This window comes from uncultured Alistipes sp. (genome assembly GCF_949296715.1).
In the GTDB taxonomy this organism is placed as follows: domain Bacteria; phylum Bacteroidota; class Bacteroidia; order Bacteroidales; family Rikenellaceae; genus Alistipes.
Genome location: NZ_CASFQD010000006.1, coordinates 1 through 43669, shown reverse-complemented (window position 1 = coordinate 43669; position 43669 = coordinate 1). Strand labels below are relative to the sequence as shown.

Annotated in this window: 39 protein-coding genes; 9 read left to right on the top strand and 30 right to left on the bottom strand. The window is 62.8% G+C overall.

What is annotated here, in order from left to right; translation table 11 throughout:
• Window positions 1-498: 498 nt before the first annotated feature.
• The 12 genes from Q1Y33_RS00915 to dnaA all read right to left on the bottom strand — a co-directional run bounded on the left by Q1Y33_RS00915 (window position 499) and on the right by dnaA (window position 11020).
• Window positions 499-1050 carry a helix-turn-helix transcriptional regulator gene (locus tag Q1Y33_RS00915; protein WP_300797370.1) on the bottom strand — a complete coding sequence of 184 codons (552 nt, stop codon included), beginning with the start codon at window positions 1048-1050 and terminating at the stop codon, window positions 499-501.
• A gap of 656 nt (window positions 1051-1706) precedes the next feature.
• On the bottom strand, window positions 1707-2093 hold the full coding sequence (locus Q1Y33_RS00910) for an HIT family protein (RefSeq protein ID WP_300797368.1): 387 nt from the start codon (window positions 2091-2093) through the stop codon (window positions 1707-1709).
• Window positions 2094-2126: 33 nt separating this feature from the next.
• A complete protein-coding gene (locus tag Q1Y33_RS00905) occupies window positions 2127-2396 on the bottom strand; it encodes a hypothetical protein (RefSeq protein ID WP_300797367.1) in 270 nt (89 codons plus the stop codon).
• A gap of 19 nt (window positions 2397-2415) precedes the next feature.
• The gene (locus Q1Y33_RS00900) at window positions 2416-3078 is read right to left on the bottom strand and encodes a hypothetical protein (protein WP_300797365.1); all 663 of its coding nucleotides are present in this window, start codon (window positions 3076-3078) and stop codon (window positions 2416-2418) included.
• Between the two features lie 4 nt (window positions 3079-3082).
• The gene (locus Q1Y33_RS00895; protein ID WP_300797363.1) at window positions 3083-5308 is read right to left on the bottom strand and encodes a RelA/SpoT family protein; all 2226 of its coding nucleotides are present in this window, start codon (window positions 5306-5308) and stop codon (window positions 3083-3085) included.
• Between the two features lie 6 nt (window positions 5309-5314).
• Complete coding sequence (gene recA, locus Q1Y33_RS00890) at window positions 5315-6328, bottom strand: recombinase RecA (protein ID WP_300797361.1); 1014 nt, start codon at window positions 6326-6328, stop codon at window positions 5315-5317.
• Window positions 6329-6545: 217 nt separating this feature from the next.
• Window positions 6546-7025 (bottom strand): hypothetical protein, encoded by a 480-nt coding sequence (locus Q1Y33_RS00885; RefSeq protein ID WP_300797360.1) that lies wholly within the window; start codon window positions 7023-7025, stop codon window positions 6546-6548.
• Window positions 7026-7029: 4 nt separating this feature from the next.
• On the bottom strand, window positions 7030-7491 hold the full coding sequence (gene bcp, locus Q1Y33_RS00880) for a thioredoxin-dependent thiol peroxidase (protein ID WP_300797358.1): 462 nt from the start codon (window positions 7489-7491) through the stop codon (window positions 7030-7032).
• A gap of 83 nt (window positions 7492-7574) precedes the next feature.
• Window positions 7575-7787: a hypothetical protein gene (locus Q1Y33_RS00875; protein WP_300797356.1), complete on the bottom strand. Its 213-nt coding sequence runs from the start codon at window positions 7785-7787 to the stop codon at window positions 7575-7577.
• 165 nt (window positions 7788-7952) lie between these two features.
• Entirely contained in the window at window positions 7953-8516 is a 564-nt protein-coding gene (locus Q1Y33_RS00870; protein WP_300797354.1) for a carbonic anhydrase, read from the bottom strand.
• A 10-nt stretch (window positions 8517-8526) separates the two neighbouring features.
• Window positions 8527-9423, bottom strand: coding sequence for a WYL domain-containing protein (locus tag Q1Y33_RS00865; RefSeq protein ID WP_300797352.1), 897 nt, complete (start codon window positions 9421-9423; stop codon window positions 8527-8529).
• Window positions 9424-9607: 184 nt separating this feature from the next.
• Window positions 9608-11020: a chromosomal replication initiator protein DnaA gene (dnaA, locus tag Q1Y33_RS00860; RefSeq protein WP_300797350.1), complete on the bottom strand. Its 1413-nt coding sequence runs from the start codon at window positions 11018-11020 to the stop codon at window positions 9608-9610.
• A gap of 228 nt (window positions 11021-11248) precedes the next feature.
• Here dnaA and Q1Y33_RS00855 point away from each other — a divergent pair, with 228 nt between their 5' ends.
• From Q1Y33_RS00855 to Q1Y33_RS00840, 4 genes are all read left to right on the top strand, one after another.
• Window positions 11249-12991 (top strand): phospho-sugar mutase, encoded by a 1743-nt coding sequence (locus tag Q1Y33_RS00855; RefSeq protein ID WP_300797348.1) that lies wholly within the window; start codon window positions 11249-11251, stop codon window positions 12989-12991.
• A 306-nt stretch (window positions 12992-13297) separates the two neighbouring features.
• Window positions 13298-14275 (top strand): hypothetical protein, encoded by a 978-nt coding sequence (locus Q1Y33_RS00850; protein ID WP_300797347.1) that lies wholly within the window; start codon window positions 13298-13300, stop codon window positions 14273-14275.
• A 626-nt stretch (window positions 14276-14901) separates the two neighbouring features.
• Window positions 14902-15348, top strand: a complete 447-nt coding sequence (locus Q1Y33_RS00845; protein WP_300797345.1) for a BlaI/MecI/CopY family transcriptional regulator — start codon at window positions 14902-14904, stop codon at window positions 15346-15348.
• Between the two features lie 43 nt (window positions 15349-15391).
• On the top strand, window positions 15392-17215 hold the full coding sequence (locus tag Q1Y33_RS00840; protein WP_300797343.1) for a M56 family metallopeptidase: 1824 nt from the start codon (window positions 15392-15394) through the stop codon (window positions 17213-17215).
• Between the two features lie 177 nt (window positions 17216-17392).
• Here Q1Y33_RS00840 and Q1Y33_RS00835 read toward each other — a convergent pair whose 3' ends face one another.
• The 10 genes from Q1Y33_RS00835 to dapB all read right to left on the bottom strand — a co-directional run bounded on the left by Q1Y33_RS00835 (window position 17393) and on the right by dapB (window position 29900).
• Entirely contained in the window at window positions 17393-17719 is a 327-nt protein-coding gene (locus Q1Y33_RS00835; RefSeq protein ID WP_300797342.1) for a nucleotide pyrophosphohydrolase, read from the bottom strand.
• A gap of 72 nt (window positions 17720-17791) precedes the next feature.
• On the bottom strand, window positions 17792-19666 hold the full coding sequence (locus tag Q1Y33_RS00830; RefSeq protein WP_300797340.1) for a DUF3857 domain-containing protein: 1875 nt from the start codon (window positions 19664-19666) through the stop codon (window positions 17792-17794).
• Between the two features lie 4 nt (window positions 19667-19670).
• Window positions 19671-21614 carry a DUF3857 domain-containing protein gene (locus tag Q1Y33_RS00825; protein WP_300797339.1) on the bottom strand — a complete coding sequence of 648 codons (1944 nt, stop codon included), beginning with the start codon at window positions 21612-21614 and terminating at the stop codon, window positions 19671-19673.
• A gap of 166 nt (window positions 21615-21780) precedes the next feature.
• Window positions 21781-22428 carry an O-methyltransferase gene (locus Q1Y33_RS00820; protein WP_300797337.1) on the bottom strand — a complete coding sequence of 216 codons (648 nt, stop codon included), beginning with the start codon at window positions 22426-22428 and terminating at the stop codon, window positions 21781-21783.
• Between the two features lie 3 nt (window positions 22429-22431).
• Window positions 22432-23025, bottom strand: coding sequence for a DJ-1/PfpI family protein (locus Q1Y33_RS00815; protein ID WP_300797336.1), 594 nt, complete (start codon window positions 23023-23025; stop codon window positions 22432-22434).
• A 68-nt stretch (window positions 23026-23093) separates the two neighbouring features.
• Window positions 23094-24314 carry a pitrilysin family protein gene (locus Q1Y33_RS00810; protein ID WP_300797334.1) on the bottom strand — a complete coding sequence of 407 codons (1221 nt, stop codon included), beginning with the start codon at window positions 24312-24314 and terminating at the stop codon, window positions 23094-23096.
• Window positions 24307-27108 carry an excinuclease ABC subunit UvrA gene (gene uvrA / locus Q1Y33_RS00805; RefSeq protein ID WP_300797332.1) on the bottom strand — a complete coding sequence of 934 codons (2802 nt, stop codon included), beginning with the start codon at window positions 27106-27108 and terminating at the stop codon, window positions 24307-24309. Before uvrA ends, Q1Y33_RS00810 begins: the two co-directional genes overlap by 8 nt.
• 38 nt (window positions 27109-27146) lie before the next feature.
• Window positions 27147-27770: a YigZ family protein gene (locus Q1Y33_RS00800; protein ID WP_300797330.1), complete on the bottom strand. Its 624-nt coding sequence runs from the start codon at window positions 27768-27770 to the stop codon at window positions 27147-27149.
• Between the two features lies 1 nt (window position 27771).
• A complete protein-coding gene (lepB, locus tag Q1Y33_RS00795) occupies window positions 27772-29124 on the bottom strand; it encodes a signal peptidase I (RefSeq protein ID WP_300797328.1) in 1353 nt (450 codons plus the stop codon).
• Window positions 29125-29144: 20 nt separating this feature from the next.
• Window positions 29145-29900, bottom strand: coding sequence for a 4-hydroxy-tetrahydrodipicolinate reductase (gene dapB / locus Q1Y33_RS00790; protein WP_300797326.1), 756 nt, complete (start codon window positions 29898-29900; stop codon window positions 29145-29147).
• A gap of 167 nt (window positions 29901-30067) precedes the next feature.
• Here dapB and Q1Y33_RS00785 point away from each other — a divergent pair, with 167 nt between their 5' ends.
• Both Q1Y33_RS00785 and truA read left to right on the top strand, forming a co-directional pair.
• Window positions 30068-31498, top strand: coding sequence for an aspartate ammonia-lyase (locus Q1Y33_RS00785; protein ID WP_300797324.1), 1431 nt, complete (start codon window positions 30068-30070; stop codon window positions 31496-31498).
• A gap of 94 nt (window positions 31499-31592) precedes the next feature.
• Window positions 31593-32369 carry a tRNA pseudouridine(38-40) synthase TruA gene (truA, locus tag Q1Y33_RS00780; RefSeq protein ID WP_300797323.1) on the top strand — a complete coding sequence of 259 codons (777 nt, stop codon included), beginning with the start codon at window positions 31593-31595 and terminating at the stop codon, window positions 32367-32369.
• Between the two features lie 220 nt (window positions 32370-32589).
• On the opposite strand, the gene lpdA is transcribed toward truA, so the two are convergent.
• On the bottom strand, window positions 32590-33966 hold the full coding sequence (gene lpdA, locus Q1Y33_RS00775; protein ID WP_300797321.1) for a dihydrolipoyl dehydrogenase: 1377 nt from the start codon (window positions 33964-33966) through the stop codon (window positions 32590-32592).
• A gap of 13 nt (window positions 33967-33979) precedes the next feature.
• Window positions 33980-35674 (bottom strand): C69 family dipeptidase, encoded by a 1695-nt coding sequence (locus Q1Y33_RS00770; protein WP_300797319.1) that lies wholly within the window; start codon window positions 35672-35674, stop codon window positions 33980-33982.
• Between the two features lie 345 nt (window positions 35675-36019).
• Between Q1Y33_RS00770 and Q1Y33_RS00765 the strand changes: the two genes are divergently transcribed.
• Window positions 36020-36694, top strand: a complete 675-nt coding sequence (locus Q1Y33_RS00765; protein WP_300797317.1) for a YggS family pyridoxal phosphate-dependent enzyme — start codon at window positions 36020-36022, stop codon at window positions 36692-36694.
• A 7-nt stretch (window positions 36695-36701) separates the two neighbouring features.
• Entirely contained in the window at window positions 36702-37481 is a 780-nt protein-coding gene (gene proC, locus Q1Y33_RS00760; protein WP_300797315.1) for a pyrroline-5-carboxylate reductase, read from the top strand.
• Between the two features lie 232 nt (window positions 37482-37713).
• On the opposite strand, the gene Q1Y33_RS00755 is transcribed toward proC, so the two are convergent.
• The 6 genes from Q1Y33_RS00755 to Q1Y33_RS00730 are packed head-to-tail and all read right to left on the bottom strand — an operon-like array spanning window position 37714 to window position 42755.
• Window positions 37714-38916: a peptidoglycan DD-metalloendopeptidase family protein gene (locus Q1Y33_RS00755; RefSeq protein ID WP_300797314.1), complete on the bottom strand. Its 1203-nt coding sequence runs from the start codon at window positions 38914-38916 to the stop codon at window positions 37714-37716.
• 45 nt (window positions 38917-38961) lie between these two features.
• Entirely contained in the window at window positions 38962-39537 is a 576-nt protein-coding gene (locus Q1Y33_RS00750) for a DUF3109 family protein (RefSeq protein WP_300797312.1), read from the bottom strand.
• Window positions 39534-40520 (bottom strand): D-alanine--D-alanine ligase, encoded by a 987-nt coding sequence (locus Q1Y33_RS00745; protein WP_300797310.1) that lies wholly within the window; start codon window positions 40518-40520, stop codon window positions 39534-39536. Before Q1Y33_RS00745 ends, Q1Y33_RS00750 begins: the two co-directional genes overlap by 4 nt.
• Window positions 40520-41329: a nicotinate (nicotinamide) nucleotide adenylyltransferase gene (gene nadD, locus Q1Y33_RS00740; RefSeq protein ID WP_300797308.1), complete on the bottom strand. Its 810-nt coding sequence runs from the start codon at window positions 41327-41329 to the stop codon at window positions 40520-40522. The genes Q1Y33_RS00745 and nadD overlap by 1 nt, the downstream gene beginning before the upstream one ends.
• Complete coding sequence (gene gmk, locus Q1Y33_RS00735; protein WP_300797307.1) at window positions 41326-41895, bottom strand: guanylate kinase; 570 nt, start codon at window positions 41893-41895, stop codon at window positions 41326-41328. The genes nadD and gmk overlap by 4 nt, the downstream gene beginning before the upstream one ends.
• A complete protein-coding gene (locus Q1Y33_RS00730) occupies window positions 41895-42755 on the bottom strand; it encodes a YicC/YloC family endoribonuclease (protein ID WP_300797372.1) in 861 nt (286 codons plus the stop codon). The genes gmk and Q1Y33_RS00730 overlap by 1 nt, the downstream gene beginning before the upstream one ends.
• A gap of 192 nt (window positions 42756-42947) precedes the next feature.
• Here Q1Y33_RS00730 and serC point away from each other — a divergent pair.
• Window positions 42948-43669, top strand: a 722-nt coding sequence (serC, locus tag Q1Y33_RS00725) for a 3-phosphoserine/phosphohydroxythreonine transaminase (protein WP_300797305.1), incomplete at its 3' end; no start/stop codon positions are given.

Sequence of the window (43669 nt, the reverse complement as noted above, 5' to 3'; positions counted from 1 at the left end):
CGCGTTGCACCGCCCGGCCCCGTCGCCCGCCCTGCGCTGGCGGCGTTTTCCCCGCCGCCATTGCCGGGTTTTCCTTCTTGCCGGGTTCAACGCTTGAACCTGCTTTACAGATGTAAAACTGTGCCCCTCAATTTGTTGAGGTCGATGCGCGGATAATATAAATATTAATTCATTATCTACCTGATGAACGGATCGGCTTGCTCTTGTTTGGTGCAGCAGCCTGCGAGGTAATTTTGTACCTGCTCACTCTCTTCGAAAAACAGTGACGAAGCGCGTCTCCCGTCAGTAATTTAATAAATAAGGTCCGGGCAGAAGAAAATTTACGGATGGGCCTCGGATTTTCCCGGATTTCTTGCCGAATGCCCGACTTGCTGTCGGATCATATTCCGGCGGATTTCGCGCTTGCACAGGGCTGTCACCGCGATTTTTGCTTCAGAAGTCCGGATTTATCCCTTCCGAGAATGCGATATTTCGATCGGCACGACCTTCGGGTCGGAATTATCGCGTTGTCGGCGTGTAACTTTCGAACGTATTGTCGGTATAGAGGACGATGACGCGCTTGACCTCCTTTCCGGCTGCGGGCACGGCAGCCGATGATGATGCCGCGCCTGATCCGGCAGATGTCGGGACCGGCTGTCCGTTCGGAGCTGCCGGGAACGGTACGCTGCCGACGGAGGAACCGAACAGGGTCGGGTTCGCCGATGCGGCCGATGCGCCCGCGCTGCGAGGTGCCGAAGAGTTTGCGACCGTCGGCTGTCCCGATGTCCCGCCGACGCCGGTTTGTCCCGGGGTGCCCGACGGATGTCCGGCAGGTGCGGCCGCCGAGGAACCGGATGCGCCGTCGCGCTCGTACTGCGCCGAGTCGAGCAGCAGCCAGTCGGGGTTCAGTTTCGGGAAGGCGCGGAGAATCTTTTGGAGAAATTCGATTCCCGGTTTGTTGCGTCCCTTGAGGATATGGGAGATGCTGGCCGGGTTGACATCGAGTCGTTCGGCCAGCTGACCCGGGCGCAGATTCTCCCGGTCGAGCAATTCCTGCAATTTCTCCTTCATCGGCGGTATTTTTTACAAATATAAAGAGTTTTCGTTTGTAAAGCAAGAAAAATCTACATTTGTAAAATGTTAATCGCTGTTGACAATGTTTACATCTGTAAATAAAACAATATGGTTAAAACTTGCCGGATGCAATCTGATCAATCATTACTTTATATAAAATTATATTTCTACTGAAAATTCGTATAGTTATGATAATTATATACGCCAAACAGTCTGCTATGGATCGGAATACTCCGTATGCTCTTATAATGCTTAATTAATACTTGATATAATTGTTGTAAATAGTGATATTCAATATGTTGTGTTTGTAAGTTTAATCTTTTGATTTCTTTGTTTCGGGCGTGCGTGTGCTCTTTCGGGTGTTCTGGGCTGTATTTTACAAAAGTAATTATTAACAGAGTTTGGCAGCATTTTTCTTTTCCATTTGCAATTACAAATGGAAATTTAACCCAATTTTAATATTTACAAATGTAAATAACTACCCTATTCCGGCAATTTTTCAGAGAATTTCACCTATTTCGCCCCGTTGACAAGCTATTTTCAGCAACTTTTCCGAAACGGGCTACATTATGTTAAATAAAAAGAGATCGGGTAGTGTTGATAACTCACTACCCGATTGATTATGTGCGTATTGCAGATTTGTAAACGCCGCCCTACCTGGCCAGTTTGTCGGCGATTTCGCGGAACTCTTCCGGCGTCAAATGGAGCTTTTCGCGGTGGAAATCGACGTCGTTTTCGCTCTGGATGGGGATCAGATGGATGTGCGCATGCGGTACTTCCATGCCCAGCACGACGACCGCTACCCTTGCGCACGCTATTTCGCGCTTGATCTTCGCCGCTACTTTCTTGGCGAAGAGCATCATGCCCGCCAGCGTCTCGTCATCGAGGTCGAAGAGGTAGTCCACCTCCTTTTTCGGCACGACGAGCGTATGGCCTTTCGTCAGCGGATTGATGTCGAGAAATGCGTAATAGTTGTCGTCTTCGGCGACCTTGTAGGAGGGAATCTCCCCCGCAATGATGCGTGAAAAAATGGATGCCATGGTATGCTCTTTTTATGGTGTTTCCGTTCGGCTTCAGTAGGGCTGTTTTCCGGCCAGCAGCCGTTTGATGTTGATCCGGACGACAAGCAGGGTGATGAGCGGTGCAAGCATGCAGATCAGTATGCCCCAGTTGAACGGCTCAACGGCGCAGTACAGGAAAATCGCACCGGCGAGCGCCGCGACGCTGTAGCAGCACAGAAATGCGTTGATCCGTTTAAGTTGTCGCCGCAGCTTCTCGGGTGCAAGGGCGCTTGCACGCCATTGCGTCTCCTGCGGTGTGGGCGTATGGTTCGGGCTGTCCACGGTCGTAATGTCGGTTGGTTTAGCGGAAGTCTTCCTCGAATTTGGGTTTCATGATCTCGGAATAGAGCACGGCGCGCCGCAGGTCGAACTCCTCGCGTATCTCGGTCGCAAGGTCCGGTGCGATCGTCCCGTTTTCGTGTGCCTCTTTGACCGATTGCACGACGTCGCCGACGCCGTTGTGGCGCGCCGCAATCGAGGCGAGCAGCTGCCGTTTTTTGGACATCAGCTCCCCTTCGGTCATGGGGCGCCCCGTCTGTTTCCCGCCCGGAGCCGCCGCGGCAGCAGACGTTGCGGCAGCCGTGTCGGGTATCTCGGAGGTCGATCGGAAGGTCGGTTGCGGTGCCGGTTCGGGTGCCTTGCCGGCGGTTTGCCGGGGCGCTGCACCGCGGGCCGCATCGGAAGTCCGGGGTGTTTCGGGTGTCCGGGGCGGCCGGGCCGGTGAGGCCGGTGCGGCTGGGACAACGGGCCACGGCGTGGGCCGCCCCGTCGTTTCATCCGCTTCGGGTCTCGGCGGCTGCGGCGTGTCCCACGAAGGCCACGCTTCGCGTCCGGTGACCTCTTCCTGGAACTCTTTGGCGCGTTTTGCCGCCTCCCGGGCCCGTTTGCGGGCTTTGGAGTTGGAGCTGAATACCAGGGCGCCGACGGCTACCAGCAGCCAGATGATTGATCCGAAGTCCTCCATATCGTCAGTTCATGGTTCGTTTGACGCTCTCGATGCCCTTGATGCCGCGCAGCCGGTCCATGACGGCGTGCAGGCCCTCGGCATCCTTGACATAGAGGCTGATATTGCCCTCGAAAATACCGTCGTGGCTGTGGATGTTGATCTCGCGGATGTTGATGCTGAAATCGCCGCTGACGACCTTTGCGAGGTCCAGCAGGATGCCCATGCGGTCGATGCCGCGCAGTTCGACCGTGACCAGGTACGACATGGCCTTGTGCTGCGACCATTTGATCTCCTCCTTGACGATGTTGCGTCCGAACTGTGCCGCCAGGCGGTTCAGCTCGTCGCACGTGGCCTTGTGGACGATGATGTTGCCCGAGGCCGGGTCGCGGTACCCCACGACCTTGTCGCCCGGGATGGGCTTGCAGCACTCGGCCATCACGAACTGCGGTTCGGCCTGCGGCTCCGCCGTGCTGCCGGCCGGTGCCGGGGTTTCGCTCTCGGCGGCTTCGTCGGCCTCGTCCTCCTCCTTTTTCGGGATGAAGAGGGTCCAGAATTTCAGTATCTTGCTCTTGGAGTTGACCTTCAGCACCTTTTCCAGGTCGTCCAGCGTGACGATGCCCGCGCCGATCTTGCTGTAGAGCTCCTCCTTGTTGTTGCTCTCGTAGATGGGGATGATCTTGCGCAGGACGCGGCCGCTGAGGTTGATGTTCAGCGACTTCATCTTCTCTTCGAGCATCTGCATGCCCCGCTCGATGTTGTTCTGCCGCTCGCGCTTGAGGAAGCTCTTGATCGCCGACTTGGCCTTCGCCGTGGTGACGATGTCGAGCCATTCGGGCTTCGGCCGCGCGTTGTCGGCCGTGATGATCTCGATCTGGTCGCCGCTGTTGATCTGCGTGGTGATCGGCTCGAGCTTGTGGTTGATCTTGGCGCTGATGGCGTTGTTGCCGATCTTCGAGTGGATGTCGTAGGCGAAGTCGAGGGCCGTGGCGCCGTAGGGCATCTTGCGGGATTCGCCCTTCGGTGTAAATACCACGATCTCCGACGTATAGAGCGACAACTTGAAGTTGTCCAGGAAGTCCACGGCGTTCTCCGTCGGGCTGTTCAGCGCTGCGCGTATCTGCTTGAGCCACTTGTCGAACTCGTCCTCGTCCTGCGAAATCGTCGCGTGCTTGTATTTCCAGTGTGCCGCGAATCCCCGTTCGGCGATGTCCTCCATGCGCTGCGTGCGTATCTGCACCTCGACCCAGACGCCGTCGGGTCCCATGACCGTCGAGTGCAGGGCTTCGTACCCGTTGGCCTTGGGCATCGAAATCCAGTCGCGCAGCCGGTCGGGCTTGGGAGTGTAGATGTCCGTGATCGTCGAGTAAATCTGCCAGCACTGGGTCTTCTCCGACGGGAACGGCAGCGGCTTGAAGACGATGCGGATGGCGAACAGGTCGTATATCTCCTCGAAGGGTATCTGCTTGCGCTGCATCTTGCTCCAGATCGAGTAGACGCTCTTCACGCGGCCCGAAATCTCGTAGTTGAAGTTGTCGCGGTTGAGCGCCGCGATGATCGGGGCGTTGAACTTGTCGATGAACTCCCGGCGCGAGGCTTCGCTCTCCTGCAGCTTCTGCCTGATCTCCTCGTACTGCTGCGGGAAGCGGTACTTCATGCAGAGGTCCTCCAGCTCGCTCTTGATCGAGTAGAGGCCCAGCCTGTAGGCCAGCGGTGCGAAGAGGTAGATCGTCTCGCCCGTGATCTTGATCTGCTTGTTCAGCGGCATCGAGCCCAGCGTGCGCATGTTGTGCAGGCGGTCGGCGATCTTGATGAGGATGACGCGCACGTCGTCCGAGAGCGTGAGGAGCACCTTGCGGAAATATTCGGCCTGCTCCGAGGTGTCGGCATTGAAGACGCCCGACATCTTCGTCAGGCCGTCGACCATCGAGGCGATCTTCGGCCCGAAGATGCGCTCCATGTCCTCGACGGTGTACTCCGTGTCCTCGACGACGTCGTGCAGCAGGGCTGCAACGACCGATTTCACACCGAGGCCGATCTCGTCGATGACGATTTTGGCTACTGCAATGGGATGCAGGAGGTAAGGCTCGCCGGAGCGGCGCCTTACCCCCTCATGTGCCTCCTTGGCAAGGAAAAATGCCCGTTTGATGAAATTCCAGTCTTCGTCGTTCTTGCAGATCTTCGTGCAAGAGAGCAACAGGTCGTCCCATTTCTCCTTGATGAGGGCCTCATCCTCGGCAGTATATCCCATATATTGCTATGCTTTCGGTTGTTTCATTGCTTCACGTACCTTCGCCTCGATTTCGGCGGCGAGGGCCTCGTCCTTCTTGAGCAGCTCCTTGACCGCATCGCGTCCCTGGCCGATCTTGCGGTCGCCGTAGGAGAACCACGATCCGGCCTTCTTGATGATGCCGTAGTCGACACCCAGGTCGATGATCTCGCCGATTTTCGAGATGCCCTCGCCGAACATGATGTCGAACTCGGCGCGCTTGAACGGGGGTGCCACCTTGTTCTTCACGACCTTGACCTTCGTGCGGGTTCCGAGCTGCTCCTCGCCGTCCTTGATGACCGACACGCGGCGGATGTCGATGCGCACCGAGGCGTAGAACTTCAGGGCGTTGCCGCCGGTCGTCGTCTCGGGGTTGCCGTAGACCACACCGATCTTGTCGCGCAGCTGGTTGATGAAGATGCAGACGGTCTTGGTCTTCGAGATGCTCGACGTGAGCTTGCGCAGGGCCTGCGACATGAGGCGGGCCTGAAGGCCCATCTTCGAGTCGCCCATCTCGCCCTCGATCTCGGCCTTGGGCGTGAGCGCCGCCACGGAGTCGATGACGATGATGTCGATGGCGCTCGAGCGGATCAGCGAGTCGGCGATTTCGAGTGCCTGCTCGCCGTTGTCGGGCTGCGAGATGAGCAGGTTGTCGACATCGACACCCAGTTTCTGGGCGTAGAAGCTGTCGAAGGCGTGCTCGGCGTCGATGAAGGCCGCGATGCCGCCGGCCTTCTGTGCCTCGGCGATGGCGTGGATCGCCAGCGTCGTCTTACCCGACGACTCGGGGCCGTAGATCTCGATGACGCGGCCCTTGGGGTAGCCGCCGACGCCGAGCGCTATGTCGAGGGTGATCGAACCCGTCGGGATGACCGGAATGTCGTTGACCTCCGTGCTGTTCATCCGCATGATCGACCCCTTGCCGAAGTCCTTTTCTATTTTTTCCATCACCGCGTTCAAGACCTTGAGCTTGTCCGGGTTTACCTGTGCTTTTTCTGCCATTTCGTTGTGTTGCTTTTTATTGCGTTTCGCGTTGTTTGTTTCGTTTTGTATTCGGGCGGCCGGAGCAGCCCTTCTGTTTTCCGCGGTCGGGCCCGCTGCCCGGTTTCCCGGTTGTCGGACTACCCTTCCGCTTTTCGGCGGCCGAAGCAGCCTTTCCCGCTTTGGCGGCCGGGTTGTCCGGAACCTGCATCCGCCCCCCCCCTTCTCTTTTCGAAGGCTATTTGCGGCCCCGGATGTGGTCCAGCGCCTTCTGTTGCTCGGTGCGCTTGTCGGCCCGGGCATCGCGCGGCAGCGGAAAGCGGAGCGCCCGGGCATCGAGCGCCCGGTCCGGATAGGGGCTCCACGAACGGTCCGTGTTGTTGCCCAGCGTGATGCGCAGCCGGTCGGTGACGATCTGCGGATCGCGCGGTCGGGCCGTCTCGTCGGCCGCGAGTGCCGCCTTCTCCGCTTCGTCCCGCATCCGTTCACGCAGGGCGCGGCGCGCCCGCTCGATCGGATCGACCTCGGCCTGCAGCCACCGCGTGTCGGTCCATGCGGGCAGCGAGGGTTCGAAGTAGACCTCGAGCCTCTCGACGGCCCGCTCCACCGCCGCCACGGGCCTTGCGTAGCGGACGGGCGTCTCCTGTCCCCGGGCCTGCATGGCCGGAAGAAGCGACAGGCACGCTGTCCACAGCAGTATCGCGGTGCGGCGCATCATCGGACTATTCGTAGGCTTCGAGTATCTGCCGGTAGTGGTTCTTCGTGTCGACCTTCTCGAAAATCTTTTCGATGCGGCCCTCGGCGTCGATGACGAAGGTCGTGCGCACGACCCCCATGTACTTGCGTCCGTACATCGACTTCTCGGCCCAGACGCCGTAGGCCTCGCACACCGAGTGGTCGGTGTCGGCCAGCAGCGTGAAGTTCAGCTCGTGGCGCTCGCAGAAGTTGCGGTGCGACTTTTCGCTGTCGGGGCTCACGCCGATGATGCGGAACCCGCGGCGGGCGAGCTCCTCCTTGCCGTCGCGCAGGCTCCTGGCCTCGAGCGTGCATCCCGAGGTGTTGTCCTTCGGGTAGAAGTAGAGGATGACGCGCTGCCCGCGCAGGTCGGCCAGCGTCAGCGGCTCGCCCTGCTGGGTCGTCGATCGGAAATCGGGCGCCATGTCTCCCGGCTGCAATCTGGTCATGATGTTTCGATATGGTCGGTTTACCTCTCAAAGATAGGAAAAATTCCCGTACTTTTCAGCCTTTCGTGCCGTTTTTTTGGCCGCTAATCCCACTGATAGGTCACTTCGATCTGCTCGTTGAACTCTTCCTGCGTGGCGTTGAGCCGCTTCAGGCAGGCGGGACACCGGATGGCCGTCTCGGTCTCGACGTATTCGCCGCATCCGACGCAGAGCGGCAGCATGCCGTAACCCGGCTGCATGTAGTGGTCGAACTGCGTCCCGCAGTGCTTGCATCTGATCTTGTAAGCTGTTCCCATAATCGTTGTTTTTTTAGGTTCACAATGCAAAGGAACAGCCTGCGAGTGACAGGTTGTGACACATGCCTGCCGGTTGCGATTTTTTTTCGACCCGACGGGACACACGCCGCCGGGCACTACCCTTTTGCGGGCGTGCCGACTGTCCGGACAGGCATGAGGGACGTGTTATTGCTCCGCGCCGCCGGGCTGCGGAATGGGCTGCAACTCCCCGGTCGTCGAGTCCATGATGCAGCCCCGGACGGTGATGTCGTCGGGCACGAGCGGGTGGTTGCGCACCAGGTCGACGGTCTCCAAAACGGCCGACTGCGTGTCGTCGAAGCCGTGCAGCCACTGGTCGAGGTCGATGCCGCAGTGCTTCATCAGCGTGATGTGGTGTTCGGGGATGCCGCGCTGCTTCATCAGGCGCTGCATCTCGGCGCTGTCCATGCCCTGCACGCCGCAGTTGGTGTGTCCGATGATCATCACTTCGTTGACGCCCAGCTCGTAGATCGCCACGAGCAGGCTGCGTACCGTACTGTCGAAGGGGTGCGTGATCGTGCCGCCGGCGTTCTTGATGATCTTCACGTCGCCGTTGCGCAGTCCGAGGGCTGCGGGCAGCAGCTCCACAAGCCGCGTGTCCATGCAGGTGACGATGGCGATGCGTTTGTTGGGGTATTTGTCGGTGATGAAGCGCTCGTAGCCCTTCTCGGCTACGAAGCGGCGGTTGTATTCGAGGATTTCGTCGATCATGGGAATGTGGTTATTTCAGATTTTCAGCGATGTATGTGCGGATGTGCTCGGTCAGCTCCGGGGTGTCGACCACGCGGATGTCGTCCAGCAGCCCCACGACGAAACGGCCGACGCCGGTGAAGCTGGCCACCTCGGTGTCGAGCAGCCAGCGCCCGCGGCCCAGCGGGCGGACGTCGCGCTCGGCAAGCGGATACTCCTCGCACAGCAGGTTGTAGGCCAGCAGCCCCAGCTCGAGCCGCACGCGGCGGCGCTGCGTGCCGTGCATGCGGAAGGCGTCGATGAACCCTTCGGCGTGGGCGTCGGCATGGGCCCACGGCGTGTCGGTTGGCTCGACCTCGCCGATGCGCGAGGTCTTGAAGAGCTTGCAGACGCCGTCCTCGGTGTCGTAGCACCACACCTGCACGTAGTTGGTCGTGAAGGCGAAGGGCTCGACGCGCCGGTCGCGGACCTCGCCGCCGTGGGGCGACTGGTAGCCGTGCAGGACGACCTGCCGCTGTTGTTCGATCGCCTCGATCAGGCGGTGGATGTTCGGGGCGTTCTTGCCCCGCACGACCGTGTCGGCCAGCGTGCGGTTGTCGTAGACCGAGTAGAGCTTGCGTTTGAGGTTCTGTTTCAGCAGGTTCGTGTCGTCGATGTTCTCGATGGCACGCTTGAGAATCACGGCTTCCTCCTCGGTGAAGTGCACGAGCTGCGAGATGTCGCGGAAATGGGGCGACTCCTTGTCCAGCCGGATGCAGTCGCCCGTCTTCTTGATGACGAAGCCCGCCTCGCGGAAGGTGTCGATGTAGCGGTAGACGGTGCGGCGCGACATGCCGAGCCGCTCGGCCAGCTGGTCGACGTTGTAGGTGGTGTTGGCCGTGAGCAGCTTCATGAGCCGCAGCAGCCGTTCGAGTTTCGGTTGGTCCACGTCGGAGTGATTTTCGGCAAAGATACGAAAAAGCCGTGACATGACCTGTCACGGCTTCTGTTTTTCAGCATCGGACTGCTGGGCCCGCGGTGTCTGCAATTCAGACGTGCTGTTCTTGACAGCTCCCGTTTACTTTTCGCCTCTCACCTCTCGCCTCTCGCCTTTCACCGTTCACCTTTCACCTTTATTGCGCCAGGACCTTCTTCTCGATCTCCTCGACCTGGCGACGGAAGGCCTTGTCGGTCTCGATGAGGTTCGTAACGGCCTTGCACGAGTGGAGCACCGTGGCGTGGTTGCGTCCTCCGATGGCGGCGCCGATGGCCGTGAGCGGAGCCTTGGTGTGCTGCTTGGCCAAATACATGGCGATCTGCCGGGCCTGGGCGATCTCGCGCGTGCGCTCCGTGGAGTTGAAGCGTGCGAAGTCGAGATTCAGGTATTCGCACACCACCTTGATGATGTGGTCGATGGTGATCTCCTTCTGGTAGAGCTTGACGTAGACCTTCAGAATCTCCTTCGCCAGCGACGTGGTGATCTTGCGCCCGAGGAACGAGGCATTGGCCACAAGCGACGAGATGGCACCCTCGATTTCACGCACGTTGGCCGAGATGTTGTCGGCCAGGTAGGCGACAACCTCGTCGGAGATGTCGGCGCCGAGTTTCTGGGCCTTGGCGCGGATGATCTTGACCTTCGTCTCGTAGTCCGGCGTGTTGAGCTGCGCCGAGAGCCCCCACTTGAAGCGGGTGAGCAGGCGCTGCTCGATGTCCTTCAGCTCCACGGGCGGCTTGTCCGAGGTGAGGATCAGCTGCTTGCCCGACAGCTGGAGGTGGTTGAAGATGTTGAAGAAGGCATTTTGCGTGCCGGTCTTTCCCGTCAGCTCCTGGATGTCGTCGATGATCAGCACGTCGATCATCTGGTAGAAGTGGATGAAGTCGGGAATCTCGCCGTTCTTGTATGCCGTCTGGAACTGTGCCTGAAACTTGTTCATCGAGACGTAGAGCACCTGCAGCTCGGGGTGGCGCTGGCGCACCTCGTGACCGATCGACTGCACGATGTGGGTCTTCCCGAGCCCCGAGTCCCCATATATATATAGGGGGTTGAAGGGGGTGTTTCCGGGATTAACGGCCACGGACATGCCGGCCGAGCGGGCCAGGCGGTTGCATTCACCCTCGATGAAGGTGGCGAACGTCAGGTTCGGGTTGAGCTGCGGGTCGACGACGATCTTCCGCACGCCCGGAATGACGAACGGATTTTTTATATTTGCCGTGTCGGTCCGGGCGTTGAAGCGCGAGATCGGGGTCGTGTCGGCATCGGCCGCCACGGAAACCGTCTGCGCCGCGGCGCGGGGCACGGCGTAGTGGAGCCTTGTCTGCTGTCCGTAGAGCTGCGAGATGATGGGCCGCAGGAACGGGATGTAGTTTTTCTCGATCTGCCGGACGTAGCTCTCGTTGGGAACGCGCAGACGCAGCGTCGTGCCGTCGAATTCGAGCGGGACGATGGGCTGAAACCACTTCTCGAACTCTTCGGCGGAGGTCTGGGTCCTGATCCGGTCGAGACAGTTCTGCCACATGTCGCTATATGTCTGCGAGTTGTTCAACATGATAAGGGTTGCGTCGATTTTGATGTGACAAAGTTGTGAATAAATTTGCAAAAAGATTTCCGAATTTCTGTTGCAATTATCCTTTTTTTATATATAGAAAAATAACGGTTTCCGAGGGGGGTATTTTTAACTCGTTGATATTGAATAATCGAATTTTATTTCTTATATTTGCATATAAATTTTTTGGGACGGATTGAAATCAACCTATAAATAAAACCAATAATTCTTATGGCAAACGAACTGGAACAGATGGTTCTGAAAAAGGCTCAGGCCTGGCTCGACGGAAACTACGACGAGGAGACGAAAAAGCAGGTTAAGTACATGATGGACAATGATATGAAGGAGCTTATCGAGAGCTTCTACAAGGATTTGGAATTCGGTACGGGCGGCCTGCGCGGCATCATGGGCGCGGGCTCCAACCGCATGAACGTCTATACGGTGGGCGCCGCGACGCAGGGTCTGGCGAACTACCTGAAGAAGAACTTTGCGGGCGAGCAGATCCGCGTGGCGATCGGCCACGACAGCCGCAACAATTCGCGCATGTTCGCCGAGCGCGTGGCGGATATTTTCGCCTCGAACGGCTTTACGGTTTTCCTCTTCGACGCACTGCGTCCGACCCCCGAGTTGAGCTTCGCGATCCGCGAGCTGAAGTGCCACTCGGGCGTGGTTGTCACGGCCTCGCACAACCCCAAGGAGTACAACGGCTACAAGGCCTACTGGACCGACGGCTCGCAGGTGACGGCTCCGCATGACAAGAACATCATCGAGGAGGTGGCCAAGATCACCGACATCGACATGATCCAGATGGGCCGCAATGCGGAGAACATCACGATCCTCGACGAGAAGTTCGACGAGATCTACCTCAACCGCGTGCACGAGCTGTCGCTCTCGCCCGAGAGCGTGAAGAAGTACCACGACATGAAGATCGTCTACACGCCGCTGCACGGCTCGGGCGTGCGCCTGGTGCCGGCGTCGCTGGCCAAGTACGGCTTCACGAACGTGAAGCTCGTGCCCGAGCAGGCCGTTGTTGACGGCAACTTCCCGACGGTCGAGTCGCCGAATCCCGAGGAGCGCAAGACCATGTCGATGGCCATCGACCTTGCGGCGAAGGAGGGTGCCGACCTCGTGCTGGCCACCGACCCCGACTCGGACCGCATCGGTGTGGCGCTGCGCAACAAGAAGGACGAATACGTGTTGCTGAACGGCAACCAGACGCTCGTGCTGCTGATGAGCTACCAGCTGACGCGCTGGGCCGAGCGCGGCGAGCTCGACGGCAAGCAGTATGTCGTCAAGACGATCGTGACGTCGCAGATGGCCAATGCCGTGGCCGATTTCTTCAAGGTGAAGTGCTACGACTGCCTCACGGGCTTCAAGTACATTGCCAAGATCATCCGCGAAAACGAGGGCAAGACGAAGTACATCGGCGGCGGCGAGGAGTCGTTCGGCTACCTGGCCGGCGATTACGTGCGCGACAAGGATGCCGTGTCGGCCTGCTCGCTGGCTGCCGAGGCGGCTGCCTGGGCCAAGGATACGATGGGCCTGACGCTCTTCGAGTGGCTGCAGGAGCTCTACGTGAAGTACGGCTTCTACCGTGAGGGCCTCGTGTCGGTGGTCCGCAAGGGCAAGGAGGGTGCCGAGCTGATTCAGAAGATGATGGTCGACTTCCGCGCCAACCCGCCCAAGACAATCATGGGCTCGCCCGTGGTGATGATCAACGACTTCCTGTCGCTCGAGCAGACCGACGTGAAGACGGGTGTCAAGACCCCCATCGAGCAGGACAGCAGCAACGTGCTGCAGTGGTTCACCGAGGACGGCACGAAGGTTTCGGTGCGTCCGTCGGGTACGGAGCCGAAGATTAAGTTCTACTTCGGTGTGAAGGCTCCGCTGGCTTCGGTGGCCGACTACGACCGCGTGCTCGCCGAGCTCGACGGCAAGATCGAGGCCATCAAGAAGGACCTCAAGCTGGAGTAGCCGTTCGTGCTGCCCCGCTTCCGAAAGCACCCCGGAACTTCCGCAAGGAGGTTCCGGGGCTTTTTTTTACGTGCCTACTTGGCGTCCCTTCCCTCCCTGCGTCCCGATTCTTCTTGTGCCTCGATTTCCCTGCTATCTCCCGCCTGCTTTCTCGCACCCGGCACCTTCTTGCTCCCGGTCCTCTTTGCGTCTCGCTTTCTTTGCGCCTGCTCCCCCTCTCCATGTCCCTCTTTTTTCACGGTCCGATGCGCGGAATGTTGTATATCTAATTTTTTAGTACTATTTTTACGAAAAAATTAGAACGACATGCAAAACTTGTCCTCGAACCGGATTATTGTTGTGCTGGTTGCCGTGATGACGGGCCTGTGTCAGACCTTCGCGCAGGAACCCGAACGCCTTGAGGCGGTGCTGCGCTTCGACCGGGCGCAGCGCGACACGGTCGCCGATGTGTCTGTTGCCACCCTGCCGGCTGTGGCCGATACTTCAAGCCGCATTGCCTGCAAGCTCAACCGTCGCCGCGCGGGCTTCGTGGAGGCCTACGATGCTGTGACACTCTGGAACGTGCGGCGCGTGAAGGTCAAGACGCGGCGCATGCGGCTCTCCGACACGACGGGCCGCGAACAGGTCCGGTTGCTGAAATTCTTTACCGAGCGCAACCGCCGCAAGGGTGTGCGGCCGCATCTGGTGGGCAATGCGGCCGGGTATACCTGGACGGGCGGCGGCGAGCGGCGCGATCCGCAGACGGGTGAGTGGCAGACCGAACCGTCGCGGATCAACACCTATTCGCTGCGTGCCGATTACGATTCGCTGCGACGTGTGGAGGGGTATGTGCAGGTGTCGTGGAAGCCGGGCGGCATCTGGCGCGGGCTGCCGGCGGATGCGGTCTACCTGCTTGACGACAGGCCGGTTCCGGGCAGCGTGCTCCGCTTTATCGAGGGGCTGACCCTGCGGCGGCTCGATATCTGGAACCCGGCCGATGGCGCGGAGGCCGCGGCTCGGGCCGCCTGCGTGCTGGATTCGCTGGGCGGGGCCTTCCAGCCGGCTGCCGGGGCGGCTCCCCGGGCGGTTGTGGTCGGCGAAACCTACCCCGACCGGGTGCCGCTGGTCGTCCTGGGCGGTCGTTTCTCGACGGTCGATGCGTGGCTGGCGATGTGTCGGTCCAATGCCTTTTCGACGAATGCGAGCGTCCCGATGCACTACTACTATATTTTGCCGGCCGAAGCCGTGCAGCTCTTCGGACCTCGGGGCCGCTACGGTGCCGTCTGTATTGACTTCGCGGAGTGAGCGGCGGTTGGGACTGATGGTTTTCCGGCAAGGTCTCCCGCTTTGGATTTTCGCCCTCCGGCGATCCCCTGCACGCGACGTCCAGCCTCTGTGTTGAGTATGTTCCGACGGCGGACCCGACCCCGGGGCTGTTTTTTCCGTGACGGATGTATCCATGCATCTCACTCTTGCGGCTTTTGCAGCTCCGATCGGGCAGCCTTGCTTTCCTCTGCCGTCCAGCTCCTTCTTTTTAACTGTCTTCCCCGCCGTCCATGTTCTCCCCTTTTTCGATCTCCTTGCTTTCCGCCCTGCCCCTTCCCTTTCGGTGCTTCTGTTTCCCTGACCTCGCCCCTGTGCTCACTTTATTCGCCGCACTGGCTTTTTCGCTGGTTCTTCCTCGACGCCCAGCTTCCCGTATGCCGCCCCGGTTCTCCCTTTTTTGAGGCCTTTGCTTTTCTCCCGCCCTCCCACCCCCGCCCGGTGCTCCTGCTTCCCTGTCGTCGCCCTGTTTCCTCTTTTTTTTGTGTCTTGTCCCTCTCCCCTTTCGTAATTAATATTAGCTGCGCACAATTTAACTAATAATTTAGTTGCATAATTAAAAATTTAGTTGTATGTTTGCCATACGGAAATCAACTAAATATATAGTTATGGTGGAAATCGTTAAAAACAGACCGCAGGAACTGACACGGGCCGAGCTGGAGATCATGCAGGTGCTCTGGGCCAAGGGGGCGACGGTGGTGCGCGGCATTCTCGACGAGATGCCCGACCCCAAGCCGGCCTACAACACCGTCTCGACCATCGTGCGCATCCTCGAACGCAAGGGCTTCGTGGGCCACAAGGCCTACGGCAAGACCTACGAGTACTTCCCGCTCGTCGGGAAGGATGACTACGCGAGCCGCTACATGGATACCGTGCTCGACAACTTCTTCGGCGGGTCGGTGAGCCGGCTCATGTCGTTCTTCTCGCGCCACAAGAGCATCTCGGTCGAGGAGACCGATGCCATCCTGAAGATGCTGCGCGACGGCGCCGCGGGCGATCCGAATACCGAATGTGAGCAGACAGACAGCCCCGATTGCGGCTCGCACGCCAAATAAAACAGAGAAAACCGTTCCCTGACAACCATTTCACCCTGTCGCCATGAAATCCCCCCTGCTCTATCTGCTGGAAGTGCTCTTTTGCAGCGGCCTGCTGCTGGGCCTCTACCGCCTGCTGCTCGTGCGGCGCATCCCCTACCGGGCCTGCCGCGGCTATCTGGTGGCGGCGATGGTGGCTGCGGCGGTGATTCCGGCGCTCAACATCCCGCTCTACCCTGCCGATACGGTCTTCTACCCGCTGCCGCTTGTCGAGGCGCCCGCCGAGGCCGTTTTGCCTGCCCGGGCTGCTGGTGTGGCCGCTCCTGCGGACGGTGCCGCCGGGACGGTGGCCGCCGAGGCCTCCGCTGCGCCCGGAGCAGCGTCTGCGGATCGTGCCGACGTGTGGCGTCGGGGTGTCGCGGCGCTCTATGGTGCGGTGGCGCTGCTTTCGCTGGGGCTGCTCGGTGTGCGGATGCGGCGCATCCGGCGCCTGCGTCGCCGGGCGCACCTCACACCCGCTGACGGCTATACGCTGGCCGAGCATCCCGCCATTGCGTCGCCCTTCTCCTTCCTGCGGACCGTCTTCATGAGCCCCGCGTGCACGGGTCTGCGCCGCGAGATGATCCTCTGCCACGAGCGGAGCCACGTGCGCCATGCCCACTCCGTGGAGCGGATCGCCCTTGAGGTCGTGCGCTGCCTCTACTGGATCAATCCCTTCGTCTGGATCGCCGGGCGCTGGCTCGAGGAGGTGCAGGAGTGGGAGGCCGATGCCGATGTCCTGAAGGCCGGGTACGACCTGACGGCCTATCGAACCGTGATCTTTCATCAACTCTTCGGTTATAATCCGGATATGACCTGCGGGTTGAACCATTCATTCACCAAAAACCGATTTCTTATGATGACACGATTCGAAATGCACCGCCATGCCTTGTGGCGTCTCGGTGCTGCCATCCCCGTGGTGGCCGGAATGATGATGCTTTGCAGTTTTACGGTGCGGACGGCCGAGCCCCCTGTCGCGCAGCAGGCGGTCCCGGCTGCGGAGGCGCCGACCGCTGCGACGCCGGTTGCAGACGACGCTCCGTGCGGCGATGCCTGTACCGTCGTGGTGCGCATGAGCGGCGAGGAGCTGTGGGTCGACGGCGTACCCTGCACGAAGGAGGAGATGGTGCGGCGCATTGCCGACAAGCGCGACCGGCTTCCGGCCGAAGAGCGGTCGCGGCTGACTGTCGAAATCCGTGCGGACGGGGCCGTGCGCATGGGTTCGGTCTCCGATGCGAAGGCGGAGCTGCGCGAGGCCGGGACGCTGCGCGTGCGCTACAGCCTGCACGGGGAGGGTGTGGAGCGGCTGCTGCCGCCGTCACCCGACATGGCGGACAACGGCAGGGTCGAGGTCCTTCCCGTCGTCGAAGCTACGTTTGGAACCGGGGAGGAGCCGGCGAAGGGGGCCGGGTTGGCGATTGCGCAGCGCAACTGTTTTCAGGTGCTTGTAAATGAACGGATCGAGATGCAGGCCGGGCTTGCCGCTCGAAAAACGTCGGTCTCGACGGAGGAACTGACGGCCCGTGTCGCGGAGTTCCTGCGCAATCCGTCGGATGATGCCGCCCTATCCGAACGGCGCGTACAGGAGTTCGAACTGCCCGACGGCCGCCGGGAGCGGTATGCCGTCAGCCGGGGCATCGTGCTGCTCGATACGACACCCGAAACGTCCTATGACGCTTATGTCGGTGTGCAGCAGGCTTTGACGAAGGCATACACCGGGCTGCGCGACGACCTTGCCCGCCAGTGGTTCGGCAAATCCCTCGACGCACTGGACGAGAAGCAGCGCGCGGTCGTGCAGCGGGCCGTGCCGATCGCCGTCTCCGAGGTCGCCCCGAAGCGGAGCCGCTGATCCCTCCGCGGATAGGACTTTCCGTTGCGACCGGCCTGCTCTGCCTGTCTTGGCTGCCCTGCCGTCGGAGGCCGCGTCCGCGCCAAACCATACGCTTTCCACCATAAGCGGACCCCGTGTCGGAGGCCCTTCGGGGTCCCGGCACGGGGAATTTTCTGTGCGGATGTGTGCAGGCGGTCAGCCGCGCAGCTTCTCATTGTGCAGGTGGCGCTCCCGGTCGCGGGAGGTCTTCTTGGCGAAGTTGGCCTCCATGGCGGCCGTGAGGTCCACGCCCGTCTGGTTGGCCAGGCAGACGAGCACCCACAGCACGTCGGCCATCTCGTCGGCGAGGTTCGCGTTCTCGCCCGCCTTGAACGACTGGTCGCCGTAGCGGCGGGCCATCACGCGGGCCAGCTCTCCCACCTCTTCCGTGAGGCAGGCCATGTTGGTCAGTTCCGAAAAGTAGCGCACGCCGTATTCGTGAATCCAGGCGTCGACGCGCCGTTGCAGCTCCTCGAGTTCCATGATATGCGGATTTTGCGGCAAGTTACAAAAAAATCGCTCGTCTTCTCTCTGTCCCTCCCCTTCCTCGTGAGGTTACTGCCGTTTTACCACGATGCTGGCACCGTAGACCTTCCGGCAGGCGTTGAGCAGCGCCTTGTAGGCCTCGAACTCCCCGCGCGGGAACGTGCCCGACGACTTCATGATCCGGCACTCCGCCGTGATGGTGTTCTCTGCGGTGCCGAGCGTCAGCGTACAGCACCCGAAGAGGTTGTCGAGGCTCTCCGTGCGGGGCAGCGCCTCGATGTGCATGTTCTCGGGCAGGCGGATCGTGATGCGCTCCGTGTCGCAGTAGCCGGTTTCGCGGAAGAAGTCGTTGGTGCGCCTGCGGGCCGTCGGGACGGTCGGTTCGCGGAAGGGAAAGAGCGGCACGAAGCCCCGCTCGCCCGAGAAGCTGACGAAATGCGACGCCGTGAAGTCGTAGGCGATCTCGATCGAGGGGATCGGCGTCTTGTGTTCCGTGCAGACGATTTGCGAGATGGCGGCCGTCGGGAGCTTCAGCTCCCGGGACAGGTAGGTGGTCCGGTCCCGGGCGTCGAGTTTCGGGAATCCCATCTTCCATTCGTACTGCACGGCCTCGTAGCGTTCGGTGATGTGCCCCGCGACCGAGCCGTCGGGTGCGACGTCCAGCTCCACGTGGCGGACCATGCGGTTCAGCGTGTCGGCATACCGGGGCAGCGTCGTGAAGACGCCGCCCTCGCGCGTGATGAGGATGGCGTCGTGGCCCGCGATCCCTTCGTGGACGTATCCGAACGGAACCTCCGTATTCGTACACTCGAGCCACAGCGTGTCGGCCGCAAGCGGGACGCGCAGGATGGCGTGGTTGGCCTGGTTCGCCGAGGCGAAGTCGCGGAACATGCGCGGCCGGTCGAGGTGGATGATTGCATAGTCCGAGTCGATGCCGCATTCGGCAAGCATGGCGCGCAGGTAGTTCGACAGCGCCTTGCAGTCGCCGAACTTCGTGCGGAAGACCTCGGCGGCCGGCATTGGCTGAAGGCCTCCGATGCCCAGCTGGATGCTCACGTAGCGGGTCGAGGCTCCCAGGTAGTCGTAGAGCGCGCGGACCTTCTCGCGGGGTGTCGCCAGCGTGTCCGTAAGGGCATGCACCTCCCGGCGGAGGGCGTCGGGCAGGGCGTCGCGCCCTTCGAGCAGCCCCCGCTGCCAGGCGCCGAACGACCTCCAGTCGTGCATGCTGCCCTGCGTCTGCCCGTAGCGGAAGTCATACGGCACGGCGAAGACCATCGGCAACAGGTCGATCAGCCCGGGCATCATCTCCTCGGCCTCCACGGCGGGCAGCTGCTCCAGCCGCCAGCGGTAGATGTCGCACCCCTTCTCCGTGCGTTTTTCGGGCTCGCCGATGCGGCAGCATTTGTAGCCGACGGGGGTGCCGGCCGGCACCGAGAGCGAGTAGGTCGCCTCCTCGAGCGATGTGGCCGTCGAGGTGACGGGAAGGAACGGCACGAAGGAGAGAATCCCGTCGTTGCAGGCGGTCTCGTACTCCACCTCGACGGTGTAGGGCACCGTCGGAGAGAGGATTTCGAGCGTGTAGTAACCCGCATCGTCGGCCAGGCCCGACGAATACTCGCTGTATTTCAGCTCCGAGCGTTTGAGCTTGCGGATCACCTTGCCGTGGGCGTCGCGCACCGTTCCCGCAAAGCTCTTCAGCGCGCTGTTGCGGTCCACGACACAGGTGAAGAACCCCTTGCGGGCGGCCGCCTGCCGGAGGATTGTGATCTGCCGGCGGTGCTTCTCGACGAGGCTGCCCGGCGAGGTGTAGATCACTTCGGTCGCGTCGTGCCGCACGACGGCGTCGCTCTCCGCAAGCAGGGCCTCGGGGATTTCGTCCGCAGGCTGCGCCGCGGCAACGAGCGGCAGAAGGCCGCCCAGCAGCATGACAAGGAATCGCAGCATGGCCCTACTGTTGTTTGCGGAGGACGATCCTGCTGTTGCACATGTCCACCACGGCGCCGTAGAAGGCCTGCAGGTCGGCGTACTCCTCCGGCAGGAAGATGAGCCGCTTCTGACTGAAGCGCATGTTGAACTGGATCACTCCGTTCGTTGCCTGGGCCATGTAGAAACAGGTGATGTCGCCGTCGAACGCATTGAACCGGGCCGCCCGGGGCAGCTCCTCGACCACGTAGCCCTCGGGCAGGCGGAGCACACCCTGCATGGTGTAGGAGGTCGGGTTGTCGAATTCCACGGGATATTTCCGTTCGGGGCTCTTGAAGGGATTTTCCGTCAGGAACGGGATGATGGTCGCATTGAGGTAGATGAAATCCCCCGCCGTCTCCGGCTCACGGGTCATCGTGAATTCCTGCGTGAGGTGCGCGCTGCGCAGGCCGTTGATCGTCAGGCTGTCGATCCGGATGTGGTGCTCCTTCTCCAGCGCCTCGACATATTCCTCCTCCGACCGGGCGTCGCTGTAGTCGGAGCTGCAGCGCATGGCCGGTACGTTGGTGTACCGTTCGGTGACCCGTCCGTGCACCGAGAGCTCGGGATCGAATCCGAGCGTCATGTTGACGTGCGTGCTGCCCGGGGCGAGCCGCGAGAGGTCGCACCAGCCGACATCGCCGTTTACGCCGTAGATGCGCGCACGGTCCACGAGCAGCTCGGTCGGCAGCAGGTCCACGTCCGAATCGGGGTCCGTGCCGTCGAGGTAGGCGAACTTCCCGTCGTCGAGCGTCACGCGCAGGAGGAAGGTGCCGATGCCGTCGAACGAGGCGTGCGCCAGGGGCAGGCGCCCTCTGGACCGGGGGTTGAGCAGCAGGGGCACGACCTCGAATCCCGCATCCCTGACCGCGGCCATCAGCACGGAGTTGATCTCGGCGCTGTTGCCCGTGCCCTTGTCCGCGGCATTGCGCGGCGAGGAGCTCATCAGACGGTATTTCCCGTCCCACTTCATGTGCGACTGCACGAGACGCAGAATCTCATGCAGCGTCTGCCGCGGCGCGAGATTCCGGGCCACGATGGCGGCGGTCTCCTCCTTGAAGGGGTTGCCCATGCGGATGTTGTTGTTGAAGTCGGTCTCCGCGAGGGCCTCGTTGACATCCTTCCATGTCAGGGAGAAGTTCTGCACGGCCGAGAACGGCATGGCGATCTGCGACAGCTCGAAGTCGATCATCGACCGGAACTCGTTGCGGCTCCAGACGAAGGGCTCCTTTTTCAGGGCGGGGATGTCCCGGCCTTCGGCCTTGATCTCGCGCACGTTGTACGAGACGTCCGTCCCGGCGATCCGTCCGGCTATGGTGTTCTCCTGCATGTCGATGGAGAGATACCCTTTCGTGTTGACGTTGAAACGGAGGTATTCCGGAATCTCGACCGTCGCCTTCATGTAGACGGTGGGAATATCGTGCTGCACGATGACCGGCGGAATATAGGTGACGAAGTCCGAATTCATGCGGTAGTGGTACTCGATGACGGTTCCCTCGCGCACCTCCGGGATCGAGAACTTCAGCATCCACTGCTCATCGCCGACCTCCTCGCGGAAGAGGTACTGTTTCTTGAACGGGGTCTTCACGATCTTGCCGTCCACGAGGTTGTAGGCCGCGGCATCGAGGTTGGCGTAGTTCTCCTGCTGGAAGATATACGGCAGATTGATGTCGGCATACTCCCTGCCTTCCGCCTTGAGGACCTTCAGGCGGATGTAGTAGTCGGTCATGCGGGTGAACTGGTTGCCGATCAGGTAGTAGGTGCGGAGCTCCTCGTAGAGGATCACGGCCTCGGCATCGGGGTCCCTGTCGTAGCGCTCCATGCGGAGCTCCTCTTCGGAGACCTTGCCGAAACGGTAATCGGCTTCCTGGGCTTGCAGGAGGGATACGGCTGCCAGCGTCGCGGCGAGCGACAGAATGAGTCTTTTCATGGCGGGCAATTTTGATTGGTCCCGTGAAGATAGGAAAAAAATCGTGAAAACGCTCCGTCCGGCTTCCGAAATGTTGCGTCCGGGCCCCTGCCCGGACGTTTTTGTTGCGGCCGCTGCGCCTTATGGACGGATTTGACCTGCCCGGTCCGCCGAAGGCCCTTCCCGCCTACCGCACCCGGATGAGGTTCAGCCCGTCGCGCAGCGGGACGATGACGTTCTCGACGCGCGGGTCGCCGACGACCATGCGGTTGAACTCCACGAGCGCCTGCGTGTGGCGGTCGTTGTGGGCTACGGGCTCCACGACCTTGCCCGACCAGAGGATGTTGTCGGCGATGAGCACCGAGCCGCTGCCGACGAGCGGCGGCGTGCCGCGGTCGCCCATCAGCATGCGGTAGTAGTCGGGGTATTCGCGCTTGTCGCCGTCGATGAAGACCAGGTCGAAGCGTCCGCCGAGCGCCGGGGCGATGTCGAGTGCCGAGCCGATGTGCAGGCGGATGCGGCCTCCCCAGGGGCTGCGGTCGAAATAGGACTGCGCCACCTCCTCGAGTTCGTCGTCGACCTCGATGGTGTGCAGCTCGGCGCCGTCTTCGAGCCCCGCGGCCATCGAGAGGGCTGAATAGCCCGTGAAGGTGCCGATCTCGAGCACGCGCCGCGGGCGTACCATCCTAACGAACATCTCGAGCAGCCGCCCCTGGATATGCCCCGAGAGCATGCGCGGCGCCACGGTCCTGAGGTTCGTCTCGCGGTCCAGTTCGTGCAGCAGCGCCTCCTCGGGCTCCGTGTGGTCGTGGATGTATTGTTCCAGCGCGTCCATGATTTATTTCCGGTATAATCCCTGTTTGTTGAAGGCGTAGGAGGCCGCGATGGCGTCGGGAATATCGGCATTGAGTGCCGAAAGGTATTCACGGGTGAATTCGAGATATCCGGAGCCGTTTGCCGTGATGAGATTCCCGTCATGTACGGCCTGCCGTTCCTCGTAGAGTGTTTCGCCGGAGTAGTTTATACCGCCCCACAAACGGAGTTGTTCGAGCGTGTTGCCGGTGTGATGTACTGTGTTGAGGAACCCGTGGGCGGCGAGGAACGATGCAGCGTTGCAGATTGCCCCGACGACCAGTCCCCGTCGAAGAGCCTCCTCGACGAGTGGAACGACCTCCTCGGCTTCGGGGTTCGTCCAACCCATTCCGCCGACGAGCACCACTCCGGCGCATGCTTCGGGCAGAGCCGACAGATCGCTGTCGGGTCGGACGGCCATCCCGCCGATTGAACGGACGGGACGTCCGCCGGGTGTCGCGTAATGGGGTTCGTAACGGCCTGGACGTCCCGGCATGACGCCGCCGCGAAGTGCTGAGGCGAGGAATGCTCCCTCCCAGTCGGCGAATTCATCGAGTAATACGAAAAGTACGGTTTTCATGTATTTGATTCCAGCGTTTTTGTGTTTCGATTTTTGGGGCTGATCTTTTTTCCGACCGGTCATTCCCGTTAGTGGTATACCAACTTCGACATGTCCGAAAAGACCTCTTCGGCGATTTCGGTTAGTTGCGTGGCGGTCAATTCGCGGACCCGGGCGTAGACCTCCTCCATCGTGTCGACGCTGTCGTGCACCAGCAGGCTCTTGCCGGCGCTGAGCATGTAGCTTTCGTTGCTCTCGCTCGAGATGGCCAGCTGTGCGATGAACTGCTTTTTGGCCATCGAGAGCTGCCGTGCCGTGAGCGGCGTGGTGCGCAGGCGGTGCAGCTGCTCCTCGATGAGCTCGATGCACTGCGCGGCGTTCGCATGCTCGGAGCTGAAGTAGATCGCCGCGATGCCCGTGTCGCCGTAGGGCGTGTAGGTCGCCTCGATGTTGTAGGAGAGGCCGTGGCGCTCGCGCACGACGACGTTCAGCAGCGAATTGGCGCACGGACCGCCCAGAATGTTCGTCAGCAGCGAGAGTTCCAGCCGCCGCTCGTCGCCGATGCCGCAGGCGCGGTTGCCGATGATGCAGTGCGTCTGGTGCGTGTGCTTCGTGACGCTCTTCTCGAAGGGACGGTATGCCGCGGGGGCCTTGCGCTCGAAACCCCGCACGGAGGCGGGCTGCGCGGCCAGGTAACGTGCGGCGACCGCCTCGGCGGTGCGGGCCGGGAAGCTGCCGATCGACGAGAAGACCATGCGGTCGGTCGTGTGCGTGCGGGCCGTGAAGGCGCGGATCGCGTCGCCGTCGTAGCGCATCAGCGCGGCCTTGCGCCCGAGGATGTTGTGGCCGAGCTCCGACCCCTCGAAGAGCATGTCCTCGAACGTGTCGTAGATCATGTCGACGGGTGAATCCTTGTAGGTGTTGATCTCGTCGGCGATCACCTCCTTCTCGCGCTCCAGCTCCCGTTCGGGAAAGGTCGAGCGGAAGGCGACGTCGGCAATCAGCTCCACGGCCTTCGGAAAGTCGCCCCGCAGCGTCGTGGCGTGGATCGTCGTCTCCTCCTTCGTCGTAAAGGCGTTCAGCTCGCCGCCGAGGTTTTCGAGCCGGCAGTTGACCTGCCAGGCGCGGCGCCGCTGCGTCCCCTTGAAGAAGGCGTGCTCGGTGAAGTGCGCCAGTCCGTATTCGTCGGGCCGTTCGTCGCGGCTCCCCGCGCCGATCACCAGCGCGCAGTGCGCCACCGACCCCTTTACCTGGCGGTGGATGCCCCGGATGCCGTTGGGCAGCGTGTATGTCGTGAATTCCCTATTCATCGTTCAGTTTTCCGCGTTTGGCCAGAAAGGCTCCCGTATGGCTTGCCGCGCAGTGCTCCAGCTCGCGCGGCGTCCCCTCGAAGACGACGCTGCCGCCGCCGCTGCCCGCCTCGGGCCCGAGGTCCACGACCCAGTCGGCACACTTGATGATGTCCATGTTGTGCTCGACGATGACGATCGTGTGGCCCCGTTCGATCAGGGCGTCGAACGCCGCGAGCAACTTCGAGATGTCGTGGAAGTGCAGTCCCGTGGTCGGCTCGTCGAAGATAAACATCACGCCCCCCTCCGTATTGTCCTTCGTGAGGAACGAGGCGAGCTTCACGCGCTGGCTCTCGCCGCCCGAGAGCGTCGAGGAGGACTGTCCGAGCTTGATGTAGCCCAGCCCGACGTCCTGCAGCGGGCGGAGCCGCTCGACGATGCGGCGGCACGTGGCGTTCCGCTCGTCCTCGCCGAAGAAGGCCACGGCGTCGTCGACGGTCATCTCCAGCACGTCGTAGATCGACCGCCCGCGGTATTTGACCTCGAGCACCTCGTCGCGGAAGCGCTTGCCGCCGCACGCCTCGCAGACCAGCTCCACGTCGGCCATGAACTGCATCGAGACCTTGATGACCCCTTCACCCTGGCACTCCTCGCAGCGGCCGCCCGCGACGTTGAACGAGAAGTGCGCCGGCGTGAGGGCGTTGTGCTGGGCATAGGGCTGGTCGGCGAAGAGCTTGCGGATTTCGTCGTAGGCTTTGATGTAGGTCACGGGATTCGAGCGCGACGACTTGCCGATGGGGTTCTGGTCGACCATCTCGACCGAGCGCAGCAGCCGCACGTCGCCGTCGATCGTGTCGAAGTCACCGGGCTTGACGCCCGTGTCGAAGAGCATGCGCCGCAGCGCCGGGTAGAGGATGCCCTTCGCGAGCGACGACTTGCCCGAGCCGCTGACACCCGTGATGCAGGTCATCACGCCGAGCGGGATGCGCACGTCGATGTTGCGCAGGTTGTTCTCGCGGGCCCCGCGGATCGTGATCGAGCGGCTCCAGCCGCGCGGCGCCGGGGGCGGCGTGATCGACCGCCGTCCGGTGAGGTAGTCGGCCGTGAGGCTCCCCTGCGCTTCGAGCAGCTGCGGCAGCGGTCCGCTGAAGACCACCTTGCCGCCCTGATAGCCCGCCTCGGGACCGATGTCCACGATCCAGTCGGCGGCGCGGATCACCTCCTCCTCGTGCTCGACGACGATCACCGTGTTGCCCAGGTCGCGCAGCTGCCGCAGCACCTTGATAAGGCGGTTCGTGTCGCGCGGGTGCAGGCCGATCGAGGGCTCGTCGAGGATGTAGAGCGAGCCGGTGAGGTTGCTGCCCAGCGAGGTCGAGAGGTTGATGCGCTGGCTCTCGCCGCCCGAGAGCGTCGACGACAGGCGGTCGAGCGTCAGGTAGCCGAGCCCCACGTCGGCGAGGTATTGCAGGCGGTTGCGTATCTCGGTCAGGATGCGCGCCGCGGTCTTCGTATCGTGCTCGTCGAGCGTGAGACCGTTGAAGAAGGCGATCAGTTCGTCGACCGGCATGGCCACCAGGTCGGCGATCGTCCGCCCGCCCACACGCACGTAGAGCGCCTCGCGGCGCAGGCGCGAGCCGCCGCACTCCGGGCAGACGGTCTTGCCCGTGTAGCGGGCCTTCATCACGCGGAACTGGATCTTGCGCCGCTCCGAGTCGATGTAGGCGAAGAAGTCGTCCAGCCCGTGGAAATATTCGTTGCCGCGCCACAGCAGCCGTTTCTGCTCGGCCGTCAGCGCGTGGAAGGGCGTGTGGATCGGGAAGTCGAACTTGTCGGCGTTCTCGACGAGCTTCTCCTTCCAGCGGCGCATGGTCTCGCCGCGCCAGCAGGCGATGGCGTCCTCGTAGATGGTCTTGCTCTTGTCCGGCACGACCAGGTCCTCGTCGATGCCGATCACCTTGCCGTAGCCTTCGCAGCGCGGGCAGGCGCCCAGCGGGTTGTTGAAGCTGAACAGATGCTCCGTCGGGGGTTCGAACTCGATGCCGTCGGCCTCGAAGCGCGACGAAAAGGTCTGCTCGCCCGCCTCGGTGATGAGGCGGCAGACGCCGTCGCCGTAGGAGAAGGCCCGGGCCACGGAGTCGCGGATGCGGGTCTGCGTGTCGGCGTCGTCGGCCACGCGCAGGCGGTCGATCACGACGCTGAACTGCGACGGGTCGCTCTGCGGCCCGATCTCGGGCAGCACCTCCTCGATCAGGCGGGTCGCCCCCTGCGTATGGAGGCGCAGCAGGCCGTCGGCGAGCAGCAGCGTCAGTTTCTCGATGATCCCCTGCCCCGGGGCCAGCACGAGCGGTGCGGCGATGACGGCGCGGCTCCCCTCGGGCTGCGCGAGCAGCTGCGCCGCGACGTCGTCCACGCTGTAGCAGCGCACCTCCTGTCCCGAGACGGGCGAGAAGGTGTGGCCCGCGCGGGCGAAGAGCAGCTTGAGGTAGTCGTAGATTTCGGTCGTCGTGCCAACGGTCGAGCGCGGGTTGCGCGTGTTGACCTTCTGCTCGATGGCGATCGCCGGGGCGATGCCCGTGATGATGTCGACGTCGGGTTTGTTGATCTTGCCCAGGAACTGGCGCGCATAGGCCGAGAGGCTCTCGACGTAGCGGCGCTGCCCCTCGGCGAAGATCGTGTCGAAGGCGAGCGTCGATTTGCCCGAGCCCGAGAGGCCCGTGATGACGACGAGCTTGTCGTGCGGAATCTCGACCTCGATGTTGCGCAGGTTGTGGACCCGCGCCCCCTTGATGTATATGCTGTTGCGGTGTTCTTCCATGGTGTGTCGCGTTTGTGCCGCGCGGTGGCGGCGTGTGGCTATTCGGCGTTGCTGCCCTGCTGCCCCTCCTCGCGGATGCTCCCGCCCGCCTTGCGGAGCTTTTCGACCAGCTGCCCGGCGAGCGTCTCGCGGATCGTGAGCTCCATCGTGCAGAGGTTGTCGAAGCGCTGGGCGCGGACGGTCGGCTGCAGCTCCTTGATGACGCGCATGATGTCGTTCATGGCCACGTAGGGAAAGTCGACGCAGACGTCGCGGTCGACCGTGCGCTCGACAATCTGCGCCGCGGCGAGCACCTCGGCCGCCGACTCGCGGTAGGCGGCGATGAGCCCCGGCACGCCGAGCTTCGTGCCGCCGAAGTAGCGGACCACGACCACCAGGCAGTCGGTCACCGACGTCGAGAGCAGCTGCCCGAGGATCGGCTTGCCGGCCGTGCCCGAGGGTTCGCCGTCGTCGTTCGAGCGGAACTGTTCGCCGTGCGGGCCGAGCCGCCAGGCGTAGCAGTGGTGCGTGGCGTCGTAGTAGCGTTTGCGCAGCGCGTCGAGCCGCTTGCGGACCTCCTCCTCCGTGCGCACGGGGTAGGCATAGGCGAGGAACTTGCTGCTGCGCTCCCGGGAGGCCGCCTCGGCGGGGGCGGCGATGGTCAGATAGCTGTCCTCGGCCACGTCAACGTACCTTGCTGAAGAGTCGCTCCCACCGGATGTTCGACGGGAAGGATTTGTCGGCATCGAGCGACAGCCACACGAACGAGGCCTTGCCCACGATGTGGTCCTCGGGCACGAAGCCCCAGAAGCGCGAGTCGGCCGAGTTGTGGCGGTTGTCGCCCATCATCCAGTAGTAGTCCATGCCGAAGGTGTAGCTGTCGGCCGGTGCGCCGTCGATGAGGATCACCCCGTCGCGCTGCTCGAGCGTATGGCCCTCGTAGGCGGTGATGATGCGCTCGTAGAGGGGCAGGTTTTCCGGCGTGAGCGCGACGGTGGCGCCGCGCTTCGGAACCCAGATTGGGCCGTAGTTGTCCTGGCTCCAGCGCGGCTCGTCCCACTGCGGGAAGACGTCCGTATTGGGGGCGTAGCAGTAGCGGCGGACCATCGTGACGTTCTTCATGCCGCGGAGCCGTTCGGCCACGTCGTCCGTAATCCACATGTAGTAGACCGAGCCGTTGCCGCTGTATTCGCGGATGCCGAGCTTCTCGAGGGCGTACTGCGTGAAGGGCGCCGAGGTCTGCACGATGTGCTGGTACTGGAGCCCCGGGACGTGCTCCTGCGGCTTGCCGTTGATCCAGGCCTCGCCGTTGCGTATCTCGAGCGAGTCGCCCGGCAGTGCGATGCAGCGCTTGATGTAGTTCTCGCGCTTGTCCACCGGCCGCGAGATGACCGTGTATTCGTCGTTGAGGCGCCGGCGCCCCTCCTCCTTGCCGAACGAGGCCTCGTAGCTGCGCAGCACGTCGTAGTAGGTCACCGACTGGTTTTCGAGCAGCACGGTGTCGCCCGCCGGGAAGTTGAAGACCACGACGTCGTTGCGGCGGATGGACCGCAGCCCCTTCAGGCGGTGGTAGGGCCATTTGATCGCCTCGGAGAAGGATTTTTTCGTCTGCGAGAAGGGCATCGTGTGGTGCACGAACGGGAACGAGAGCGGCGTGTTGGGCATCTGGGGGCCGTAGGTCACCTTGCTCACGTAGAGGTAGTCGCCGATGAGCAGCGACTTCTCCATCGACGACGTCGGGATGACGTACATCTGGAAGACGAAGATGTGGACGAGCGTCGCCACGACCGTGGCGAAGATGACGGCGTTGACCCACTCGTAGACGGTCTTGTAGGTTTTGCTGCGCGCGCACAGCCGGGCGTTGTGGCTCCAGACGTAGCGGTAGAAGAGCCGCGAGATGTAGAGGTCGTAGATCACCGGGATGCCGAGCAGCAGCCAGAGGTTGCCGGTCCAGACGACGAACCACAGCGTGTAGAGCACCGCGGCGAGCGTGAAGCCGACCCATTTGTTGCGGAAGAAAGCCTTGATTTTTCCCATGTTGCGTCTCTTTGCCTGAATTATTGCAGCAGGTCGTCCATGCCGAAGACGCCCCGTTTGCCGCAGAGGAACTCCGCGGCGATGACGGCGCCGAGGGCCAGCGTGCGGCGGTTCTTGATCGTGTGGCTAAGTTCGAGGATGTCGTCCTCCGACTCGTAGGTCACGGTGTGGATGCCCGGAACCATGCCCTCGCGGCGCGAGTCGATCTCGATCTGGTCGGGCGCCACCTCGGCGGGGCTCTCCACGCGGTGGGCGGCCTGCTCGATGCCCGGGGCGTAGTTGACCCACGTGCGCTTGGCGGCGAGGTTGTCGATGATCCCCTCGGCCAGCGTGATGGCCGTGCCGCTCGGCGCATCCTTCTTCTGCGTGTGGTGCGTCTCGCCGATGCGGACCTCGTAGCCGCCTACGCGGCCGATCATGGCGGCCAGCTGGCGGTTGAGGCGGAAGAGCAGGTTGACGCCCAGGCAGTAGTTCGAGGCGTAGAAGAAGGCCCCGCCTCGCTGCCGGCAGAGCGCCTGCATCTCGGGCAGGCGCTCGGTCCAGCCCGTCGTGCCGCTCACCACGGCCGTGCCGTGCTCGAGGCAGGTGCGGATGTTCTCGCACGCCGTGGCGGGCGTGGTGAATTCGATGGCCACGTCGGCCCGGGCCAGGTTCGCGGCGTTGAGCTCCGCGCTGTTGTCGGCATCGACGACGAGGACCACCTCGTGGCCCCGCTCGGCGAGGATCTTCTCGATCTCGCGGCCCATCTTGCCGTAACCTATAATGATCGCTTTCATCTTGTTTTGGTCGGAAATATGTCCTGCAAAGATAATACTTCTTGACGGAATTTGCGGTCGATGCCGAAATTGTTTTTGAAATCAGAAATATTTGTTATCTTTACGGGTGCTTGCGGTTATGATCCGAAACAAAACGAGACGATACTCACAAATATTGTTATTCTACTATGGAAAAACAGACAAAGATGACACGTACCGAGAGCGATTTGCTCGGCAGCGTGGAGGTTCCCGAAGAGGTGCTTTACGGCGTGCAGACCATGCGCGGTCTGGAGAATTTCGCCATCAGCAAGTTCCGCCTGTGCGAATACCCCCGCTTCATCGAGGGGTTGGCCATCGTGAAGCTGGGCGCCGCCATGGCCAACCACGATATGGGGCTGCTCTCCGACGAGCTCTACGAGGCCATCGCCCAGGCGTGCCGCGAAATCCGCGACGGCAAGTTCCATGAGTTCTTCCCCGTGGACATGATCCAGGGCGGTGCCGGCACCACGACGAACATGAATGCCAATGAGGTAATTGCCAACCGCGCGCTCGAGATCATGGGCCACCGCCGCGGCGAGTACCAGTACTGCTCGCCCAATGACCACGTCAACTGCTCGCAGTCGACCAACGACGCCTACCCGTCGGCCATCCACCTGGGCCTCTATGCCACGCACCTCGAGCTGCGACAGCACCTCATGGAGCTGATCGCGGCCTTCGACCGCAAGGGAGAGGAGTTCGCCGACGTGCTGAAGATGGGCCGCACGCAGCTGCAGGACGCCGTGCCGATGACCCTCGGCCAGACCTTTCACGGCTTTGCCAGCGTACTCGAGGGCGAGGTCGACAACCTCGACCATGCGGCGCTCGAGTTCCTCTCGATCAACATGGGCGCCACGGCCATCGGCACGGGCATCTGCGCCGAGCCGGGCTATGCCGAGCGCTGCACGGCGGCCATCCGCGAGATCACGGGCTGGGACGTCAAGCTGGCCGATGACCTGGTGGGCGCCACCTCCGACACGGTCTGCATGGTGGGCTACTCCTCGGCCATGAAACGCATCGCCTCGAAGATGAACAAGATATGCAACGACCTGCGCCTGCTCTCGTCGGGTCCGCGCTGCGGCCTGGGCGAGTTCAACCTCCCGGCGCGCCAGCCCGGTTCGTCGATCATGCCCGGCAAGGTCAACCCGGTGATTCCGGAGGTGATGAACCAGATCGCCTTCAAGGTCATCGGCAACGAGCTCTGCGTGACGATGGCCGACGAGGCCGCGCAGATGGAGCTCAACGCCATGGAGCCCGTCATGGCGCAGTGCTGCTTCGAGTCGGCCGAGCTGCTCATGAACGGCTTTGACACGCTGCGCATCCGTTGCGTCGACGGCATCACGGCCAACGCCGAGCGCTGCCAGCAGTATGTCCGCAACAGCATCGGCGTAGTGACGGCGCTCAACCCGATCATCGGCTACAAGAACTCGACGAAGATCGCCAAGGAGGCCCTCGAGACGGGCCGCGGCGTCTACGAGCTGGTGCTCGAGCACGGCATCCTGACGCGCGAGGAGCTCGACGAGGTGCTCAAGCCCGAGAACATGATCCGCCCCGTGAAGCTGGGCATCAAGCCGCGGCGCTGATCCCGTTTCCGCTCCGTCCGCCGTCCGGGTGCGTCCCGCCGGCGGACGGATTGTTTCAAGACGCAACCCTTCAAAACCGTAGAACAAGAAAACCATGCGCTACTTTCTCGAACTCCGCTACAACGGCGCCGCCTACTTCGGATGGCAGCGGCAGCCCGACATGCCCTCCGTGCAGCAGACCCTCGAACGGGCCCTCACGATGCTGCTGCGCCAGACGGTCGAGGTGACGGGCGCCGGACGCACCGACACCGGGGTCAATGCCGCCTACTACGTGGCCCACTTCGACTGTGCGGCTCCGGTCGAGGAGCCCGAACGGACCGTCTACAAGCTGAACTTCCTGCTGCCGGACGACATCTCCGTGGCGCGCATGACCCCCGTGGCCGACGGGGCGCACGCCCGGTTCGATGCGCGCGAACGCGAATACCGCTACTACATCGAGACGCGCAAAAACCCCTTCACGCGCCATGCGACGTGGCAGTACTACGTGCCGCTGGACGTGGCGCGGATGAACGAGGCGGCCGAGGCGCTCCTCGGCGAGCAGGACTTCACGTCGTTCGCCAAGCTCAACTCGAACAACAAGACCAACATCTGCCGTGTCACGACGGCCCGCTGGAGCGAGGGGCACGGACGGCTGTGCTTCACGATCCGCGCCGACCGCTTCCTGCGCAACATGGTGCGGGCGATCGTCGGCACGCTCGTCGACGTCGGGCGAGGCCGCTACACGCCCGAGGATTTCCGGGCGATCATCGCAAGCCGCGACCTGTCTCGCTCAAGTGCCGGCGTTCCGGCGCAGGGGCTCTTCTTGAGCGACGTGCGCTATCCTGCGGAGATTTTCTCCCGCACGGCCTACCTCGACGAGACGCTGCTCTGACCGCCGTTGCTCCGATCGTTGCTGCACTGACCGCTGCTGCTCTGATCGCCGCTGCACCGTCTGCGCTGCACTGACTGCCGTTGCCTCCCCTCCCCGGCTGCGGTCTTTCCGGCCCGGAAGCCCCCTGTCCTGCCGCTGGATGGGAGAGCCCCGAATAAAAAACCGCCCCCTGCGAAAAGAGGCGGTTTTTCTTGTGTCCGGAGTGTCCGGGACGGCCGGATCAGAGGTGGATTGCGGCGCCGAGGGCTGCTTCGGCGGCCTCCATCATTCCTTCGTTCATCGTCGGGTGTGCATGGATCGTGCGGGCGATCTCGTGGGCCGTGGCGCCCAGCCTGCGGGCCAGCGTCGGCTCGGCGAGCATCTCCGTAACGGAGGCACCAACCAGATGGGCGCCCAGCAGGTGCTCCTCGGCGTCGAAAATCAGCTTGACGAAGCCGTCGCGGTCCCCGGCGGCCGTGGCCTTGCCCGAAGCCGTGAAGGGGAAGCGGCCGATCCGGCAGTCGATGCCCCGCTCGCGGGCCTCCTGCTCGGTCATGCCCACCGATGCCACCTCGGGCGAGGTGAAGATGCACGACGGGATGGTCGTGTAGTCCACCGGTGCGGGATTGAGCCCGCAGATGGCCTCCACGCAGCAGATGCCCTCGGCCGAGGCGACATGCGCCAGCGCCGAGCCCGGGACGATGTCGCCGATGGCGTAGATGCCAGGGACGTTCGTTCGGTAGAAGGCGTCGACCTGCACCTTGTCGCGCTCGACGGCGATGCCCAGCTCCTCGAGGCCGATCCCCTCGATGTTCGACTTGATGCCCACGGCCGAGAGTACGACGTCGGCCGTCAGCGTCTCGGTGCCCTTCTTGCCCTCGATCGCCACCTCGCACTGCCCGTCGGCATTTACCGTAACGCCCTTGACGGTCGTCGAGGTGAGCACCGTGGCGCGCAGTTTGCGGAAGGCCCGCTCCATGGTTTTCGAGACCTCCTCGTCTTCGAGCGGCATCATCCGCGGCAGGTACTCCACGACGGTGACCTTGACGCCCAGCGCGGCGTAGAACCATGCGAACTCGCTGCCGATGGCCCCCGATCCGACGACGATCATCGAACCGGGCAGGCGGTCGAGCGTGAGGGCGTGGCGCGACGAGAGGACCTTCACCCCGTCGACGGGCATGAAGGGCATCTCGCGCGGGCGCGCTCCCGTGGCGAGGATGATGTGGTCGGCCTCGTAGGGAGTGCCGTCGACGTCGAGGTGCCCCGGCGCCGTGAGGCGCCCGAAGCCCTGAATGAGGTCGATGGCGTTCTTCCGGAGCAGGAACTGCACCCCCTTCGACATGGTCTCGGCGACGCCGCGCGAGCGTGCCACGATCTTCGCCAGGTCGGGGCGCACCTCGCCCGTGAGCTCCAGCCCGTAGTGTTCGGCCGAGCGGCAGTAGGTGTAGACCTGGGCGCTCTTGAGCAGCGCCTTGGTCGGGATGCAGCCCCAGTTGAGGCAGACGCCGCCCGCTTCGGCCCGCTCGACGAGCGCGACCTTGCGGCCCAGCTGTGCGGCGCGGATGGCGGCGACGTAGCCGCCCGGTCCGCTGCCCACGACGATGATGTCGTATTTCATACTATGCGATGGTTTATTTGATGACCTTCAGGATTTCGCCGTTGTCCTGCGCCACGGCGCGCTTCCACTTCTCGTTGTAGCCCGGGAACTGAATCTTGTCGGGAATCTGCTTGCCGTTGCCGTTGTCGACGAAGTGTGCGGCCCCGCCCTCGCCGTCGAGGAAGGTCTGCACGTCGGCATGCTCGCTCTTGACGTTGCCGTCCATGTACTTGACCAGCAGGTAGCGGTCGAGCTTCGACCAGCGGTCGAAGAGCTCCTCGGCCGTCGAGACGCTCACCTCCGTAAGGTACGCGCGGCGCGCGGCGTCGGACATGCGGCCCACCCTGGCGTTGAAGTCCGCGATGGAGGCCAGGTGGTCGTTCTCCCACTTGTCAGTGACCTTGCGGATGTCGGCCGAGATCATGTCGTAGCGCATGTAGGCGAAGTTCGTCACGCGGTTGAAGAGCCAGAAGGCCGATGTGGGCGAATATTCGAGCATCGAGCCGTTCTGCTCGCTGAAGCACTCGGGCACCTCCTGCGTGCAGCAGAAGATCGGCGTCAGGCACGATGTCGCGGCGTCGTCCACGCCGAACCAGAGGATGCCCATGTCGCGCGGCGCGTCGTTGCGGGCCTGTGCCACGAACCAGAAGCCGGTCTGCTGCGTGGCCGTGGCGCGCTCGTTGAGGTACTCCGTGCCGTCGACCTCGAAGGTCATCGGGCGCCAGCGGTAGGGGCAGTTGTGGCCTCCGGCCCCGATATCCTGCGTCATGTCCATCGGCGTGCCCTCGTAGTGGTCGCGCATGCAGTCGAAGACGGTCTTGGGCGAGACCTTCGTGCGGGGCTTCACCCACAGCGGCATGCGGTTCTCGAGGTTGTAGCCCATGGCGTAGTCCTCGTAGTCCTCCATGCCGTCGGCCACGGTGCGGAAGAAGGCCCAGACGCGGGCGTCGCAGCCGCGCACGGTGCCGAAGTCGGCCGGAGCGTAGGCGTCGGCGAAGCTGAAGTCGGCATCCTCACCCTCGAAGTAGCCCATCTCGCGGGCGAACGACACGACGTCGGGGGCGTAGAGGCAGTTCTCGGGATCGTCCATCGGGAAGGTCGTGATGCGCGACTGGTTGGCGTGGGCGCAGACGTAGCCGTCCGGAATGCGGCGGGCCACCCAGACGATGCCCTTGCGGGCGTTGCCGCCCTTGCCGTCGTCCTTGTAGCCCTTGCCGATGAGCTCCATGATCCACGCCTCGTCGGGGTCGGCGATGGAGAACGACTCGCCGCTCGAGGCGTAGCCGTAGGTGTTGGCCAGCTCGACAATCGTGCGGATAGCCTCGCGGGCCGTCGTGGCGCGTTGCAGCGTGATGTAGATCAGCGAGCCGTAGTCGATGCGTCCCGTCGTGTCGACGAGCTCCTCACGGCCGCCGTAGGTCGTCTCGCCGATGATGAGCGAGTGTTCGTTCATGTTGCCGATTGTGGACCACGTGCGGGCGATCTGCGGGATGTCGGTCAGGTAGCGGCCCGTGTCCCATTCGTAGACGGGCAGCATCGTCCCGGCCTTGTGGCGTCCGGCCGGCGTGTGGTAGAGCGCCCCGTAGAGGGCGTGCGAGTCGGCCGCATAGGAGACCATCACCGAGGAGTCCGTCGAGGCGCCCTTCGTGATGATGAAGTTCGTGCAGGCCGCGGCCGGGGTGAAGGCCCCGACGGCTGCCGCCGCGAAGATCAGAAAGAGTTTTTTCATATCCGTGTGTTGAGTTAGGAAACAAATGTACAAAACAAATCGCAAATGGCAAAAATTTCCTATCTTTGTATGGCCCGCGGCCGGAGTGCGGCCCACATGCGGTATGGACGATGTGTAACGGGCCGATAATGAGTTGCTTGTTGCGGGAGGGGCCGCATGAAGCCCCGGCCTTTTCGCCGCGGATGTCTCTGTCTGCATGCCGGACGGGGTGCCGTTGCGGAGTGAACGGCTCCCCTGCCCCGGAATTCTGCCGGTCCGGTGGACGGGCGTGGAATGGCGGGTTCGGAGTGTCCGGACCTTTTTTCGGATCGGGAGGGAATTTGTGAACCATATAAATAGGATGATATGTCAATAGAGAGTCAGTTGTCGGCCGTGCGCCGCTCGCTGCCGGGGGACGTCACGCTGGTGGCGGTGTCGAAGACCCACCCTGCCGCAGCGATCCGCGAGGCCTACGATGCCGGGCAGCGCATCTTCGGCGAGAGCCGCCCGCAGGAGCTGCGCGAGAAGTATGAGGCGCTGCCCCGCGACATCGAGTGGCACATGATCGGCCACCTGCAAACCAACAAGGTCAAGTACATCGCGCCGTTCGTGGCGCTGATCCATTCGGTCGACAGCGCGCGTCTTGCCGAGGCGATCCAGAAGGAGGCGGCCAAGTGCGGCCGGGTGATCGACATCCTGCTCGAAATCCACGTGGCGCGCGAGGAGACCAAGAGCGGCTGGGACTTCGGCGAACTGGAGGCGTGGATCGCCACGTCGCCCTTTGCGGCGCTGCCCGACGTGCGGGTGTGCGGCGTGATGGGCATCGCTTCCAACACGGACGACGAGGCGGTCGTGCGGCGCGACTTCGAGGAGCTGCGGCGCTGCTTCGGGCGGCTGAAGCCCCATTTCGGGCCGGAGTTCGACACCCTCTCGATGGGCATGTCGCACGACTATCCGCTGGCCGTGGCGTGCGGCGCGACGATGGTGCGCGTCGGCTCGCTTATCTTCGGCGAACGCGACTACTCCGCCGCACAACACTGATACGGATATGAAGATCGGATTCCTCGGATTCGGAAACATGGCGCAGGCCCTCGCCGACGGCCTGCTGCGCAGCGGCAGGGTCGCACCCGACGAGGTTGCGGCCTGCGCACGCGATTGGGAGAAGCTCTGCCGGAATGCCGCGGCGCGGGGCATCCGCCCGTTGGCGGACGCCGCACAGGTCGCGGACTTTGCCGACGTGGTGGTCGTCGCCGTGAAGCCCCACCAGGTCGAGGCCGTGCTGACGCCCCTGCGCGGGCGGCTCGCAGGCAAGATTGTCCTCTCGGTGGCTGCGGGCTTCACGTTCGACCGTTATGAGGCCCTCCTTGCACCGGGAACGCACCACATAAGCACGATCCCCAACATGCCCGTGTCGGTCTGCGAAGGGATCGTCGTCTGCGAGCGGCGCCACAGCCTCACCGAGGACGAGTGGCAGGCCGTGCGTGCGCTGCTCGGCGGCGTGGGCATGGTCGTCGAGGTCGACACCCCGCTGCTGGCCGTCGCCGGCACGGTCTGCGGCTGTGCCCCGGCCTTTGTCGCGATGTTCATCGAGGCGCTGGGCGATGCGGCCGTCAAGCACGGCATCCCGCGGGCCGAGGCCTACCGCATGGTGAGCCAGATGGTCGTCGGGACGGGACCCCTGCAGCTTGAGAGCGGTGCCCACCCCGCAGCGATGAAGGATGCCGTCTGCTCGCCCGGCGGCACGACGATTGTCGGTGTGGCCGAGCTGGAACGCCATGCCTTCCGCGCCGCGGTGATCGACGCCGTGGATGCCATCGAGGGGAAATAATCCCGCGCGATCGGAGTTCTTCGGTCCGGTTCCGCTCTGCCGTTTGATCCGGTTTTCTCCCGCTCCGCTGTTTGTCCCGGTTCTCTCTCACTCCGCATAGCCTTTTGTGCCGGGCCCCCCTGCTCGCCGTTTGGCCAGCGCTGACAGATATACACAGATATACGAAGAGGGGCCGCAGATTGTCTGCGGCCCCTCTCTTTATGTCCGGGAGATGTTGCTCTCTACCCTCTTGTTATCTTACGCGCAGCGTGCGGCCGATGCGCAGGATTGTCGTCGACTTGATGCCGTTCAGGCGGCAGATGTTCGAGACCGTGGTGCCGTAGCGGCGGGCGATGGCACCCAGCGTATCGCCCGAGCGGATGCGGTGATAGCGCATGGCCGCCTTTTCGGCCGCCTCCTTCTTGTCCTGCTCCTCGTTGGCGATCTCGTCCTCGAAGTCCTGCCCGGCATTCGAATAGATGCTGAAGAAGGACTTTTTCAGCAGGAAGGTTTCGCGGCAGAGCATGCCGTTCTTGAAGTCGATCAGCCGCTCGGGATCGAACGCCTGTCCGTAGTAGCGGGTTTCGAAGTGCAGGTGGGGCCCCGTCGAACGGCCTGTCGAGCCGCCCAGACCGATCACCTCGCCCGCCTCGACCCACTGTCCCGGCTCGGCCAGCCGCTCGGAGAGGTGGCCGTAGTAGGTCTCCAGCCCGTTGTCGTGGCGGATGATGACCAGATTGCCGTAGCCGCGCACGTACTTCGAGATGCGCACGCGCCCGCAGAAGGTCGCATAGACCGGCTCGCCCATCTTGAGCGGCAGGTCCACGCCCTGGTGGCGGCGTCCGCGGCGCGGCCCGTACTTGCCGCGCGGGTTGACCGCACCCTGATAGGGGCAGTGGTAGCTGCGCGTCGAGTCGATCAGGTCGATGACCACCGACTGCGGCATGGCGGCCATGTCGACCGACTGGTACGGGAAGAGCGACTCGGTGTCCCAGTACTTTTCGAAGATGGTGCTGTCCTTCGCCACGGCGCGGTTGCGGACATATTTCCAGGTGTTGTTGCCGTAGAGAATGACGTAGAGGGCGTCGTTGCCCGAGTTGAGCGTGTCGATGACCGTCAGGCCGTTCGTGTCGAACGTCGATTCGATCTGCTTGCGTTCGAGGCGCAGGCGCAGCGTGGCGACGGAGTCCTCGGCCCGCTGCTCGGGCGTGAGTTCCGCTTCGGGGGTCCGGTTCGCCGCATGGCGCGCCGCGAGAGCCGCTTCGGTGCGGTCGAGCAGCTGTTGCAGCGAGTCGATCAGCACGCTCTGCGTGTCGGAGAGCCGGCGCAGCGAATCGGCCTCGGCCATCGCCTCGACGGCCTGTTGTTGGAGTGCGGCCCGCGAGGGACGTGCGGCGCGCGCCTCCGCGGTGAATGTCGTCGCAAGGACGGCCAGTGTCAGCAGGTATCTTTTCATAGGTGTATGGTCTCTTTTACGGTTCGGAGAGCGACTTTGCCTCTCCTACTGTTGTTTGAGCAGCTCCTCGGCGGCCTCCAGCGCGCGGTAGAACTCCTCGCCGAAGCGGCGGATGATCGGCTCGCGCAGCGACTTGTAGACCGGGATGCCCAGTTTGCGGCCGCAGGTCCGGGCTGCCTCGCAGACCGACCAGCGGTGGTAGTTCAGCCCGATCGTGCCGTTCGAGAAACGCATCAGGCGAATCGGATAGAGGTGGCACGATATCGGCTTGCGGAACGTCGTGCGGCCCTCCTGCCACGCCTTCTCGATGGCGCAGAGCGTCACGCCGCCCTCGCCGCGGCAGGCATAGGCGCACTCGGCGTCGTCGACCAGCGGCGTGGTGTAGTCGCCCTCCTCGTCCACGACCATGAAGCCCTGCCGCTCGACGGCCTCGATCCCCTCCGCTGTCATGTAGGGACGGTAGTTCGGATATTCGCGCTCGAGCGTGTCGACCTCGTCGATCTCGAGCGGCGCGCCCGCATTGCCCTCGACGCAGCAGATGCCCTTGCAGGCCGTCAGGTCGCAGGCGAAGCACTCGCGCAGCAGGTCCGCGCTTACGATCTTGTCGTCGATCTCGATCATTTGCGGTACGTGTCGGCGATGATGATATCGTAGAGCTCCCCGAGCGTCATGCCCATCTGGCGCACCTGCTTCGGGACGATGCTCCCGGCGCTCATGCCCGGGATGGAGTTCAGCTCGATGAAGTAGGGACGTCCCTCGGGCGTGACGATGAAGTCCACGCGCACGACGCCCGAGCAGCGGCAGGCGCGGTAGGCTTCGCTTGTCATGCGGTTGAGCTCGCGGCGGACCGATTCGTCGATCGGCGCCGGGGTGATCTCGTCGGAGAGCCCCGCCGTGTACTTGGCCTCGTAGTCGAAGAAGGCCTTTTTGGGGACGATCTCCGTGATCGGGAAGAGGTACTCGCGGCCGCCCGCCACGAGGATGCCGCAACCCATCTCGCGGCCCGTGATGCACTCCTCGATGAGGATTTCGTCGCCCTGTGCGAAGGCGGCGTCGACGGCTGCGGGCAGCTCTTCGGCCGTGAGGACCTTCGTCACGCCGAATGACGATCCGTTGGCGTTGGGCTTCACGAAGAGCGGAAGACCCAGCCCGGCGACGATGCGCGCCGGATCGAAGGCCTCGCCGCGGCGCAGGAAGACCTCGCGTGCGAGCGAGATGCCGCGGCCTGCGAGCGTGCGCTTGGTCGTGATCTTGTCGAAGGTGATGACCGACGAGGTCATCGAGCACGACGAATAGGGAATGCCCATCATGTCGAGGTAACCCTGCAGGCGTCCGTCCTCGCCCGGCGTGCCGTGGATGATGATGAGTGCGTAGTCGAAGGCCTTGCGCTTGCCGTCGACCGTGAGCGAAAAGTCGTTCTTGTCGACCTGCCACTGCCGGCCGTCGGGGGCCGTGTAGTGCCAGTCGCGGTGGTGCAGGTCGATGACCGTGATGTCGTATTTCGTGTGGTCGAGCGCCGCCTCGATCTGTGCGGCGCTCTGCAGGGCGATCTCCCGCTCGGGGGAGTCGCCGCCTGCCAGAAGGGCAATCTTGAGTCTTTCCATCAGGGGTTGTAGATGTCTTTGTATCGGAATTCCAGAATCTCGCGAATCATGCCGGCATACTGCGCGGCTTCGGTCGCCGCGGGGTCGAGCGTCATGGCCCGGTTGAAGTCGTTGAGCGCCTTGCCCCACTCGTTGAGCCGGTAGTGGAGCTTGCCGCGCGCGATGAGCAGCTGCACGTCGTCGGGGGTGTTTTCTATCTGTGCGGTGAGCGACGCAACGAGGTCGGCGGGGCTCCACAGCCCCTTCTGCCGGATGTGCTCCGCGACGGAGGGGGCGACCATCCCGGTGACCGGCTCGCCCTGCGTGACACGGCGGCGGATGTCGGTGGCCGAGATGTCGAGCAGCGGCGCGTCGTCGAGCAGCGTGATGCGGTCGGCGAAGCGTTCGACGCGCTCCCCGCGCCGCGGGTAGACGTAGATCGTGTAGTCGAAGAGCCGTTCGTACTCCTTCCAGCCGTCGAGCGCGGCGATCTGGTCGCCGCCCATGAGGATCGCAAAGCGCATCCGCCCGCCGCACTCCTTCTCGAGGAAGCGCAGCGTGTCGATCGTATAGGAGGGGCGCGGCAGCAGGAACTCCACGGCCGAGGCCTTGATCCGGTCGGGGTATTTCGAGGCGGCGCAGGCCTTCTCGGCCATCTCGAAGCGGTCCATCTCGGGAGCCAGCTCCGCGGCGGCCTTGTAGGGGCTCTGGGGCGAGACGATCAGCGCGACTTCGTCGCACAGGTCCCGTTCGAGGGCGTACTCCGCCAGGGCGATATGCCCGTTGTGCACCGGGTTGAACGACCCGAAGTAGAGCAGTTCGCGTGTCATGACCGGCGGGCGATGAAACGGTCGAGAATGGCGCAGACCTCCTCCACGGCGTCGTCGAGGCGGTCGTTGATGACCGTGTGGTCGAACTCCGGCGCCTTCGTCAGCTCGAACTCGGCCTTGCCGATGCGGCGCTCGATCACCTCCGGGGCGTCCGTGCCGCGTCCTTCGAGGCGGCGGCGCAGCTCCTCGACCGAGGGGGGCATGATGAAGACCGAGCAGGCATCGGCGCCGAAGATGCGCTTGAGGTTGATGCCGCCCATGACGTCGACGTCGAAGAGGATGATGTGTCCCTTGGCCCAGATGCGCTCGACCTCGCTGCGCAGCGTGCCGTAGCAGGTGCCCTTGTAGACCTCCTCCCACTCGACGAAGCGCCCCTCGGCGACAGCCTGCATGAAGGCCTCCTGCGTGAGGAAATGGTAGTCCACGCCGTCGCGTTCGGTGCCGCGCGGCGCCCGGCTCGTGGCCGAAATGGAGAATTCGAACTGCGGATAGCGCGCCAGCAGCCGGCGCACGATCGTGGTTTTGCCCGATCCGCTCGGGGCGGAGAATATGACGACCTGGCCCATCAGAGAATGTTCAATACCTGTTCCTTGATCTTCTCCAGCTCGTCCTTCATCTTGACGACGAGAATCTGGATGTTCGTTTCGTTGGCCTTCGAGCCCATGGTGTTGATCTCGCGGCCCATCTCCTGGGCGATGAAGCCCAGCTTGCGCCCGGCGCCCTCCTCGCCCGCGGCCACCTCGCGGAAGTAGCGGCAGTGGTTCGTCAGGCGCACCTTCTCCTCGGTGATGTCGAGTTTCTCGAGGTAGAAGATCATCTCCTGCTCGAGGCGGTTGTGGTCGACGTCGACCTTCAGCTGCGCGAGGCTGTCCAGGATGCGTGCGCGGATGGTCTCCGTGCGGGCCTTCTCGAAGGGGATGACCTCCTGCTTGTACTGCTCGATCAGGTCGACGCGGCGCAGCAGGTCGGCGATCAGGATGGCCCCCTCCTGCGCCCGGAAGGCGTCGAGGTGTGCGGCGGCAGTCTCCGCGGCGGCCATGAGTGCGGCGTGCTCCTCGTCAGAGACCGTTTCCGACTCGGTGGCGACGACCTCCGGCATGCGCAGGATGGCCGGCACGAGCGAGTCGTAGTCGGCGTCGATGCCCGCATACGAGAGCGTGTCGTTCATCTGGCGGAGGTATTCGCGGAAGAGTTCGCGGTTGATGCGCGCCGGGGTTTCGACGCGCTGCGTCTCGACGTTGACGAAGACGTCGACCTTGCCGCGCTGCGCCGTGCGGGCGATCAGCGTGCGCAGTTCGTATTCCGACTGCCGGTAGACGGCCGGCAGGCGCAGGTTGAGGTCCAACTGCTTGGAATTCAGCGAACGGATCTCGACCGTGATTTTCTTGTTCTGGAACGTGGCTTCGCCCTTGCCGAAGCCCGTCATGGATTTTATCATGACCCGGAGGTGTTAAATTTCGGCAAAAATACAAAAAACTATTCAAAAAAGCCGGTCCTCCGGACGGTTGCGTGAAATTTATTTGGCGAAGGCTTGGGTTTTCGGAAATAAATTTTATATATTTGTGTTAGTAAACTAACAGTCGGAAATCTGAATACCCAAAATACATTTCAAATCATTATGAAAAAGCACAATTTCAATGCGGGACCTTCCATCCTGGCGGATGAGGTCATCGAAAATGCGGCCAAGGCGGTCCTGGATTTCAACGGCACGGGCCTTTCGCTGTTGTCTATTTCGCACCGTTCGAAGGACTTTGACGAAGTGATGGCCGAGGCCGATGCGCTTTTCCGTGAGCTGCTCCACATCCCCGACAACTACAAGATCATCTACCTGGGCGGCGGTGCGAGCACCTATTTCTATCAGATTCCCGCCAACTTCCTGGGCAAGAAGGCCGGTTACGTCAATACGGGCGTGTGGTCGAAGAAGGCCATCAAGGAGGCCAAGCGCTACGGCGAAGTGGAGGTGCTGGCCACGTCCGAGGACCGCAACTTCACCTACATCCCCAAGGGTTTCGCCATTCCGACCGATCTGGACTACCTGCACATCACGACCAACAACACGATCTACGGTACGGAGTACCATGAGGATATCGACTCGCCGGTGCCCCTGATCGCCGACATGTCGTCCGACATCCTCTCGCGTCCGGTCGACGTCACGAAGTACGCCATGATCTACGGCGGTGCGCAGAAGAACCTCGCACCCGCGGGCGTGGCCTTCGGCATCATCCGCGAGGACATGCTCGACCGCATCGTGCGCGACCTGCCGACGATGGTCAACTACCGCACGCACGTCGAGAACAACTCGATGTTCAACACGCCGCCCGTCTTCCCGATCTACGTGCT

Excerpts from the sequence above, each read along its gene's own strand:
- Q1Y33_RS00830 (WP_300797340.1), bottom strand. The coding sequence starts at position 19,666 with ATGCTGCGATTCCTTGTCATGCTGCTGGGCGGCCTTCTGCCGCTCGTT.
- Q1Y33_RS00770 (WP_300797319.1), bottom strand. The coding sequence starts at position 35,674 with ATGAAAAAACTCTTTCTGATCTTCGCGGCGGCAGCCGTCGGGGCCTTC.
- Q1Y33_RS00910 (WP_300797368.1), bottom strand. The coding sequence starts at position 2,093 with ATGGCATCCATTTTTTCACGCATCATTGCGGGGGAGATTCCCTCCTAC.
- Q1Y33_RS00745 (WP_300797310.1), bottom strand. The coding sequence starts at position 40,520 with ATGGAAAGACTCAAGATTGCCCTTCTGGCAGGCGGCGACTCCCCCGAG.
- uvrA (WP_300797332.1), bottom strand. The coding sequence starts at position 27,108 with ATGGAAGAACACCGCAACAGCATATACATCAAGGGGGCGCGGGTCCAC.
- gmk (WP_300797307.1), bottom strand. The coding sequence starts at position 41,895 with ATGGGCCAGGTCGTCATATTCTCCGCCCCGAGCGGATCGGGCAAAACC.
- Q1Y33_RS00845 (WP_300797345.1), top strand. The coding sequence starts at position 14,902 with ATGGTGGAAATCGTTAAAAACAGACCGCAGGAACTGACACGGGCCGAG.
- Q1Y33_RS00895 (WP_300797363.1), bottom strand. The coding sequence starts at position 5,308 with ATGGGATATACTGCCGAGGATGAGGCCCTCATCAAGGAGAAATGGGAC.
- Q1Y33_RS00815 (WP_300797336.1), bottom strand. The coding sequence starts at position 23,025 with ATGAAAACCGTACTTTTCGTATTACTCGATGAATTCGCCGACTGGGAG.
- Q1Y33_RS00730 (WP_300797372.1), bottom strand. The coding sequence starts at position 42,755 with ATGACGGGCTTCGGCAAGGGCGAAGCCACGTTCCAGAACAAGAAAATC.
- Q1Y33_RS00825 (WP_300797339.1), bottom strand. The coding sequence starts at position 21,614 with ATGAAAAGACTCATTCTGTCGCTCGCCGCGACGCTGGCAGCCGTATCC.
- Q1Y33_RS00885 (WP_300797360.1), bottom strand. The coding sequence starts at position 7,025 with ATGATGCGCCGCACCGCGATACTGCTGTGGACAGCGTGCCTGTCGCTT.
- Q1Y33_RS00835 (WP_300797342.1), bottom strand. The coding sequence starts at position 17,719 with ATGGAACTCGAGGAGCTGCAACGGCGCGTCGACGCCTGGATTCACGAA.
- Q1Y33_RS00810 (WP_300797334.1), bottom strand. The coding sequence starts at position 24,314 with ATGAATAGGGAATTCACGACATACACGCTGCCCAACGGCATCCGGGGC.
- dapB (WP_300797326.1), bottom strand. The coding sequence starts at position 29,900 with ATGAAAGCGATCATTATAGGTTACGGCAAGATGGGCCGCGAGATCGAG.
- Q1Y33_RS00840 (WP_300797343.1), top strand. The coding sequence starts at position 15,392 with ATGAAATCCCCCCTGCTCTATCTGCTGGAAGTGCTCTTTTGCAGCGGC.
- Q1Y33_RS00785 (WP_300797324.1), top strand. The coding sequence starts at position 30,068 with ATGGAAAAACAGACAAAGATGACACGTACCGAGAGCGATTTGCTCGGC.
- Q1Y33_RS00765 (WP_300797317.1), top strand. The coding sequence starts at position 36,020 with ATGTCAATAGAGAGTCAGTTGTCGGCCGTGCGCCGCTCGCTGCCGGGG.
- Q1Y33_RS00820 (WP_300797337.1), bottom strand. The coding sequence starts at position 22,428 with ATGGACGCGCTGGAACAATACATCCACGACCACACGGAGCCCGAGGAG.
- Q1Y33_RS00875 (WP_300797356.1), bottom strand. The coding sequence starts at position 7,787 with ATGGGAACAGCTTACAAGATCAGATGCAAGCACTGCGGGACGCAGTTC.
- lepB (WP_300797328.1), bottom strand. The coding sequence starts at position 29,124 with ATGGGAAAAATCAAGGCTTTCTTCCGCAACAAATGGGTCGGCTTCACG.
- Q1Y33_RS00755 (WP_300797314.1), bottom strand. The coding sequence starts at position 38,916 with ATGAAAAGATACCTGCTGACACTGGCCGTCCTTGCGACGACATTCACC.
- recA (WP_300797361.1), bottom strand. The coding sequence starts at position 6,328 with ATGGCAGAAAAAGCACAGGTAAACCCGGACAAGCTCAAGGTCTTGAAC.
- Q1Y33_RS00850 (WP_300797347.1), top strand. The coding sequence starts at position 13,298 with ATGCAAAACTTGTCCTCGAACCGGATTATTGTTGTGCTGGTTGCCGTG.
- truA (WP_300797323.1), top strand. The coding sequence starts at position 31,593 with ATGCGCTACTTTCTCGAACTCCGCTACAACGGCGCCGCCTACTTCGGA.
- dnaA (WP_300797350.1), bottom strand. The coding sequence starts at position 11,020 with ATGTTGAACAACTCGCAGACATATAGCGACATGTGGCAGAACTGTCTC.
- Q1Y33_RS00870 (WP_300797354.1), bottom strand. The coding sequence starts at position 8,516 with ATGATCGACGAAATCCTCGAATACAACCGCCGCTTCGTAGCCGAGAAG.
- Q1Y33_RS00915 (WP_300797370.1), bottom strand. The coding sequence starts at position 1,050 with ATGAAGGAGAAATTGCAGGAATTGCTCGACCGGGAGAATCTGCGCCCG.
- Q1Y33_RS00900 (WP_300797365.1), bottom strand. The coding sequence starts at position 3,078 with ATGGAGGACTTCGGATCAATCATCTGGCTGCTGGTAGCCGTCGGCGCC.
- bcp (WP_300797358.1), bottom strand. The coding sequence starts at position 7,491 with ATGACCAGATTGCAGCCGGGAGACATGGCGCCCGATTTCCGATCGACG.
- Q1Y33_RS00855 (WP_300797348.1), top strand. The coding sequence starts at position 11,249 with ATGGCAAACGAACTGGAACAGATGGTTCTGAAAAAGGCTCAGGCCTGG.
- lpdA (WP_300797321.1), bottom strand. The coding sequence starts at position 33,966 with ATGAAATACGACATCATCGTCGTGGGCAGCGGACCGGGCGGCTACGTC.
- Q1Y33_RS00750 (WP_300797312.1), bottom strand. The coding sequence starts at position 39,537 with ATGATCGAGATCGACGACAAGATCGTAAGCGCGGACCTGCTGCGCGAG.
- proC (WP_300797315.1), top strand. The coding sequence starts at position 36,702 with ATGAAGATCGGATTCCTCGGATTCGGAAACATGGCGCAGGCCCTCGCC.
- nadD (WP_300797308.1), bottom strand. The coding sequence starts at position 41,329 with ATGACACGCGAACTGCTCTACTTCGGGTCGTTCAACCCGGTGCACAAC.